Here is a 57,671-nt window from a genome sequence, read left to right as displayed (position 1 = left end):
CGCGGCGAGGCGCGGCATCAGCCCGATCGTCATCCCGAGCAGAAAGCTGATGCCCACCGCCAGCAGCGCCATACCCATGGTCGAGAGCGCGCCCTGGCTCACCCGCGCCAGGATATCGCGACCGATACCGTCGGCCCCCAGCGGCAGTGCCAGGCTCGGCGGTTGCAGCCGCAGATAGGCCGAACTCAGCGGATCGCGCCCCAGCCCTGCGATGATGATCAGTGCGAGCGCCGCTGCCGCGAGGGCAGGTATCAGCCAGCGCCAGCGCCCGGGATGCGCTGGCGCCATCGCCACCGGCACCGCGCCGGCACGCAGCGTGCGCCCCAGCAGCAGTGCCCGGCACAGGTTGGCGCTACCACCGAGCGCGATGGCAATGACGATCAGTATGAGAATACCGGTCTGCAGCGCGGGTAGATCCTGCGCCGAGGCCGCACCCAGGGTGGCCCGCCCGATCCCGGGAATGGAGAACACCTGCTCCACCGCGATCGCACCACCGGTCAGCCCCACCATGACCAGACCCACCTGCGGCAGCAGGCTGGGCAAGGTGCGCTGGATCGCCGCCAGAGCGATACGCCGGCGCGCAAAGCCAGCCACGTGCCAGGTCACCACCCAGCGCTCGGAGAACGCCGCCGTCAGCGCATCGCTGAACAGACGCCCGAGCAGACCACCGCCGGGTAGGCCGAGGGCCACCGCCGGCAGGATCAGATGGCGCCAGTCACCCCAGCCATAGGGCGGCAACCAGCGCAGCCAGGCGGCGAATACCACCAGCAAGAGCGCCGCGAGCAGAAACTCCGGCAGCGCGGTGAGCGCCGCCCCCAGCGCGCCGGAGGTAGGTACCGCCTCACCGGCTAGCCCGCGCTTGAGCGTCGGCAGGCAGATCAACAGGGCGATCACCAGCGCCACCCCCAGCGCAGCCGCCATTAGCGTCAACGAGACCTGCGCTGCCTGCAGCATGCCCGGTAGCACCGGGGTGCCGGAGATCCAGGAGACACCGGCATCGCCATGCGCAAGCCCGCTAAGCCAGTGCCCCAGTTTCTCGAACGGCCCCATGGCGAGGCCGAGCTGGGTACGGATGGCGTCCAGCGCCTCGGCGCTCGGATTCTGCTCACCGGCGCGGGCACGCAGGATGCTGAGTGCCGGATCGCGCCCCGAGAGCCACGGCAGCAGCCCCACCAGCACCACCACGCCGGCCAGCGTCACCAGCCGCGATAGTGTCGGCAGCAGACGCTGCCACGCCTCCCAGCGCCACGCTACCCCGGCAGATCGTGGGATCAGGCTCAGCGGCTGACTAGTGGGCATCGGCTGCCTGAACGAAGTGGGTGTGCTCGTTGATCAGCTCGCGCTCGCGCGGATCACGCACGGCATCGACCACACGGACGGACTCGCCCTGGATCACCCGCTCGTGGAGCATGGGAATCGCAGCATCTGCTTTCAGGATCTCGGCTTCGGCAGCGATGATCGCCTGGCGACGCTCGGGGCCCGGCGGCAGATCGCCGGCCTTGGCCAGCGCCGCATCGATCTTGGGGTCGCACAGCTGGGCGATGTTGAACGAGCCCGCGCAGGAGAAGTCGCTGAACATGTAGGCGACCGGATCGCCGGAGTCGAGCAGGGTCGCCCGCGACAGGATGAAGGCGTCGAACTTGCCCGCCAGCATGTCGGATTCGATGTGCGCGTACTGGCGCACCTCCTGCTGGACATCGAAGCCCGCCGCCTCGAGCTGCTGTTCGAGCAGCACCGCCACTTCCGGCAGCTCGGCACGATCGGTGAAGGTGCCCAGCGTGATGCGGGTCCCGTCCGGCTCGGCAGCTGCGGTGCGCTGGGTCAGCGGCTGGCGCAGCTCGCTCGCCCAGGCCAGTGCCGGGCCCAGCAGCCCTTCGGCGACGTCAGCGCGACCTTCGTAGACGGTGCGCACGATGGCACCACGATCCAGTGCCTCGCGCGCCGCCGCACGCAGGGCCGGATCCTGGAACGGCCCGGAGACGGTATTGAGATAGAGGGTGTTGGTGCGCGGCATCGGCACTTCATGTATCAGCGACGGATCGATCAGCGCCACCTGCGAGACCGGCACCGCCTCGACCACATCCGCCGTACCGGTACGCAGCGCAGCGCCACGGGCGGTGCCATCGGGCACATAGTCGGCATCGATGCCAGCGAGTTCGGCGCGCTCTCCCCAGTAGCCGTCGTAACGCTCGAGGGTGGCACCCTGAATGCCGTTGATCTCGGTGAGTACGAAGGGCCCGGTGCCCGCACGGGTGGGATCGACGTGGCCCGCCTGGGCGTAGGCCCGCTGCGCCATGATCGCCAGCTGCGGGCTGGATAACCGGTTGGGCACCAGCGGGTCGGCATCCGCCGTACGCACGATGACGGCGTTCTCGCCGTCGGCCTCGATGTGCATCTCGACACCGTCGAGAATGCGCGGCTTGGGTACGGCCTGGGTAGCGGCGGTGAGCGAGGCCACCACCTGCCCGGCGGTCAGCGCGGTGCCGTCATGGAAGGTCACGTCCGGGCGGATGGTGAAGCGCCAGGTCTGGGGGTCGAGCTGCTGCCACTCGGTGGCCAGAAACGGCTGGGGGTCGCCATCGGCATCGAGCCGAATCAGCGTCTCGGCGGTGCTCCAGCGCGACAGCTTGAAGGCGTCGTCGGTGAGCGGATTGAGCCCGGAGCGCGGCGGCTGCAGCATGGCGACGCGGAGGCGCTGATCCTGCATCTGCGTCTTCTCGGAAGCCTCGTCACGCGCCGCCGAGGTCTCCTCGTCCTGCCCGCAGCCGGCGAGAAGAGAGAACGACAGCACCATCAGCGGCAGCGTCAGGGCACGCCGCAGCAGGCTGACCGGGTGGCGTGTGGCCGAGGCGCGCCGGGGCGTCGCCAGCATCGAGGAAGCGCGCAGCGTCGCAGCGGTGCCGAAAGTCGCAGTGGCAGGGAAGGTCACGAGGGGATCTCCTGGGTCGTGGGGCGGCGCCCGGCAGCCTCCGAGGGCGGTACGGGCGTGGACAAGGCGGTAGAAAAGGTCGTGGCGGCGCGCAGCAGCGCTGCGGTATGCGCCTGGGCGGGCTGGCGGAACAGTGCCGCCGTGGGGCGATCTTCGATGATCGCACCGGCATCGAGGATCAGCGTGCGCTGGCACAGCCGACACACCACCGAAAGATCGTGGGAGATCAGCAGCAGGGCGATGCCGGCGTCATGATTGAGCGACTTGAGCACCTGGGTGACCTTGGCCTGGACCGGCAGGTCGAGCCCGCTCAGCGGCTCATCCGCCAACAGCAGCCGGGGCCGCACCGCGATCGCCCGGGCGATCGCCACGCGCTGCGCCTGCCCGCCAGAGAGCGACTCGGGGCGCCGCTCGAGAAAGCTGCCATCCAGCCCCACCTGCGCCAGCGCCTCGCTCACCCGGCGCTGGTGATCGCCATCGATGCCCAGATGCACCAGCGGCTCGCGCACCAGCTCACGGACTCGCATACGCGGGTCGAGGGAGGCAGCGGGGTCCTGCGGGATGTACTGCACCACCCGGCGATACCAGCGCAGCGCACGCACCGAGCCGGGCCGGATACGCCGGCCCTGGCACCAGATCTCGCCGCTGTCGGCACGCGCCAGACCCAGCATCAGATTGAGTAGCGTCGACTTGCCCGCCCCGGAGACCCCGGCGAGACCGATCAACTCTCCCGGGCGGATGGCGAAATCCACCGCCTTCAGGACCGGCTGCCGCTCGCGCCGCCAACCCCAACGCCTTGGCCCCGCCACCCAACGGCTCAGCCCACTGACGCGCAGGAGAGAGCCGTCAGCGTTTAAACAAGAGCCATCAGCGTTTAGAGAAGCGCCATCAGAGCTGAGGAGAGAGCCATCAGCGTTTGGAGAAAAGCCATCAGCGTCTGGGCGAACGCCCTCGTCGCGTCTCGCCGGGTGGCTATCGTCGAGGAGACTCATCGCGCCCCCACCACAGCATCGGCGGGGCAGATGTCCGCTGCCGCCAGCATCTCGGGCGTTATCTCGGCGCTGCGCATCGCACCCACCAGCTCGCGGGTGAAGCGCTGCTGAGGTGACGCGACCAGATCCGCCAGCGGGCCACTCTCGATCATCCGCCCCTGCTCCAGGATCACCGCGCGCTGACACAGCCGGCTGGCCGCCCCCATGTCGTGGGAAATGAACAGCAGCGCAGGCTTCCCGGCGCCACCGGTGGTCTCGTGCAGCAGCGTCAGCACCTCTGCCTGGGTCAACGCATCGAGCGCCGTGGTCGGCTCGTCGGCCACGATCAGTGAAGGCTTGCAAGCCAGCGCCAGCGCCACGCAGACCCGCTGGCGCTGGCCACCGGAGAGTTCGGCGGGCGAGCGCGTCAACAGCTCGGTGGCCGCCGTGAGGCGCATGCGCGTCAGCAACTCGGCGGCAGCGGCCCGCGCCGCCCGGCGCGACAGCCCATGGAAGCGCACGAACGGCTCGCTCAACTGGGCGCCCACGCTCACCAGCGGGTTCAGGGCCGCCTGGGTGTTCTGGAACACCATGCCGATGCGCAGCGCTCGCGGGCGCCGCGTCGCCGCCACACCAGCGACCTCATGCGCGCCGAAGCGAATGCTGCCGCCGACGCTTGCCGTGGAGGGGGTGATACCGAGGATCGCCGCCGCGGTGAGCGACTTGCCCGAACCCGAGGGGCCGATCAGACAGACGCGCTCACCGGCGCCGACGGTGAAGTCGAGACCATCCACCACGCGCTGCGCGCCGAGACGCACCGACAGATTGTCCACCCGCAGCACGGGCTCGTTGAGCTCGGACACCACGCCACGCTCCTGCTGGAAAGGTCGAGAAGCGCGAAGTTATAACATAACGATTTGATGGTGCGCCATCGCCGGATTGACGGCTTCGGAGATCGGTCTGCGCGGGGGAGAAGTCAGGCTGTCTGGCGTCAGGGATGATTCGAGGCAACGGCTGGCACGACGGGCCCCGCTGGGCCCGTCGCGTCGGCGTGCTTTATTCCACCGTCACGCTCTTGGCCAGGTTGCGCGGCTGATCCACGTCGGTGCCCTTGAGCACAGCGACATGGTAGGAGAGCAGCTGCAGCGGCAGGGTGTAGAGAATCGGCGCGAGAACTTCGTCGATCTGCGGCACGTGGAGCACGCGCAGATCGTCAGCGGCGGTCAGCCCGACCTGGGCATCGGCGAAGACGAAGAGTTCGCCGCCACGGGCGCGGACCTCCTGCAGGTTCGACTTGAGCTTCTCCAGCAACTCGTCGTTGGGTGCCACCGCGATCACCGGCATGTCGGCGTCGACCAGCGCCAGCGGGCCATGCTTGAGCTCCCCCGCCGGATAGGCCTCGGCGTGGATGTAGGAGATCTCCTTGAGCTTGAGCGCCCCCTCCAGGGCGATCGGGAACTGGGTGCCACGCCCCAGGAACAGCGCATGGTGCTTCTCGGCGAAGGCCTCCGAAAGCTCGGCGATGGGGCCATCCATCTCCAGCGCCTGTTCGAGCAGCGCCGGCAGCCCGCGCAGGGCCTGGACCAGCGCCGTCTCGCGGGCATCGCAACGCTCGCGGCGCAGCGCCAGGGTGAGCAGCAACAGCGCCACCAGCTGGGTGGTGAACGCCTTGGTCGAAGCGACCCCGATCTCCGGGCCGGCCTGGGTCATCAGCGCCAGATCCGATTCGCGGGTCAGCGAACTCCCCGGCACGTTGCAGATCGCCAAGGCGCCGAGATAGCCGGCCGCACGCCCCTTGGCGTAACGTAGCGCCGCCAGGGTGTCGGCGGTCTCCCCGGACTGGGAGAGAGTGACGAAGAGCGTATTCTCCGGCACCACCACTTCGCGGTAGCGATACTCCGAAGCGACTTCGACCGTGGTCGGAATACCGGCGAGCTTCTCCAGCCAGTAGCGCGCCACCAGGCCAGCATGGTAGCTGGTGCCGCAGGCGACGATATGAATCTGCCTGACGCGAGCGAACAGCGCCTTGGCCCCGACGCCGAAACTGCTCTCCAGCACGTGGGAGCCGCTCAGTCGGCCCTCCAGGGTGGCTGCGATCACGGCGGGCTGCTCATGGATCTCCTTGAGCATGAAGTGGCGATACTCGCCGCGGCTGGCGGCGCCGTCGCCATGCTCGAAGGTGTGCACGTCACGCTCGGCCGGCTCGCCGTTAGCGAAGATCTCGATGCCGTGGGCGTCCGACAGGCGCACCACGTCGCCCTCCTGCAGGTAGACGAAGCGGTCTGTGACCTGCAAAAGCGCCAGGGTATCGGAGGCGAGGAAGTTCTCGTCGATCCCCACGCCGACCACCAGCGGGCTGCCCTTGCGCGCGCCGACGATCTCGCGCGGCGCCTCCACGTGCATCACCGCCAGCGCGTAGGCGCCGTCGATCCGGGCCAGGGTCGCCTGCACCGCGGCGAGCAGATCGCCGTGGGCGTCGAAGGCGCGTTCGAGCAGATGCGCCACCACCTCGGTGTCGGTCTCGGAGTCGAACACCACGCCCTCGGCCTCGAGATCGCGCTTGAGCGGTTCATAGTTCTCGATGATGCCGTTGTGCACCAGTGCCAGGCGGCGCCCGGCGACGTGCGGGTGGGCGTTGGCCTCGGAAGGCTTGCCGTGGGTCGCCCAGCGGGTGTGGGCGATACCGATATGCCCCTTGAGGTCATCCTCGGCAAGCTTCTCCTCCAGCGCCGCGACCTTGCCCAGCGCACGCCGACGCGCCAGCGCACCAGCCCTATCCAGCACTGCCATGCCGGCGCTGTCATAACCGCGGTACTCGAGACGCTTGAGCCCTTCCAGCAGGATGCCCTGCACATTGCGCGCTGCCAGCGCGGCGACGATTCCACACATGTCCGATATCCTCGGTGTTATTGGGGCGCGTCGGCGACCACCAGCGTCACGCCCTGGCCCTCGATGGCGGCGGCATCCGCCGCCTCGAGACGCCAGTCGGTCACCAGGGTGTCGATACGAGCCCAGGGAAGTTCCAGATTGGGGATGCGACGGCCGAGCTTGTCGGCCTCTACCATCACCACCACCTCGCGGGCGACCTCCGCCATCACGCGGGTGAGGCCGAAGAGCTCGTTGTAGGTGGTGGTACCGCGGTCGATGTCGATGCCATCGGCACCGACGAAGAGCTGATCGAAGTCATAGGCGCGCAGCACCTGTTCGGCGACCTGCCCCTGAAAGGATTCGGAGTGCGGGTCCCAGGTGCCACCGGTCATCAGCAGCGCCGGCTCGGGTTCGAGCTCGCGCAGGGCACCGGCCACGGCGAGCGAATTGGTCATCACCACCAGCCCACGCAGGCCGCCGAGTTCACCGATCAGCGCCGCCGTGGTGGTGCCGCTGTCGACGATGATGCGGTTGTGCTCGCGGATGCGGGCGCGGGCGGCCCGCGCAATGGCGCGCTTGTGGGGCGAGAGCACCTGTGCCGGTTCGGCGAGCATCTCCTGGGGCAGCGGCGCCGCCCCGCCGTAGCGGCGCAGCAGCAGGCCGCTGCTCTCCAGGGTAGAGAGATCCTTGCGCACCGTGACCTCGGAGATGGCGAAGCGCGACGCCAGCACCTCGACCGGTGTCTCGCCATGGGCATTGACGTAGGCGAGGATGGCGTGACGTCTCTGGGCGGTATCGCGTTTCGGCATTCTTTCACTTCGAAAGATAATTGAGAGCGAATCGAAACTTAAAGCGCGCCCTGTGTCAAGCGAGAGGGCTACGATCCGCCATCTTCCGCGCACGGGCAGCCCGGTCGTCAGCCGATCTGCGATAATGCACGCCGTTTACCGCTCCTCATCTCAGGTCACCCCGCGATGCCTCATCTTTCCTCGCCCACTGCCCTCTGTCGCCGCCATCTCGGCTGGCTCGTCACCGTCGTCACCCTGCTCGGCGTGCTGCTGGGGGGCTGCTCGCGCCCCCCGACGCTTCACAAGCTCGAAGGGGCGGCCGAGGGCACGACCTACCATATCAGCTGGTGGTCGGAGCCCGAGGTCGCCCCCGAAGCGCTCGAAAAGGGGATCGATCAGGCCCTGCAACAGGTCGATCTGTGGATCTCCAACTACCGCGACGACTCGCTGATCGAACGCTTCAACCGCGGCTCCTCCACCCAGTGGCAGACGCTCCCTGCGGATGTCGTGCAGCTGCTGTCGATCGCACGCACGGTGCACCGGGAGTCGCGGGGCTGCTACGACCCCACCATTGCGCCGCTGTTCGACCTGTGGGGCTTTCGCGCGGACCACTTCCAGCCGCCGAGCCAGTCAAGCATCGAAGCGACCCTGGCCAAGGTCGGCTTCGACCATCTGCAGCTCGACCCGACACAGGACCGGGTACGCAAGACGCTACCCGAACTCTCGGTGGACATGTCCTCGATGGGCGAAGGCTACACCCTGTGGCGCCTGCGCCAGGTGCTGGAGGACGCCGGCATCCACGCCTACCTGATCGAGTTCGGTGGCGACATGCTGGCGCGCGGGCGCAAGCCGGACGGCAGCACCTGGAAGGTGGCGATCGAGCGCCCATCGCCGGCGCGCATGGCGGTCGAGCGGGTGTTCGAGATCAGCGCCGAATCCGGGGTGTCGATCAATACCTCAGGCACCTATCACCACTTCTTCGATGAGGCGGGCCATCGCTACTCGCACATCCTCGATGCGCGTACCGGCACGCCGGTGACCCATGATCTGGTCTCCGCCAGTGTGATCGGCAGTGACCCGCGCCTGGGCGACGCCTGGGCCACGGCGATGCTCTGCCTGGGCCAGCAGGCGGGCATGGCGGTGGCGCGGGCCCAGCATCTGGCGGTGCTGTTCATCCAGCAGGATGGCGATGGCAAGCTGCACGAGAGCCAGAGCCCGGCGCTGGCCAACTCCAACCTGGTGAAGGCGCTGCCCTGAGCGGCGTGGCGAGCGGCTCGACTCAGGGCATCGCCACCAGGCGGTAGCCGACCCCCGGTTCGGTCTGGATCAGCCGTGGGGCATCGGGGTCGTCCCCCAGCTTGTGGCGCAGGCGGCTGACGACGATGCGCAGATAGTGGGTGTCGTGGACATGCACCGGCCCCCAGATCTCGGCGAGCAGCTGGTGCTGGGTGACGACCCGATCGGGCTGGCGCGCCAGCATCGCCAGCACGCTGAACTCGCGCGGGGTCAGGTGCAGTGCCTCGCCGTGGCGGGTGACGCGGTGCCCGGCGATATCCAGCGTCAACTCGCCGAGCTGGAGCAGCGCCGGGACAGCGCTGGGCGCGGGTGCGCGCAGCGCCACGCGCACCCGCGCCAGCAACTCCTGGATGCCGAACGGCTTGGTCACGTAGTCGTTGGCGCCGGCATCCAGGGCGGCGACCTTTTCACGCTCGCTGCCGCGGGCCGAGACCACCAGCACCGGCACCTCGCTCTGGGCGCGCAGGGCGTCGAGCACCTCCATGCCATCGACGTCGGGCAGGCCGAGATCGAGCAGTACCAGCGCCGGCGGCTGGCGGTTGAACGCCGCCACCCCGGCGGCACCGGTCTCGCACGCTTCCACCTGGAACCCCTGGGAGCAGAGACTGATGCGTAAAAAGCGTCGAATCTGGCGATCATCCTCGATCACCAGCAGACGCGGCCCAGGCCCCGGGGAAACCTCACTCATGACGACTCTCTCTCTGCCGTTGTCTCGGTCTCGGGCAGTGCCCACAGCGGCAGACGGATCACGATTTCGCTACCGCTGCCCCAATCCGCTGCCCGTGCCACGATCTCGCCGCCATGGGCACCGACCATGCCGCGACAGATGGCCAATCCCAGCCCGCTGCCCTGGGGGCCACGGTCACCATCACCACCGCTGAAGAACATGTCGAAGATGCGCTCGCGCAGCGTCTCCGGGATGCCCGGCCCCTGATCGGCGACACGAATCACGATCCACTCCCCCGCCTGCTCGCCCACCAGCCGCAGCCGCCCACCCGGCGGCGAGAAGCGTGCGGCATTCTCGATCACGTTGATCAGCGCCTGCTCGATCAGCGCCGGATGCACATAGAGCAGCGGCAGTTGGGGGTCGAGGTGACGCTCGATACGCAGCGGCTCGACCACCGTACCCAGGCGCTTGAGCGCCGAGTTGAGGATATCGGCGAGGGCGACCCAGTCGCGCTCAAGCTTGAGCCCGCCGTGCCCGAGCCGGGTCATGTCGAGCAGATTCTGGATATAGCGATTGAGGCGTTCACTCTCGCCGAGCACGCCATCGAGCAGCTCGCGGCGATCGGCTTCCGCCAGTTCGGACCACAGATCGCGCAGCGCGCTGGCGGAGCCGATGATCGCCGCCAGCGGCGTGCGCAGATCGTGGGAGACCGATGAGAGCAGCGCCGAGCGCAGGCGTTCGTTCTCTTCCGCCAGCCTGGCGGCACCGAGCTCCTCGACCAGCCGGGTGCGCGCCAAGGCGGCGCCCAGCTGGTTGACCAGATTGACCACCAGCGCCTCCTCGGCCTCGTCGAGTCCCGCCCCACGGTCGCCCAGAGCCAGCCCCAGCACCGCCGGCACAACCCCCTCGCCCGCGCCCTGTTCGACGATCGGCACGAAGCGCCAGCGCTGCGCGGCCAGGGTCTGGGTGCCATGGCCGCTGGGACGGGCGTGGCGCTGACTCCAGTGCGCCGCCTGCAGGGTCGGGGCGTCGAGCACGATGGCCCCGGGGTACGAGGCGCTGACCCGCGGCGGCGCCTCGGCCTCGGGGCTGTCGACGAACACGCACGGCAACTCGAGCTGGTCCGCCAGCACCTTGACCGCGATGCTGCGTACCCGATCGCGATCCGCCGCCGCGGCCAGGGCGCGCGAGATCGACAGCATCTCCTGGATCTGATGGCGGCTCTGGCGCAACAGCAGCAGCTGGCGCCGTACCTTGCCGGCGAGCTGCCCGGCCACCGCAGCGACCAGGCAGAAGACGAGCAGCGTGAGCACCTGGTCCTGATGGATCATGGCCAGGCTGAAGCGGGGCTCGGTGAACAGGAAGTTGTAGACCAGCGCGCTCAGTGCCACCGCCAGCATCGCCGCGCGGGTCCCCGCCTTGAGCGCGCTGACCAGTACCGCGGCGAGGAACACCAGCGACAGGTTGGCCAGGTCGAGCAGACTCGACAGCGCCGCCGCGACAACCGCCGCCAGGGCCACGCTGACCAGCGGCCACACCCCCTCGCGCCACCGCGGCCAGCGCCACTCTCGCTTACGCCGAGGCGGTGCAGCGGGCGCCTCGGCGAGCAGGATCAGATCGAACGGCGGCCGGCGGGCCAGCAGGCGGCCGACCAGTGGCGCCTGCCACCAGTGCCACTTGCGTGGCGTGCGCCCGAGCATCAGCGTAGTGACGTTGTGGCGCGCAGCGTATTCGAGCAGCTCGGCCAGGGGGTCATCGCCACGCAGGGTCTCCCAGCGGCCACCGAGCTGTTCGCTCTGCTGGCGCAGCGTACCCGCTTCACCGGCCGCCGCGGCGTCGAGCTCGCGCAGCGGTGTCACCAGCACCACCGCCCACGGTGCCTGGTGGCGCTGCGCCCAGCGGCTGGCGGCGCGCAGCAGCGCCTGGTCGCCACGCCGCCCCTCCACCGCCACCAGCAGCCGCGCGCGCACCGGCCAGGGCCCGGCGACGCCGCCGGCGTCCATCACCCGGCGCACGTCGCTGTCGAGCCGCTCCGCCATCACCTGCAGCGCCAACTCGCGCAGCGCGGTCAGGTTACCCGGCGAGAAGTAGCGCGCCAGCGCCGCACGGGCCTGCTCCGGTACATAGACCTTGCCCTGCTTGAGCCGCTCGATCAGCTCCTGCGGGGTGAGGTCGATCAAAGACAGATCGCGGGCCCGGGCGATCAGCGCATCGGGCACGGTCTCGCGCATGCGCACGCCGGTGATCCGCGCGACATCGTCATTGAGCCGCTCGACGTGCTGGACGTTGAGCGTGGTCCACACCTCGATGCCCGCATCGAGCAGCTCCTCGATATCCTGCCAGCGCCGCGCGTGGCGCCCCCCGGGGATGTTGCGATGGGCCAGCTCGTCGACCAACAGGATCGCCGGGCGCCGGGCCAGCGCCGCGTCGAGGTCGAACTCGGGATAGCCGCGCCCGCGGTAGTCCCGCGTTATCGGCGCCAGGCGCTCGAGCCCGGCGCACAGCTGCTCGGTCTCGGCGCGCCCATGTGCCTCGATGACACCGAGCACCACCTCCTCGCCACGGTCGTGACGCTCGCGGGCGGTATGCAGCATGGCGCTGGTCTTGCCCACCCCCGGCGCCGCGCCCAGAAAGATGCGCAGCGCACCGCCGCTACGGGTGGTGGCCAGCAACGCATCCGGGTCCGGACGCGGGGGATCTTGGGTGTGATTCACGCAGGGCTCCGACAGGGGCGGCACGCGGCATACGGGCAGACGCCCGATCGGCGCCGGGTGCTCACGGCAGCGGCCGGACGGCGATGCCATCGAGGGCCAGATTGAGCGGAAGAACCGCCACCCGTGGCTGGCCGAGCCCGCCGCTCTCACTATAGCGCGCCACCAGCCCACGGACATCCGCCTCGCGCAGGCCGCGGGCATGCGCCACCCGGGCGACCTGGATCGCCGCCGCCTGGGGGCTGATGTGCGGGTCGATCCCGGAGCCCGAGGCGGTCAGCAGATCCACCGGTATCCGCCCCGGCGCCACGCCGTCACGGGCGGTGATTCGCCGCGCATCGGCTTCGGCACGTTGCCGCAGCGCCGGGTTGCTCGGCGCCAGGTTGGAGCCGCCGAGCGTGTCGGCGGCATAATCCACCGCCGAAGGCCGGCCCTGGAAGTAGCGGTCACTGGTGAATGCCTGTCCCACCAGGGACGAGCCGATGACCCGCCCCTGGGCATCGGCGAGCAGGCTGCCGTTGGCCTGGTGAGAAAACCCCAGCTGGCCCACGCCGACCACCACCAGCGGATAGAGCAGCCCCAGCAGCACCGCCATGAGCAGGCTGAAGCGGGCTGCCGTCAGCCAGCTGCCGGGGCCAGCGTACCGCAAGAGAGAGTGAGAGGCCTCCGCGGGAGAGGCATGCGCCCCATGCACGGCAGCGTCGTGGCGAGGCGCATCATGACCGGAATCAGTGGCTGACATGGCAAGTCTCCAGAGTGCTCAGAACAGCGGACCGATGAGCAGGTCGATCAGCTTGATGGCGGGGAACGGCAGCAGCAGGCCACCGAGACCGTAGATCAGCAGGTTGCGTCGCAGCATGGCGCTGGCGGAGGCTGCGTGGACGCGCACGCCGCGCAGGGCGAACGGGATCAGCGCGGGTATCACCAGCGCATTGAAGATGACCGCCGACAGCACCGCGGATCGCGGCGAGTGCAGGGCGAGCAGATCGAGCCCGCCCAGCGCCGGTACGCTTGCGGCGAAGATCGCCGGCAGAATGGCGAAGTACTTGGCCACATCGTTGGCCAGCGAGAAGGTGGTCAACGCGCCGCGGGTGATCAGCAACTGCTTGCCGATCTCCACCGCACTGAGCAGCTTGCCGGGGTCGGAGTCGAGATCGACCATGTTGGCCGCCTCCCGCGCGGCCTGGGTGCCCGAGTTCATCGCCAGCCCGAGATCGGCCTGGGCCAGCGCCGGGGCGTCGTTGGTGCCGTCACCCATCATCGCCACCAGCCGCCCGGCGGCCTGCTCCGCGCGAATCAGCTCGAGCTTCTGCTCGGGCGTCGCCTCGGCAACGTAGTCGTCGACCCCCGCCTCGGCGGCGATCGCCGCGGCGGTGATCGGGTTGTCGCCGGTGATCATCAACGTCTTCACGCCCATCTGACGCAGCTGCGCGAAGCGCTCGGCGATGCCCGGCTTGATCACGTCGGCGAGTGCGATCACCCCCAGCAGACGCGCCCCTTCGGCCACCGCCAGCGGCGTGGCGCCGTGGCGCGAGATCCGCTCGACCAGCGCCTCGTAATCCGCCGGTAGCCGCCCGCCGGCTTCCTGCACCCGCCGGGCGATGGCGTTGGGGGCGCCCTTGCGCCAACAGCGGCCATCGGCGAAATCGAGCCCGGAGACCCGGCTGGCGGCGCTGAACGGCACCACGCTGGCCTCCACGGCCACCAGCTCGTCGCCCTGGGCCCGGGCCAGGGCGACGATCGAGCGCCCTTCGGGCGTGGGGTCCTCGAGGGAGCAGAGCGCAGCGACCTGGCGCAGCCGCGCCGGGTCGACCCCGTGGCAGGCGGCGAACTCGGTGGCGCGGCGGTCACCCAGGGTGATGGTGCCGGTCTTGTCCAGCAGCAGGGTGTCGATGCTGCCGGCGATCTCCACCGCCTTGCCCGACTTGGCGACGAGATTGGCACGCATGGCGCGCTCCATCCCGGCGATACCGATGGCCGGCAAGAGCCCACCGATGGTGGTCGGGATCAGACACACCAGCAGCGCCACCAGCATCACCGGCGAGGTCGAGATACCCACGAACTGGGCCAGCGGCACCAGGGTGACGACGACGATCAGAAAGATCAGGGTGAGCGTGGAGAGCAGCACGGAGAGTGCCAGCTCGCTGGGGGTCTTCTGACGGCTGGCGCCCTCCACCAGAGCAATCATACGGTCGAGCAGCGAATCCCCCGGATCGACGCTGACCTCGATGATCAGCTCGTCGGAGAGCAGCTTGGTCCCGGCGCTGACCCCGCTGTTGTCGGTGCCCGCCTCGCGCAGTACCGGTGCGGACTCACCGGTGACCGCGGATTCATTGATCGAGCCGGCGCCCTCGAGGATCTCGCCGTCGGCCGGAATCAGCTCACCGGCGACCACCCGCACGCGGTCGCCCCGACGCAACCGATCGGCAGCGACCCGCTCTTCGCCGCTCCGGGTCAGCCGGCGTGCCTGCAACTCACCGCGGGTGGCACGCAGGCTACCGGCGTGCGCCTTGCCCCGCGCTTCGGCCATCGCTTCCGCCGCGTTGGCGAACAGTACCGTCGCCAGCAGGATCAAGGTCACGATCAGCGCGAAGATTCCCTGGCCGCTCGCCTCGGCAAACGCCATGCCGGTATACATCGCGCACACCAGGGTGCCGATGGCGACCACCGCCATCACCGGATTGCGCGCCAGACTGCGCGGGTTCAGCCGGCGCAGGGATTCTGCCAGCAGGGTCAGTGGCCGAATGCGCAGGCCCTGGGAGGCGTCGTGTGCTTGCATCATTGCCATCTCTCTTTCCTCGATCCCGTTTTCACCCATCCCGTTTCCGTCGACGCGCGGCATCAGGGCAGAGTCAACTGTTCAGCGATCGGTCCCAGCACCAGCGCGGGCAGGAAACCGAGCAGATTGACGATGACGATGACCCCGGCGGTGAGCCCGACGAAGGCGCCGCTCTCCATGGCCAGGCTGCCGCGCCCTTGCGGCGCCGTGCGCTTGCCCGCCAACCACCCGGCCACCGCCAGCGGCACCAGCATCGGCAGGAAGCGGCCGACCGCCAGCGCCACCACGCAGGTCAGGTTCCACCAGGGCGTCGCATCGCCGAGTCCTTCGAAGCCGGAGCCGTTGTTGGCGAAGGCCGAGGTGTATTCGTAGAGCACCTGGGAAAGGCCGTGGAAGCCGGGATTGGAATTGCCGGCCAGGGTGGGAAACGCCACGGTGATGGCGGTCGATCCGAGGATGATCAAAGGCTGTGCCAGAATCGCCAGGGAGATCCAGCGCATCTCGCGGGTCTCCAGCGGCTTGCCGAACAGCTCCGGGGCGCGGCCGATCATCAGCGAACCGATGAACGCCGCCAGCATCAGGTAGAGCAGATAGCCGATCAGACCCACGCCGATACCGCCGAAAGTGACGTTGACGAACATGTCCATCAGCAGCCCCAGGCCGCCCAGCGGGTTGAAGCTGTCGTGCATGGCGTTGACGGAGCCGTTGGAGGTCTGGGTCGTCCAGCTGCCCCAGAGCGCGGAGAGATCGCTGCCGAAGCGCAGCTCCTTGCCCTCGAGGTTGGGGCTGTCGGCAACGGCGAGCCCGACCAGGGCAGCGTTGGGCAGGCGCTCCGACACCACGATCATGGTGGTGGTGAGCAGCGAGAAGGCGATCATGACCACGCCGATACCCATCATCAGCCGGCGCCGGCCGCTGATGACACCCACCGCGATCAGCGACGCTACCGGTATCAGCAGCAGCGCGATCGTCTCGATCAGGTTCGACAGCCCGGTCGGGTTCTCCAGCGGCACGGTCGAATTGGGGCCGTACCAGCCGCCGCCGTTGGTGCCCAGCTGCTTGATCGCCACCATCGGCGCCACCGGGCCACGGGGGATCACCTGCAGCGCGCCCCCATCGAGCATCGTCACCCGCTGGGCGCCCTGATAGGTCGCCGGTACGCCCTGCCATACCAGAATCAGGGCCACGATCAGCGACAGTGGCAGCAGCACCCGCACCACGATCCGCGTGAGATCGACGTAGTAGTTCCCCACCCCGCCCCCGGCGTTCGTGGCGGCCGGGCGCCGCAGCAGCGTCCGGGTGATGGCGAGCAACACCGCCAGCCCCGTCGCCGGGGTCAGGAACTGCAGCGTGACGATGGCCAGGGTCTGGCTCAGGTAGGAGAGTTGCGTCTGGCCCGAATAGTGCTGCTGGTTGGTATTGGTGGCGAACGAGACGGCGGTGTGCAGCGCCGTATCCCAGCGCATGCCCGGAATGCCATCGGGGTTGAGTGGCAGCACGCCCTGGCCCATGAAGACGAGCCAGGCAAGCCCGATCAGCAGCAGGTGAAGTCTCAACACGGCCAGCAGATAGGCCGACCAGGTCATCGACAGCCGTCGGTCGACACCGGCCAGGCGCATCAGGAACGACTCCAGCGGCCCGAAGAGACGATCCATCACGCTGGGGCGATGCGTATCCAGCGCGCGGCCCATGTAGAGCCCCAGGGGCAGCGCCAGACCGATGAGCAGCGCATAGTAGAGTGGCAACACACTCATCTCAGAACCGCTCCGGCCGCCACAGGGCGACTCCCAGATACAGCGCGGTGGCGGCGGCGATCGCCAGCATCAGATAGGACATGCCGAGCACTCCAGGTCAGGGGAGGCTCAGTCTCGGCGGCAGAGGCGTAAAAATTCGAGATCGAAAAGCCTCGCGCGGCGTAAAGAGGGCGTAAAAATGTCCCACGTCATGGTCAAGCCGTCGCGTGCTGGGCATCATCACCCCTTATCGCCCATGGAGACCCGCGTGCCGACTTCCCTGCTATCGCCCTTCGCCCTGGCCCTGCCTGCCGGGCGTCCTCGTCCTGAGGCTCTTTACCGCGACCGCGTGAGGCGCGCGCCCCGCCGCTGGCTGGGAGTGGCGCTGCTGGCCCTGCTGGCCGGGTGCAGCTCGCAGGCGCCGCAGCCTGGCTTCGAGCAGCCCCCGGCGAGCGTCAAGCAGCAGTTGGTCACGCTGATGCCTGCCGGCACCCAGGATCGCGACGGCTGGGCCACGGACATCACCGCGGCGTTCGCGGCCCAGAACCTGCCCGCCACCCGCGAGAACCTGTGCGCCACGCTGGCGGTGATCGGCCAGGAGTCGACCTTCGACGCCGACCCGCAGGTGCCCCAACTGGCGCGGATCGCCCGCGAGGAGATCGAACGCCGCGCCGAGGCGCTGCATGTGCCCGGCTTTCTGCTCGCGGCGGGGCTGAAGCTGACCTCGCCCACCGGCGAGACCTACGCCGAACGCCTCGACCGGGTGCGCAGCGAACGCCAACTGAGCGAGCTGTACGAGGATTTCATCAGCATGGCGCCGCTGGGCCAAGAGCTGTTCGGCGGCCTCAATCCGGTGCATACCGGCGGCCCGATGCAGGTGAGCGTGGCCTTTGCCGAGGCGCATGCAGCAGGCTACCCCTACCCGATCAACGACTCGATCCGCCATGAGGTGTTCACCCGGCGCGGCGGCGTCTATTTCGGCATCGCCCACCTGCTCGGCTACCCCGCCCACTACACCGACCTGCGCTACCGCTTCGCCGACTACAACGCCGGCTGGTACGCCAGTCGCAACGCGGCCTTCCAGGCTGCGGTGAGCCAGCTCTCCGGCATTCCGCTCGCCCTCGACGGCGACCTGATCATTCCCGGCTCACGCCAGGCCGGACAGACCGAGCTGGCGGTACGCACGTTGAAAGGCCGGCTGGGCATGGATGATGGCGAGATTCGCGATGCGCTGGAGAAAGAGGATTCCCTGGATTTCGAACGGACCGCGCTCTACGAGAAAGTCCGTTCACTGGCGGAACAGCAGGAAGGTCAGCCTACCCCCTACGCGCGCCTGCCGGGGATCAAGCTCGAAAGCCCCAAGATCACCCGCAACCTGACCACGGCATGGTTCGCCAAGCGGGTCGAGGCGCGCTGGCAGCAGTGCATGAGGCGGTGATGTCCAATATTTGAAATCTGAACGGCAAGTTTCTCCAGTCGCCGGAAAGAAACCACCCAATAGCGCCTTCCAGGCTCAACCCGAGCGATATTTGGCGAGCCGGGTCTAGCGACATGGGTAAGGCGAACCAGACATCTGAGTGATGTCTGGTTCGCCGAACGAGCTGGCCATGGATGGCCAGCTCCGGCCTGCAAGCGGGACAGGATGTTTTAGCGAAGCAGGTCGCTAGAGGCGCGCCGGGACAGGGACGTCCTTGCGCGCCGACCCGAAGCGCTGACGAAGATCGCACGGGGTTTCTTGAGCCTGTGGCGCGAAAAGGGGAGCGCGAGGGGCTTGCCCCTCGCAATCACGACGATGACAGTCGTAAAGCTCTCGTCAGTCGTAATCTCGTTTGAAGTGAATAAGCCCCGAGCGAGGGCCCGAAGCTATCAAGACTTCGGCGTCTTCACCGGGCGCTGCCAGCCGGGCTTGGCCACCTGACGGCTGCGGGCCAGCGCCAGCTCGCCCTGCGCCACCTCGCGGGTGATGGTGGAGCCGGCGGCGATGGTGGCATCGTCAGCGATCGCCAGCGGCGCGACCAGGGCAGTGTTGGAGCCGACGAAGACGCGCTCGCCGATCCGCGTGAGGTGCTTGTTGGCACCGTCGTAGTTGCAGGTGATGGTGCCGGCGCCGACATTGGTGTCGCGACCGATCTCGGCATCCCCCAGATAGCTGAGATGACCCGCCTTGACGCCCTCGCCGAGCGTCGCGTTCTTGGTCTCGACGAAGTTGCCGACATGGGCACGGGCGCCGAGACGCGTCCCCGGGCGCAGACGCGCGAAGGGCCCGCAGTCGCTCTCCTCACCCATCTCGGCGCCATCGAGATGGCTGTGCGCCTTGATCACCGCACCGCGGCGGATGACGCTGTCCTTGATCACGCAGTGGGGGCCGATCACCACATCATCCTCGAGGATGACATGACCTTCGAGAATCACCCCGACATCGATGTCGATGTCCCGCCCCACGGTGACGTCACCGCGCAGATCGAAGCGCGCCGGATCGGCCAGGGTCACCCCGGCGGCCATCAACCGTTCGGCCTGGCGGCGCTGGTAGGCCCGCTCCAGCGTAGCGAGCTGGCGGCGCTCGTTGACCCCCTCGACTTCGATCGGCGAGGCCGGCTGGGCGGCCTTGATCTCGACCCCATCGCCGGCGGCCATGGCGATGACATCGGTCAGGTAGTACTCGCCCTGGGCATTCTCGGCGGAGAGCTGCGGCAGCCAGCGCTTGAGCTGGGCTGCGGTCATCGCCATGATCCCGGTGTTGCACTCACGGATGGCGCGCTGGGCGCTGGTGGCGTCCTTGTGCTCGACGATCGCGACCACCGCCTGCTTGTCGTTACGCACGATGCGCCCGTAGCCGCTGGGGTCGTCGAGGGTCACTGTCAGAAGCCCCATGTGCTGCTCGTCGACCCCCTCCAGAAGCGCCTTGAGGGTCTTGGCCTGGATCAGCGGCACGTCGCCATAGAGCACCAGCACCTTACCGTCACCAAGGCCGTCGAGGGCCTGGGCCACGGCGTGACCGGTACCCTTCTGCTCGGCCTGCTCGCAGAAGCTCAGCCCGCGTACGTCGAGGGCCTCGCGCACCGCCTCGCCGCCGTGACCGACGACCACGTGCAGGCGCGCCTCTTCGAGCCCCGCCGCGGTATCCACGACATGCTGCACCAGCGGCCTGCCCGCCAGGCGATGCAGCACCTTGGGGGTCTTGGAGCGCATGCGGGTTCCCTGGCCCGCGGCCAGAATCACGACGTCGAGTGACATGGGATCATCCTTTCCTGTTCGGTATCGGGTCGGCACCATTATCGACGTAACGGCGGCGCATGAAAAAGGCGACTCTGGAGAGTCGCCTTTTTCGGGTCCTGCTAGCGGGGTCGGCGCAGCGCGAAATCAGCCGCGCCCACCCTTGCGCCGCAGCTGCTGCAGCGTGCGCAGCTGAGCGGTGGCCTCGGCCAGCTCGGCGGCGGCACGCGTGTAGTCGAGCTCCGACTGCTGGTCGTTGAGCGACTGCAGCGCGTGCTGGCGCGCCTGCTCGGCTTCGGCTTCGTCCAGGTCGCCGGCGCGAATGGCGGTGTCCGCCAGTACCGAGACCACGTCCGGCTGGACTTCGAGGAAGCCACCGGTGACGTAGTAGAGCTCTTCTTCGCCGCTCTCCTGAATGACCCGCACCGGACCGGGCTTGAGCTCGGTCAACAGCGGTGCGTGACCGCGCAGGATACCCAGATCGCCAGCCACGCCGGCAGCGATGAGCTGCTCGACGCTGCCCGAGAAGATCTCCTTCTCGGCGCTGACGATGTCGCACTGAAATGTGGCCATAGCGCTATCCTCTTGTGCCTGAGGCCCCGGGGTACGATACCCCGGAGCAAGGCTGGCTTACTTCATGCTCTTGGCTTTCTCGACCGCTTCGTCGATGGTGCCGACCATGTAGAAAGCCTGCTCGGGCATATCGTCGTAGTCGCCGTTGAGGATGCCCTGGAAGCCACGGATGGTCTCCTTGAGCGAGACGTACTTGCCGGGCGCGCCGGTGAACACTTCGGCGACGAAGAACGGCTGCGACAGGAAGCGCTGGATCTTACGCGCCCGCGATACCGCCAGCTTGTCCTCATCGGAGAGCTCGTCCATCCCCAGGATGGCGATGATGTCCTTGAGCTCCTTGTAGCGCTGGAGCACGTTCTGGACGCCGCGTGCGGTGTCGTAGTGCTCTTCGCCGACCACCAGCGGGTCGAGCTGACGCGAGGTGGAGTCGAGCGGGTCGACGGCCGGGTAGATACCCAGCTCGGCGATCGAGCGCGACAGCGTCACGGTGGAGTCGAGGTGGGCGAAGGTGGTCGCCGGCGACGGGTCGGTCAGGTCGTCCGCGGGCACGTAGACGGCCTGCACGGAGGTGATCGAGCCGGTCTTGGTCGAGGTGATACGCTCCTGCAGGGCGCCCATCTCTTCGGCCAGGGTCGGCTGATAGCCCACCGCCGACGGCATACGACCCAGCAGCGCCGACACTTCGGTACCGGCCAGGGTGTAGCGGTAGATGTTGTCGACGAACAGCAGTACGTCGCGACCTTCGTCACGGAACTTCTCGGCGATGGTCAGGCCGGTCAGGGCCACGCGCAGACGGTTGCCCGGCGGCTCGTTCATCTGGCCGTAGACCAGGGCGACCTTGTCGAGAACGTTCGACTCCTGCATCTCGTGGTAGAAGTCGTTACCTTCACGCGTACGCTCACCGACACCGGCGAACACCGAGTAGCCGCTGTGCTCGGTGGCGATGTTGCGGATCAGCTCCATCATGTTGACGGTCTTGCCCACGCCGGCGCCGCCGAACAGGCCGACCTTGCCGCCCTTGGCGAACGGGCAGACCAGATCGATGACCTTGATGCCGGTTTCCAGCAGCTCGCTCGACGCGGCCTGCTCGGCGTAGGTCGGTGCCTGACGGTGGATCGGCATGCGCTCGACGTCGGCGGCAGCGTCACCGCCGATGTCACCGGCTTCGTCGATCGGCTGACCGAGCACGTTCATGATGCGGCCCAGCGTCTCCTTGCCCACCGGCACGGAGATCGGGGCACCGGTGTTGACCACGTCGATGCCGCGCTGCAGACCTTCACTGGAGCCCATGACGATGGCGCGCACCACGCCGTCGCCGAGCTGCTGTTGCACTTCGAGAATGGCCTCTTTGCCCGAGACCGTCAGCGCGTCGTAGACCTTGGGGACATTGTCCCGCGGAAACTCTACGTCAACCACCGCGCCGATGATTTGTACGATACGTCCGCTCATAGTGGTTCCTCGTAAACCTGCAAATGAAACCTGTAGGCCAAGCCGTACTCGCGAGCGTCGCCCCGCGGGGCGACGTCGTCATACCGCCGCGGCACCACCGACGATTTCCGAAATTTCCTGGGTAATGGCCGCCTGACGCGCCTTGTTGTACACCAGTTGCAGATCGTCAATCAGATTGCCAGCGTTGTCGGTCGCGTTCTTCATCGCGATCATGCGCGCAGCCTGCTCACAGGCCGCGTTCTCGACCACGGCCTGATACACCTGGGATTCGACGTAGCGAACCAGCAGGTGATCGAGCAGGGTCTTGGCATCCGGCTCATACAGGTAGTCCCAATTACCCTGATTCGTACCGGGACTGGGTTGTTCATCGCCCTGGGTGTCGTCCTCGACCGCCTCGAGCGGCAGGAGCTGACGCACCACGGGTTTCTGGCTCATGGTGTTGACGAACTCGTTGTACACCACGTAGAGCCGATCCAGACTGCCTTCGTCGAAGGCATCGAGCATCACCTTGATGCTGCCGACCAGATCCTGGACTTCCGGCGCATCGCCGAGCCCCTTCTTGGCCGCCAGCAGATTGCCGCCACGCTTGCGGAAGAAACCGCCGGCCTTGCTGCCGATGGCCGCGAAGTCGGCACCGACACCCTTGTCGTGCCAGTCGCGGGCGTGGTTGACCACCGCCTTGAACAGATTGACGTTCAAGCCGCCGGCCAGGCCCCGATCACTGGAGACCACGATATAGCCCACGCGCTTGACCTCGCGCTCGAGGGTGTACTCGTGGCGGTACTCCGGATTGGCCTTGGCGACGTGGCCGACCACCCGGCGGATCAGGTTGGCATAGGGCTGGCTGGCCGCCATGCGGTCCTGGGCCCGACGCATCTTCGACGCAGCGACCATTTCCATGGCGCTGGTGATTTTCTGCGTGTTCTTGATGCTCCCGATCTGGGATTTGATCTCTTTTGCAGCTGCCATCGCGGATCACCTGATTCCTGCCGCTCAGCTGGGCGAGGCGGCCCGCTCCCGGAGGAGACGGGCCGCACCGCTTACCAGGTCTGAGTGGACTTGAACGACTCGAGACCCGACTTGAGACCCTTCTGGATCTCGTCGTCGTAGCCGCCGCTTGAGTTGATCTTGTCGAGCAGGTCGGCGTGCTCGGACTTCATGTAGTCCTGCAGGGCACGCTCGAAATCGAGGACCTTGTCGACCGCGACATCGTCCAGATAGCCTTCGTTGGCGGCGTACAGCGTCAGCGCCATCTGAGCCACGGACATCGGCGAGTACTGCTTCTGCTTCATCAGTTCGGTGACGCGCTGGCCGTGCTCGAGCTGCTTGCGGGTCGCCTCGTCGAGGTCGGAAGCGAACTGCGAGAACGCCGCCAGCTCACGGTACTGGGCCAGCGCCAGACGCACACCGCCGCCGAGCTTCTTGATGATCTTGGTCTGGGCCGAACCACCCACACGGGAGACCGAGAGACCGGCGTTGATGGCCGGACGGATACCCGAGTTGAACAGGCCGGTCTCGAGGAAGATCTGGCCGTCGGTGATCGAGATCACGTTGGTGGGAACGAACGCCGAGACGTCGCCACCCTGGGTCTCGATGATCGGCAGCGCGGTCAGCGAGCCGGTCTTGCCCTTCACTTCACCATTGGTGAACTTCTCGACGTACTCGGCGTTGACGCGCGCGGCGCGCTCGAGCAGACGCGAGTGGAGGTAGAAGACGTCACCCGGATAGGCTTCACGGCCCGGCGGACGGCGCAGCAGCAGCGAGATCTGACGGTAAGCGACGGCCTGCTTGGAGAGGTCGTCGTAGACGATCAGCGCATCTTCGCCACGGTCGCGGAAGTACTCGCCCATGGTGCAGCCGGCGTAGGGCGCCAGGTACTGCATGGCGGCCGGATCGGCGGCACCGGCGGCGACCACGATGGTGTGGTCCATGGCGCCGTGCTCTTCGAGCTTGCGCACCACGTTGGCGATGGTCGACTGCTTCTGACCGATCGCGACGTAGATACAGGTGACCCCGGTGCCCTTCTGGTTGATGATCGTGTCGATCGCCACCGCAGACTTACCGATCTGACGGTCACCGATGATCAGCTCACGCTGGCCGCGACCGATCGGCACCATGGCGTCGATCGACTTGAGGCCGGTCTGCACCGGCTGGTCGACCGACTGACGGGTGATGACGCCCGGAGCGACCTTCTCGATCGCGTCGGTCAGGCTCGTCTCGATATCGCCCTTGCCGTCGATCGGGTTGCCCAGCGCATCGACCACGCGGCCGACCAGCTCCGGACCCACCGGCACTTCGAGGATACGACCGGTGCACTGCGCGGTCATGCCCTCTTCGAGCCCGAGGTAGTCACCCAGGACCACGGCGCCGACGCTGTCGCGCTCGAGGTTGAGCGCCATGCCGTAGACGCCACCGGGGAATTCGATCATCTCGCCGAGCATCGCATCGGCCAGGCCGTGGATGCGGACGATGCCGTCAGCGACGCTGACGACGGTGCCCTGATTACGGGCTTCGGAGGCGACATCCAGCTTGTCGATACGCTGTTTGATGATGTCGCTGATCTCGGAAGGATTCAGTTGCTGCATGCCATGTCCCTCGAACTCAAGCGGTGAGCGCTTCGCGCAGGCGCTGCAATCGACCGCGTACCGACCCGTCGATGACGGTGTCGCCGGTACGCAGGATCACGCCGCCCAACAGCTCGCGGTCCACCTGAGTGGTAATGGAGATTTCACGATTCAGACGCTTCTTCAGAGCCTCGGCGAGAACGTTCTGCTGCGCTTCGTCCAGGTCGAAGGCGGAGACGATGGTGACGTCGACCCGCTTCTCTTCCTGGGCGCGCAGCGCCTCGAACTCCTCGAAGATGTCGGGCAGCGCGGCCAGACGACCCTTCTCGCCGACGAGGTGCAGAAAGTTCTGCACGCTCGCGTCGTTCAGGTCGTCGCCGCACACTTCCAGCAGCAGCCGGGTCTTGTCCGCGGCGGTCAGCCGCGGATTGCCCAGCACACGCTCACCGACATCCGCGTTCCCGGCCACCTGCGCGGCCAGGGCAAGACTCTGAGACCACGCTTGAAGCGCCTGCTTGTCGCGCGCGAACTCGAACGCCGCCTTGGCGTAGGGTCGTGCAACGGTTTCGCTAGACGTTTGAGCCATGGTGCGCCTCCTTAGAGCTCGGCAGCGAGCTTGTCGACGAGCTCACGATGCTTCGACTCGTCGATGGAGGATTCCAGGATGCGCTCGGCGCCGGCCACAGCCAGCAGCGCCACCTGGGCACGCAGCTCTTCCTTCGCGCGATTGATCTCCTGATCGATTTCGCTGCGAGCGCCTGCAATGATGCGCTCGCCTTCCGCCCGCGCATTGTCACGGGCCTCTTCGACGATCTGATTGGCCCGCTTGTTGGCCTGTTCGAGGATCTGCTGCGCCTGCTCCTTGCTCTCCTTCAGCGTCTCTTCGGCTTTTTCCTGAGCCACTTCGAGATCGCGGGTAGCACGGCTGGCCGCATCCAGACCGTCGGCGATCTTCTTCTGTCGTTCCTGCAGCGCCTGCATGACCGGCGGCCATACATACTTCATGCAGAACCAGACGAAGACCGCAAAGGCAATGGCCTGACCAATCAGTGTAAGGTTCAGATTCACGCCAGCACCTCTCGCGTCACAAGTTTGGGGTTAAGGTCACCGCGGCCACACGGGCCGTAGACGGCGACGTTAACCGACAAACGGATTGGCGAAGGTGAAGAACAGTGCGATACCCACGCCGATCATGGTCACGGCGTCGAGCAGACCAGCGACGATGAACATCTTGACCTGCAGCTGCGGGATCATCTCCGGCTGGCGCGCGGCGCCTTCCAGGAACTTGCCACCCAGAATACCGAAACCGATGGCGGTACCCAGTGCGCCGAGGCCGATCAGCAGAGAAACGGCAATCGCGGTCATGCCCAGAACTTGTGCTTCCATGGTTGTCTCCAGTTTTCAGTCAGTCTTGCAGTCGAGTTTACGGGTTAGGGGTTGAAGGAAACGCGTCTCAATGCTGCTCTTCGGTCGCCATGCTGAGATAGACGATGGTGAGCATCATGAAGATGAATGCCTGCAGCGTGATGATCAGGATGTGGAACACCGCCCACGGGAAGTGCAGCGGCAGCTGCCACAGTCCGATCATCGCGATCAGGATGAAGATCAACTCACCGGCGTAGAGGTTACCGAAGAGTCGCAACGCCAGAGAGACCGGTTTGGCCAGAAGGGTGACGAGCTCAAGCAGAAGATTGACCGGAATCAACAGGATCTGGGCGAATTTGTTGGGCGTGTTGAACGGATGCAGGGTCAGCTCGGCGATGAAGCCGGAGAGGCCCTTGGTACGAATCGAATAGAAAATGATCAGCGCAAAGACCGACAGCGACATGCCGAAGGTGGCGTTGACGTCGGTGGTCGGCACGACCTTGAAGTAGACGTGCGCCGGATCGGCGCCGAACCAGGCACCGACCTTCTGGGCCAGCATCGGCAGGAAGTCCACCGGCACCAGGTCCATCAGGTTCATCAGGAAGATCCAGCAGAAGATGGTCAGCGCCAACGGGGCGACCAGCTTGCTCTTGCCGTGGAAGGTCTCGCGCACCGAACCGTCGACGAACTCGACCATCATCTCGACGAAGTTCTGCAGCCCGGTGGGCACGCCGGTGCTCGCACGCTTGGCGACCAGGCGGAACAGATAGAGGAACAGCACCCCCAACCCGATGGACCACCCCATGGTGTCGACATGGATCGCCCAGAAGCCCATTTCACGGGCTTCTGCGGCAGAGTGCGCCAGCGACCAGCCATGCTCCGGATGCAGACCGAAGGTCATGTTCTGCAGGTGGTGCTGAATGTACTCCGTACTCGTCGGGTTGTTGCCAGCCATGGTTCAGCCTCGAGATTGAATGTGTGACGGACGGCGCAGTAGCCAGGGCCCCAGCCACTGCAGCAGCAGCGTCAGCACATAAGCGCCAAAGAAGAAAGCGGGGTTTGAGGGGGGCACGGCCACGAACACCAGCGTAAACAGTGCCGCCGTCAAACCGAACTTGCCGGCCTCGGCGTGGTAGAAGCTTTTGACGATGTATCGCGCCTGCCCCGCTCCCTGATAGCGGAAGGCGCGCCAAGCGAAGAAGGCACTGGGCACGGCCGCGACGAGCCCACCGCACAAGAGCGATAGCGCCACGCCCTGCCCCAGGACGCCCCAGGCGATCAGGGCCATGCCCATCACGCCGCCGAACTGCACGAGAATCATCGCCGCGATGCGCGGTCTGGGAAGCCTGGCCGGTGCCGTTGGTTGCATGGCGTCGGTCTCGCCGTTGATTCTGAATGCGTATTTTGTCGTCGCTGCGTTCGGCGTGCGCCTGGCAAACCTCGGCGGATTATAGAGAAGCGGCCATGCCGCATCAACCGAACCTGCACCGATCTGAGGCGTCTTGCGCGAAAAACGATCACGAAAAGTGCGCAAATTCCATTATCGCGCTAAACGTTTTCGCCCCGAAGCGCTCCGCCACCAGGTTGGGCTCAGCGAATGTGCCCGAGAATACCGTCGAGCTCGTCGAGACTGGTGTAGCGAATGGTGACCCGCCCCTTGCCGGAGGCGTTGTGATGAATCTTGACCGGGGCGCCGAGCAGGTCGGCGAGACGATTCTCGAGCCGCCCCACATCCGCCGGCGGGCGTTTGTCGTCGGGCTTCTTGCGTCCCTCGGCGATCTGTTTGACCAGCGCCTCGGTCTGACGCACGGTGAGCTCCCGCGACACCACCTCGTGGGCCGCCTGGCGCTGCTTGGCCGCGGAGAGGCTGAGCAGGGCGCGGGCGTGGCCCATGTCGAGATCGCCACGCTCGAGCAGCGTCTGCACGTGGGGGTCCAGCGCCAGCAGGCGCAGCAGGTTGGCGACCTGGGCACGCGAGCGGCCGACCGCATCGGCGACCTGCTGCTGGGTCAGCTCGAACTCCTCGAGCAGACGCTTGAGCGCCATCGCCTCCTCGACCGGGTTGAGGTTCTCGCGCTGAATGTTCTCGATCAGCGCCAGCGCCAGCGCGACCTCGTCGCTGACCTCGCGAATCACCGCCGGAATGGTCTCCAGCTCGGCCAGCTGGGAGGCGCGCCAGCGCCGCTCGCCGGCGATGATCTCGTAGCGCTCGGCGCCGATCTGGCGCACCACGATCGGCTGCATCACGCCCTGGGCGCGAATCGAGTCGGCCAGCTCTTCGAGCGCTTCCGGCTGGATATCGCGGCGCGGCTGGTACTTGCCTCGGGTGAGCTGACGCAGCGGCAGGCGTTCGAGCCGCTCACCGCCGCCCTCGCCCGCCGGCAGCGCCTGGGCCGGCGCAGCGTCGTCGGCAGCGACAGCGCTCTCCGTCGCGCCACCGTCGCGGCGCCGGGCGCTGGAACCGATCAGGGCATCTAGCCCGCGTCCCAGCGGGCGTTTGCGCGTCGTCATGGCGTGTTCCTCACAGAGATCATCATTACAGCGCCAGGCGGCGAATCAGTTCCTTGGCCAGCACGCGATGCGCCTGGCTGCCCCGCGACAGGCGGGCGTACTTGGTGACCGGCAGGCCGTGGCTGGGCGCTTCGGCGACGCGCACGTTGCGCGGAATGGTGGCCTTGAGCAGCGAGTCGCCGAAATATTGACCGAGCTGCTTGCTGACGTCCCGCGTCAGGCTGTTGCGCGGGTCGAACATGGTGCGCACGATGCCGAAGATCTCGAGATTGGGGTTCACGCTCTCCTGGATCTGTTCGACGGTATCGAGCAGCGCCGAGAGCCCTTCGAGGGCGTAGAACTCGCACTGCACCGGGATCAGCACGCCGTTGGCCGCGGTCAGGGCGTTGACGGTGAGCATGTTGAGCGAGGGCGGGCAGTCGATGATCACCACGTCGTAGTCCGAGGCCACGCTGTCGATCGCCTGGGTCAGCACCCGCTCACGACCGTCGCGGTCGAGCAGGTCGACCTCGGCGGCGGTGAGATCGCCATTGCCCGGCAGCAGCGCATAGCCCGCCACGGCGCAGTCGACGATCACCTCGGCGGCGCTCTTGTCGCCCAGCAGAACGTCGAGCACGCTGCCGTCGAGATCGTGCTTGTCGACACCGCTGCCCATGGTGGCGTGGCCCTGAGGGTCGAGATCGATCAGCAGCACCCGGCGATCGAGCGCCGCCAGGCAGGCCGCCAGATTGACCGCGGTGGTGGTCTTGCCGACGCCGCCCTTCTGATTGGTCAAGGCGATGATTCTGGTCACTGGCGACTCCCTTCGTCGAAACTGCAGCGCGGCGGCGGTGACGCCGTCGCTATCGATCGCCGTGTGCGGCGCGGCGCAGCCGCAGCAGCTGGCGTTCGGCCCCATCGAGCCCCGGCACCTCGAGCGCCTGGCGGCTCTCGATGATCACCTCGGCGGGCAGCGCCTCGCGCTCGTCCGCCTCGAGGCCACCCTTCATCGCCAGCCACTCGCCGTCGGCGGCCAGCAGCGGCTCGGTCAAGCCGACAAAATCGCCCAAGGCGGCAAAGGCGCGCGAGATGATCTGGTCGTACTCGCCGCTGAAGGCCTCCACCCGGTGCTGCGCGCAGGTGACGTTGTCGAGTCCCAGCTCCATCACCGCCTGGCGCTGGAAGCGGACCTTCTTGCCGTTGCTGTCGAGCAGTGTGACCGCCAGCTGCGGATCGAGGATCGCCAGTACCAGACCCGGGAAACCGGGGCCGGCGCCGACGTCCAGCAGCCGCGGCCCGCGCACCGCGAAGGCCACGCTGGCGCTGTCGAGCAGATGCCGCGAGACCATGGCCTCGGGCTCGCGCACTGCGGTGAGGTTATAGGCGCGGTTCCACTTGTGCAACAGCCCCAGCAGAGCCAACAGCCGCTGCCGCTGGGCGGCGTCGACGGCCACCTCGAGCGCCGCCAGGCCCTGGTCGAGAGTGCGTTCGCAGGCTGGGGTCATGCACGCAGCGCCTGGCTGTCGTCGATCAGGCGACGTTTCTTGAGATGGATCAGCAGAATCGATACCGCCGCCGGGGTGACCCCGGAGATGCGCCCGGCCTGGCCCAGGGTCTGCGGCCGTGCCTGTTCGAGCTTCTGGCGAATCTCATGCGAGAGCCCCTCGACCTTGGCGTAATCCAGCGCCTCCGGAAGCGGCGTCGCCTCGTGGCGCTTGAGCCGGTCGATCTCTTCCTGCTGACGCGCGATGTAGCCTTCGTACTTGGCTTCGATCTGCACCTGCTCGGCGACCGTCTCGTCGCTCTCCGCCTCGCCCTTGAGCGGGGCCACGTCAGCGTAGGTGAGCTCCGGACGCTTGAGCAGATCCATCAGGTTGTACTCCCGCGCCAGCGGCTGCTCGAGCTTGGTCGCAAGGGCATCGGCGGCGGGCGTGCCGGGCTGGATCCAGGTCGAGCGCAGCCGCTCGCTCTCGCGAGCGATGCGTTCACGCTTGGTCTCGAACGCTGCCCAGCGCGGGTCGTCGACCAGGCCGAGTTCGCGCCCGGCTGCGGTCAGGCGCAGGTCGGCGTTGTCCTCGCGCAGCAGCAGCCGATACTCGGCACGCGAGGTGAACATGCGGTAGGGCTCCTGGGTGCCCATGCTGATCAGGTCATCCACCAGCACGCCGAGATAGGCCTCATCGCGGCGCGGCCACCAGGCGGATTCGTCGCGTGACCGGCGCGCGGCGTTGATGCCCGCCAGCAGCCCCTGGGCGCCGGCCTCCTCGTAACCTGTGGTGCCATTGATCTGGCCGGCGAAAAACAGGTTGTGGATAAATTTCGTTTCCAGGGAGTGCTTGAGATCCCGCGGATCGAAGAAGTCGTACTCAATGGCATAGCCGGGGCGCGTGATGTGCGCGTTCTCCAGCCCCTCGATCGAGCGCACCACCTGCAGTTGGACGTCGAACGGCAGCGAGGTCGAGATGCCATTGGGGTAGAGCTCGTGGGTGTCCAGCCCCTCGGGCTCGATGAACACCTGGTGGCTCGACTTGTCGGCGAAGCGGTGGACCTTGTCCTCGATCGACGGGCAGTAGCGCGGCCCAACGCCGCCGATCACGCCGGAGTACATTGGCGAGCGGTCGAGATTGGCGAAGATGATCTCGTGGGTCCGGGTGTTGGTGTGCGCGATATGGCAATCGACCTGGCGCGGATGCTGCTCGCGGCTGCCCAGGTAGGACATCACCGGCAGCGGCGTATCGCCGGGCTGGCGCTCGAGCCTGGAGAAATCGACGCTCTTGGCATCGATTCGCGGCGGCGTGCCGGTTTTCAGCCGATCGACCCGGAACGGCAGGGCGCGCAGACGCTGGGCCAGGGCATTGGCCGGCGGATCGCCGGCGCGGCCGCCGGCGTGATGATCGAGACCGATATGGATCACACCGCCGAGGAAGGTGCCGGTGCACAGCACCACGGCGTCCGCCATGAAGCGGATGCCGGTCTGGGTGACCACGCCGGTGACCCGATCGTTATCCACAACCAGATCGTCGACCCCCTGCTGAAACAGGGTCAGGTTGGGCTGGTTTTCCAGCAGCGAGCGAATGGCTGCCTTGTAGCGCACACGGTCGGCCTGGGCACGAGTTGCCCGCACCGCCGGCCCCTTGCGTGAGTTGAGTACGCGAAACTGGATGCCGGCGAGATCGGTCGCGGTGGCCATGGCACCGCCGAGCGCATCGATCTCCTTGACCAGATGACTCTTGCCGATGCCACCGATGGCCGGGTTGCACGACATCTGCCCCAGCGTCTCGATGTTGTGTGTCAGCAGCAGGGTGCGTGCACCGCTGCGGGCCGCTGCCAGCGCGGCTTCGGTGCCGGCGTGGCCGCCACCGATGACGATGACCTGAAAGCGGTCGGGGTACTCCACAGTCCACCTCGTTGAGTGCTCGAACCGGCACCCGACAGTGAATGAATCTTGAAAACGGCTGCCCGGCGAGATTGTTGACTCAAAGTCAAAGATCCCGCCGACAGCGGCGACCGGAGTCGCGAAAGCCGCCCAGTATAAACGTCCTGTGGGTAACCGTCAGGGGTTTTCCACACCTCTCGACCTCCGCCAGCCAGGTCACAAGGTCATTACTAAAAAATAAAGAAATATAGAAAAGAAGTTCTGTAGTGATGGTTACTACTGGTGTGGACATATTTTGTGGACAAGGGACTTTTCCCTAAAGAAAACATTCACTTGGATTGTTATTGGATGTATTGAAAAGGGCTTAGGAGTCTGCTGACAGACAGCGCTGAAGCTGTGGACGAAAAGCGTCGTTATACACAGCGCCAGCTACCCAGCGCTTGTCCACCGCTGCATACGCCTGCTGTCACCGTGACGGTCCCCAACGCGGGCATTGCGCTGGAGGACACGGCAGAGGCGGGCTGCGTCGAGATAGGCTGAAAAACTATCCACAGGCGAAAAAAACCGCTTGGGATAACCTTTCTGGCGCTATCGCGGGCAGATCTAGAGACGATTCGAAGGTGATTCGGGGGTGATGCCGGGAGGAATCCGGTGCTCAGGGCGGGGAAAAGGGGGGCATGACGCGAAGACAGAGCGGCGACAGGAACCGCAGCCAGCCAGGCGCGCGTGAGAGACGCTCGAAGCTAGCGCGAACGGGCCACCGTCGAGGTGGCCGCGTTTGCGCCGAGTGGGGGCGGGCTCAGTGCTTGAGCACGCGGGAAAGGAAGGCGCGGGTACGCTCGTTTTGGGGATCATCGAAGACGGCCTCCGGCGTTCCCTGCTCGACGATCTCGCCGCCATGGACGAATACCACACGGTCGGCGACCTCGCGTGCGAAGCCCATTTCGTGGGTCACGATCATCATGGTCATGCCGTCCTTGGCCAGCTCGCGCATGGCATCCAGCACTTCGCCGATCATCTCCGGATCCAGCGCTGAGGTCGGCTCGTCGAACAGCATCAGCCGTGGTTCCATGGCCAGTGCCCGGGCCAGCGCCACGCGCTGCTGCTGACCGCCGGAGAGCTGGCTGGGGTACTTGTCGGCCTGGTCGGAGATTCCCACGCGCTCGAGCAGACGCTCGGCGGTGGTGTTGGCCTGCCGGCGCGACCAGCCACGCACCTTGCGCGGGGCCAGGGTCACGTTGTCGCGAATCGACAGATGAGGGAACAGGTTGAACTGCTGGAACACCATGCCCACTTCGGTGCGTACCGCCTGCAGCGACTTGCCGCTGGCGCCGTGGGGGGCCAGGGTCTTGCCATCGACCTCGATGCGTCCGGACTGGAACGGCTCCAGCCCGTTGACGCAGCGAATCAGGGTCGACTTGCCCGAGCCGCTGGCACCGATGATCACCACCACTTCGCCCGGGGCCACGCTCAGGTCGATGTCGCGCATCACGTGCAGCTCGCCGAAGTGCTTGTTGACCTTGTCGAGGCGCACGATCGGCGGCGCATCCCGCTGGATCTGCTTGTCGTCGTTCATCCCACCAGCCCCTTGCGTTCGAGCAGACTCAGAGCCATCGACAGGCTCAGGGTGATCGCCAGGTAGAGCAGCGCGATCATGAAATAGACCTCCAGCGCGGTGAAGGTCTGGGCGATGTAGACCTGGCCCTGGCGCACCAGCTCACCGACCCCGATCACCGAGAACAGCGAGGTGTCCTTGATGCTGACGATGCCCTGATTGCCGAGGGCGGGGATCATGCGCCGCAGCGCCTGGGGCCAGATGATGTACTGAAAGGTCTGGGTCGCGGAGAGGCCCAGCGACAGCCCCGCCTCGCGCTGGCCGCGTTCGATCGACTGCACGCCGCCGCGCACGATCTCCGAGATATAGGCCCCGGCATTGAGCGCGATGGCGGCGATCCCCGCAGTGATCGCGGGGATCGGCCCGCCCAGCAGGGTCGGCAGCCCGTAGAAGATGAACAGCACCTGGACCAGCACCGGGGTGCCGCGGAACACTTCGATATAGAAGACGGCGGGGTAGCGCAGCCAGCGGCTGGGGGCGATGCGCATCAGACCGAAGAGCATGCCGATGACGAAACCGATGGCCAGGCCACCGAAGGAGATCAGCAGGGTGTAGGGCACACCCTTGAGCAGATAGGGCAGGGAGGCGATCGCCGCCTGCCAGTCGAACTGAAAATGCAGGTCCACGAAAGAGGTCTCCGTCGAGCGGACGCCAGCGACGGCCGACGCCGTTGCCACGCCGCGATATCAGGGCCCGAAGGCAGCGGGCCGGAACGGTGTCCGGCCCGCTCGGGCTGCAGCGTTACTTGGCGTCCGGCGCCTTGCCGAACCACTTCTCGTAGATCTCGTCGTAGCTGCCGTCCTGATGCATGGCGGCGAGCGCCTTGTTGACCGGCTCGACCCAGTCGCTGTCCTTGGCCAGGGCGATGCCGTACTGCTGACCTTCGTAGAGCGGACCGACCGTCTCGACCCGGCCCTTGCCCTTGGTCTGGGCGAAGTAGCCGACGTTGGGGGCGTCGTAGAAGACGGCGTCGACATTGCCGCCCATCAGTGCCATGTACATGTCGGCGCTGCCCGGGTAGGGCGTGATCTCGGCCTTGTCGCCGAGCTGCTGCTTGAGGAAGTCGTAGCTGGTGGAGCCGATCTTGGTCCCGATGCGCTTGCCGGCGAGATCATCGAGTGTCTTCACCTCGCTACCGTCCTTGACCAGGATGCGCAGCCCCGAGTCGTAGTAGGGATCGCTGAAGTCGACGATCTTCTGGCGCTCGTCGGTGATGGTGATGCCGGCGATGGCCAGATCGACGTTACCGGTCTGCACTGCGGGGATGATGCCGTTGAAATCCATGGTCTTGAGATCGACGTCGAAGCCGGCGCGATCGGCCACTTCTTGCAGGATATCCATGTCGAACCCGACCATCTTGCCGGTGTCCTGATCCATCATCTCGAACGGCACGAAGCTGGGATCGGTGACGGCCTTGAGCGTGGTCTGCTGGGCGTTGGCGATACCGCAGACGCCGAATGAGAGCGCCAGGGCGGAGAGGGCCAGCGTCTTGCGGAGGCGAGCGTTGTTTTTCATGTTGACCTCAAGTGGTTGATTGAAAAAAACAATCACTCACTACCTTGAGGAGGTATGGGGCTAGCGTCAAGTGAGACGATGGGCGCGCGGCGGCGGGTGCCGCCGCGTCGGTTCACACCGAGAAGGAGGCGCCGCAGCCGCAGGTGGATTGGGCGTTGGGGTTCTTGACCAGGAAACGCGCCCCGGCCAGGCCTTCTTCATAGTCGACGGTGGAGCCGACCAGATACTGATAGGAGAGCGCATCCACCACCAGGCTGACACCGTCGTTGTCGATCACGGTGTCATCCTCGGCAAGCTGATCGGCGAGATCGAAACCGTACTGGAAGCCGGAACAGCCGCCGCCGGTGACATAGACCCGCAGCTTGAGGTCGGGGTTGTTCTCCGCCGCGATCAGCGCCTTGACCCGCCGGGCGGCGGCGTCGGTGAAGAACATCGGGGTGGGAGCGAAGGACTCCACTGTACTCATCGTCACGTTCCCTGAGTGTCGGGGGTGCCGACCTCGTCGGTGGAAGGGTTGCGCAGGCCATATGGCCCGTCTATAGGGCCATTATCGTTAATACCCAGTAAAAGGGTCAACTTTGGCGCTGCCGGCCGCGTCGGGTATGCGCCCATCGCCGAACAGGCGCTAGCGTGTATGATGTTCTGACCGCCTAACGCTCGCACGGTGGCACCGATAACAGAGCGGGCACAGGTCTGGAGTTTCAAGGAGAGCGGTTTGCGCATGCCGAGGTTCGCTCTGCGACGTCTGAGTCTCGATCGTTTCCGCAGCCAGTTGGCGAGCGTCGATGCCATGCCTCAGCTGTGCCTGCTGGGTATCTTCGCCGGCATTCTCACCGGCAGTGTGATGGTGCTGTTCCGCCTGCTGCTCAAGCTCGGCGCCTTTTTCTTCATGCCTGGTGGTAACCCGGAGGCGTTCGAAGCGCTGCCGCCGCCGATCCGTGCACTGCTGCCGCTGATCGCGGTGTGCCTGATCGGCGTCTGGCTGTGGCCGCAGCCCAGCCGTGCGCTGAAGATGGGGATCGGTCACGTGATCGAACGCCTTGCCTATCAGCAGGGAAAGATGCCGCTGCGCAACTGGATCAACCAGTGGTGGGTCGGGGTGATCTCGGTCATCGGCGGGCTCTCCGCCGGCCGTGAGGGGCCGGCGATCCATCTCGGCTCGGCCGCCTCGAGCTGGATCGGCTCACGTCTGCGCCTGCCCCACAACAGCCTGCGCGTGCTGGTGGGCTGCGGTACCGCGGCCGGTATCTCGGCATCCTTCAATACGCCCATCGCCGGTGTCATCTTCGCCATGGAAGTGGTGATGATGGAGTACACCATCGCCGGCTTCATGCCGGTGATTCTCGCCTCGACCATGGGCGCGCTGGTGTCGTGGGGGGTCTACGGCGCTGAGCCTGCATTCAGCGTGCCGCCCTTGCAGCTCTCTTCGCTGATGGATCTGCCCGGCATCGTGCTCACCGCGCTGGTGGTGGGGCTGCTGGCGGGGGGCTTCGTGCGTCTCGCCCAGGGCCACCCCGCGGTGACCCGGTTGCCGTTCGCCCTGCGTCTGGCGCTTATCGGCGGGCTGACGGCGCTTGCGGCCTGGTGGTATCCCCAGGTCCAGGGAATCGGCTACGACAGCATCGACCGCATGCTCAACGCCAGCGTGACCCTCGATGTCCTGCTGGCCCTCGCCGTGGTCAAGCTGGCGCTGACCGCCATCTGCATGGCCGGCGGCGTGTCGGTGGGCATCATCGGCCCGCTGCTGGTCTCGGGGGCGGCGACCGGCGCGCTGATGGGGGCGCTGGGTGCCATGCTGTGGCCAAGCGTGGTCGATACCCCGGCGCTCTACGCGGTGCTGGGCATGGCAGCAATGATGGCTGCGGCGCTGCAGGCGCCCCTGGCGGCGCTGCTGGCGCTGCTCGAACTGACCCGCAATACCGAGATCATGCTCCCCGGCATGCTGGCGGTGGTGGTGGCGGTAATGACCGCGCGCCAGCTCTGCGGCTGTCAGGGTTTCTTCATGTCGCATCTGGCCCAGCAGGGGCTGCACCCGCTGCAGCAGCCGCTGATGCAGGCGCTGTCGCGGGTCGCGGTGCCGGCCGTGATGGAGCGCAATCTGGCGCGCACGCCGCGGGTGATCGACCACGACCGCGCCAAGTCGCTGCTCGATGCCAAGCCGACCTGGTTGATCATCATCCAGGACGACAAGGCGAAGCCGCCGCTGGCGCTGAAGGCGGCCAACCTGGCGCGGGTGCTGCACGACGACGCCTGGCTGGCCGAGCATCCGCAGATCGATCTGGAGGAGGTGCCGGGGCAGCGCCTGGAGCTGGCCCCGGTGCACCTGGAGGCGACGCTGTCGGAAGCCTACGATACCCTTAATGAATCCGGGGTGGAGGCGCTCTATGTCGAGCACACCACGGCGCCGATGATCCGCAAGATTTCCGGTATCATCACCCGCGAAGCGATCGAGAATTATTATCGGCGCAAGCGCTGAGCGCAGCAGTTTCCAGACACAGCGCAGGCGGATAGTGAGTGAAGAGGAGAGCACGCATGCGACGATCGATTGGCTACCTCGACACTACCGCGAAGGCCCCCATGAGCGGGTGCGGGAGGGGCAGATGATCCGTTACGACGACAAGCCCGTGGTGCTGGTGCTGGCGGGGCACGATCCCAGCGGCGGCGCCGGACTGGTGGCGGATGCCGAGGCGGTGCGCGGCTGCGGCGGCTGGCCGGTCACCATCCCCACCGCGATGACCGTGCAGTCGACCCGCGACGTGCTCGCGGTCGAGCCGTGCAGTGGCGACTTCATCCGTCGCGCTGCGCGGGCACTGTTCGAAGATTTCCGCATTGCTGCGATCAAGGTGGGGCTGATCCCCGACGCCGAGGTGCTGGCGGCGGTGATCGATGTGGCGCGCATGCGCCCGGGCATTCCGCTGATCGTCGATCCGGTGATCGCCAGCGGTGGCGGCACTGAGTTATCCACACCCGGTCTGGCCGCTGACGTCCGCAGCCGCCTGCTACCCCTTGTGGATATCCTGACTCCCAATCGGCGCGAGCTCTCGCTGCTGGCCACGCAGCCGGCGGCGGACGAGGTCGCCCAGGTGGTCGAGGTAATGTCGCTCGGCTGTGCCGCGGTGCTGGTCACCGGCACCGACCCGCTGGAGGGCGAGCCGGCGGCGGGGCACGTGGTGCACACCCTGCACACCCCGGAGCTCAACCGCCAGTGGCAGTGGCCGCGGCTGCCCGCCGACTACCACGGTTCTGGCTGCACCCTGGCCTCGGCGCTGGCCACCCGGCTCGCCGCCGGCGAAGGGCTGGCTGGCGCCTGCGCTCAGGCGCAGCGCTTCACTTGGGATACCCTCGATCATGGCCTGGCGCTGGGCCGGGGGCAGTTTCTGCCCGACCGGGTCTGGCGGGCGCCCGACTTCGATGCCACGCTGGAGTGACGATGTCGACACCGCACAGCGGCATGTCAGGGGGGCTGCCCCAGGGACTCTATGCGATCACCGACAGCCAGCTGCTGCCGGACGATCACTCGCTGCTGGCGGCCTGCGAACAGGCGCTGGCGGCGGGCGTGGTGCTGCTGCAGTACCGTGACAAGTCGGCCGATGCCGCGCGTCGCTGGCGCCAGGCCACGGCGCTGGCGGCGCTGTGCGAGCGCTTCGGGGTGACGCTGATCGTCAACGACGACCTGGCCCTGGCCGAGCGCCTGCAGCAACGCTGGGGCGGTCGGGTCGGGCTGCACCTGGGCCAGCAGGACACGCCGCTGGCGCTGGCCCGCCATCGACTGGGCGATGCGGCGATCATCGGCGCCACCTGCCATGCCTCGTTGACGCTGGCTGCTCAAGCTGCCGATGCCGGCGCCAGCTATCTCGCCTTCGGCCGCTTCTTCGCCTCGCGCACCAAGCCCGAGGCGCCGCCGGCGCCGCTCGCCGTGCTCGGCGAGGCGGCTCGCTTTGGCCTGCCGCGGGTGGCGATCGGTGGCATCGAGGCCGCCACCATCGCAACCGCCCGGGACGCCGGCGCCGAGTTGCTGGCGGTGGTCAATGCCATCTTCGCCAGCCCCGACATTGCCGCCGCGGTGCGCGCGCTCGACACCCGGCTGACTCCGATTTCCGAATTCCGTAACCGCTGATGGGTAGCAATGACGTCATGACGACATCCTCCGAACTCTTCGAACGTGCCTGCCGCCACATTCCGGGCGGCGTCAATTCTCCCGTGCGCGCCTTCAAGGGGATGTCGCGCTCGCCGATCTTCGTCGAGCGCGCCCAGGGGGCCTATCTGTTCGACGTCGAGGGCAAGCGCTACATCGACTATGTCGGCTCCTGGGGGCCGATGATCACCGGCCATGCCGATCCGGATGTGCTCGGTGCGGTGCGCGAGCGCCTCGACAGCGGGCTCTCCTTTGGCACGCCGACCGCGATCGAGACCACCATGGCCGATCTGATCTGCGAGATCATGCCGTCGATCGACATGGTGCGCATGGTCAACTCGGGCACCGAGGCGACCATGTCGGCGATCCGCCTGGCGCGTGGCTATACCGGGCGTGACAAGATCGTCAAGTTCGAGGGCAACTACCACGGCCACTCCGACTCGCTGCTGGTCAAGGCGGGCTCCGGTGCGCTGACCCATGGTGAGCCGAGCTCGCCCGGGGTACCGGCGTCGCTCGCCGAGCACACCCTGACGTTGCCCTACAACGATATCGAGGCGGTGCACGAGTGCTTCGAGTCGCTGGGCGATGAGATTGCCTGCATCATCGTCGAGCCGGTGGCCGGCAACATGAACCTGATCCCGCCGCGTCCCGGCTTCCTCGAGGCGCTGCGCGAGGTGTGCGACCGCTACGCCAGCGTGCTGATCTTCGACGAGGTGATGACCGGTTTCCGCGTTGCTCTCGGCGGGGCCCAGGCGCACTTCGGCGTGACTCCGGATCTCACCTGCCTGGGCAAGATCGTCGGCGGCGGCATGCCGGTGGGCGCGTTCGGCGGCAAGCGTGAGATCATGCAGCAGATCTCGCCGCTGGGGCCGGTCTACCAGGCGGGTACGCTGTCGGGCAATCCGCTGGCCATGGCGGCGGGCATCGCGTTGCTCGAGAAGGTGCGTCAGCCGGGCTTCCACGACGCGCTGGCGACCCGGGTCGAGACGCTCTGCGACGGGCTCGAGGCGCGCGCCAGAGAGGCCGGGGTGGGATTGATCACCCAGCGTGCCGGTGGCATGTTCGGGCTCTTCTTCACCGCCCAGCAGCGGGTCGACAACTTCGGCCAGACCATGGCCTGCGACGCCCAGGCGTTCCGCGACTTCTTCACCCGAATGCTGGAGTCCGGCGTCTATCTGGCGCCGTCGGCCTTCGAGGCCGGCTTCATGTCGAGCGCACATACGCACGACGACATCCAGACCACTTTGCTGGCCAGCGAGCAGGCGTTCGCGGCCATGGCCCGGTGAGCCGACCGCGCCGCCATCGACAGGGAGACCCGGCATGAGCCGAGCGCTGATCCAGGCACTCAAGGAGAGTGACTGCTTCGACCATCCGGTCGGTGCCATCGACGTATTCGAGACCCCCATCTCCTGGGTGGTGCTGACCGGCGATTACGCCTACAAGATCAAGAAGTCGCTGGACTACGGCACCTTCCTCGACTTCTCCAGCCTCGACAAGCGTCGACGGCTGTGCGAGCAGGAGGTCGAGCTCAACCGGCGGGTGGCGCCGGCGCTCTATCTGGGCTGTGTCGCCATCTCCGGCAGCGAGGAGGCACCGCGGGTCAATGACGACAGCGCGCCGATCGAGTACGCGGTCAAGATGCGCCAGTTCAGCAACCGCCATCTGCTGAGCTCGCTGCAGGCCAGCGGCGAGCTGTCGGTGGAACTGCTCGACGATCTGATCGACCAGCTGGTGGCGCTGCACGAGTCGGCGCCACGGATCGACGACGACAGCCCCTACGGCTCGCCGGCGCATACCCGGCAGATGCTGGTGGAGGAGTTCGAACTGATCGAGTCGCTGCTCGATCAGCAAGCGATCGGTCAGACGCCCGAGGACCGCGCCGAGCTCGAGTGCGTCAAGACGCTGACGCTGGAGAGCTTCGCCCGGCTCGAGCCGCTGCTGGCGGCGCGGCGCCGCGACGGCTTCATCCGCGAGAGTCATGGTGATATTCACCTCGGCAACGCGGTGCGCTTCGAGGGCAAGGCGATCCTGTTCAACGGCATCGAGTTCAACGAGCGCCTGCGCTGGTGCGACGTCGCCTGCGAGCTGGCGTTCCTGATCATGGATCTGGAGGCGCGCGGTGAGCGGGAATTCGCCCACCACGCGCTCAACCGCTATCTCGAGCTCTCCGGCGACTACCCGGTGGTGCGCCTGCTCGACTTCTACAAGCGCTACCGGGCGCTGCTGCGGGCGCGCATCGAGCTGATCCGCGACCACGACGCCGGGCGCATCGACGACCTTCCCGAGGGCGAGCCGCTCGAGGTGTTCCGGCGCTATCTGACGATGGCGCGGGAGTACAGCGAGTTCCGCTTCCCCTACCTGATCCTCGCCGTCGGCGTGTCGGGCAGCGGCAAGAGCCGCTTCACCGAGGAGATCGTGCGCCGTCTGGGCGGCGTGCGCATCCGCTCCGACGTCGAGCGCAAGCGCCTGTTCGATTTCAGCGCGGCCCCCGCGGACGCTGACGAGGTCTATGGCGAGGCCGCCACCGAGCAGACCTACCAGCGCCTGGCCGAGCTTGCCGGCAGCGTGCTGGAGTCGGGGCTACCGGCGTGTATCGACGCCACCTGCCTGCTGCGTGAGCAGCGCAAGCGGCTACGCTTCGAGGCCGAGCGCCGTGGGCTACCGGTATTGATGGTGAGCTTCGAGGCCGATAACGCCACCCTGCGGGCGCGCATCGTCAAGCGCGCCCGCCGCAGCGGCGAGCCATCCGAAACCAGCCTGGCGATCCTCGACCACCAGCTCGAGCGCTTCGAGCCGTTCGCCGACGACGAGATCAGTTACCTGGTGCATCTGGACACCACGGCGGCCGACGCCAACCTGACGCTGGCCTCGCTGATTCAGGAGCGCATGCGGCTCAATTGAACCGCCCGGAACCCGCCGGGGACGTCGTGCTGTCTACGTCTCCGGCGGATCGACTGGCGGGCGCTCAGCGACGTCCGTTGGCGTAGCGCGAGGCCATCACCGGAATCGTGCCCAGATTCTGGCGCGCCCAGTTGGTGGCCTGGATACGGTTGTGGACGTTGATCTTGCGGAACAGATTGTAGAGATGCGACTTCACCGTGTGCTCGCTGACGAAGAGCTTCTCGGCGATCTCGGTATTGCTGGCGCCAGAGACCAGCAGTGTCACGATCTCGAGCTCGCGTCGAGTCAGCCCGCAGACCGGACGGTAGGTATTGACCTGCTGACGGCGATAGAAGTCGATCAGCATCGCCGAGAGTGGGCGTGAAATCCACAGCTCGCCCTCGAGAAGTTTGACAATACCTTTACAGATCAACTCGAGATTGTCCTGCCGATAAAACACGCCGCGCAGATGGATGCCGATCAGCAGCTCCATGACCTGCTTGTTGTCGCGCACGTTGAAGGCCGACAGGATGATGGCCTTGTTCTCTTCGGCGCGGGTGTTCCACACCAGCAGATCCTTCTCGTTGACGTGGTCGCCGTCGAGCAACACCAGCGCACGCCTGCCTTCGGGCATCAAGAAGCGCTCCTGGGGATTGAGCGCAGAGACCCGGCAGCCGGTTTTTTGGTGGATATAGTCTAGGAATAGAACAGACTGTGAGTTACAGTCCGTTACAAGCACGATGTCGGTGGTTTCAGTGTTCATGGTCTGATCCCTTGTATCGGGTTTTTAATTAGTCTTCTACAGGTTTTGTTGTGATCCTTGGGCACTAGCCTCATGGCCGGTCTCTTAGTACCGGACGTCAATAGTGTTAATAAAACCTTTGCCTTGTAAATATAGGGCATTGAGGTTTTCGAAACGTGACACCCAGAGGTCATTTAAGCGTGCCTTAATTTTTAAAAAAACATAAAGAATTCATGTGCTTGGAAGTGCATTTTGGCAGGTGTTGGAGAAATTGCTGCTCTCTGTTGGAGAAAAAACAGCCGTGTTTGTCCGTGGCAAAATGAGGGTGTGCACGCCAACCGATGAGCTTTCTCATCCTCTCCTTCGGCGGCCCGCCAGGTGCCAGGTCAGGGAGCGCTCATACCCCCTCCCGCCAACGCTATACCCGCTTCCGTGCGGCCCGTAGAATGGAGCTTTTGGCAGGAAGACGCGCATGACCGCCACTCCACAAGATCTCGTCGTCGCCAGCGGTAACCCGGGAAAACTGGCCGAGTTTCAACAGCTTCTCGGACCGCTGGGATTGCGTGTCCGGGCCCAGGCCGAGTTCGGCGTCGATGACGTCGAAGAGACCGGCCTGACCTTCGTCGAAAATGCCCTGATCAAGGCGCGCGCCGCGGCCCGCGCCAGCGGTGGCCCTGCCCTGGCCGACGACTCCGGCTTGGCGGTGGATGCGCTCAACGGCGCCCCGGGGATCTACTCCGCGCGCTACGCCGGGGAGCCCAAGAGTGACCGCGCCAACAACGACAAGCTGTTGAGCGCGCTGCGCGAGGTGCCCGAGGGTCAGCGCGGGGCGCGCTACTGGTGCGTGCTGGTCTACCTGCGCCACGCCGACGATCCGGTGCCGATTATCGTCCAGCAGGATTGGCCGGGTGATATTCTCGCCTACCCACGGGGTGAAGGCGGTTTCGGCTACGACCCGCTGTTCTGGGTGCCGGAGTCCGGGGCAAGCGTCGCCGAGCTGAGCGCCGAGGAGAAAAATCGCCTGAGTCATCGTGGCCGTGCCCTGCAGGCGCTGATTGCGCGGCTGAAGGCGTGAGTTTGGATTTCCCTGACGCGGCAGCGCCCGGTGGTCTGCCGCCGCTGGCGCTCTATATCCATGTGCCCTGGTGCGTGCGCAAGTGCCCCTACTGCGATTTCAACTCGCACGGGGTCGGCTATGGTGCGGCCCTGCCAGAGACGGCCTATGTGGCTGCGCTGCTGGCGGATCTCGACGCCGATCTGGCGTGGGTGCAGGGGCGCGAGATCGTCAGCATCTTCATCGGCGGCGGTACCCCCAGCCTGTTCTCTCCCGAGGCTTATCATCAGCTGTTCGCCGGGCTGCGCCAGCGGCTGGTCTTTGCCGCGGATATCGAAATCACCCTGGAGGCCAACCCCGGCACCACCGAGCATGGGCGTTTCGCCGGTTACCGCGAGGCGGGAATCAATCGCCTGTCGCTCGGCGTGCAGAGCTTCCAGCCCGCACAGTTGACGGCACTCGGGCGCATCCATAGCGGTGCCGAGGCGGTTCAGGCGATGCAGCTGGCGCGCGATGCCGGGTTCGACAACGTCAATCTCGATCTGATGCACGGACTGCCGGGGCAGGATACGGCGCTGGCGCTGGCCGATATCGAGCAGGCGCTGGCGCTGGCGCCGACGCACCTCTCCTGGTATCAGCTGACCCTGGAGCCGAATACCGAATTCTTCTCGCAGCCGCCGCCGCTGCCCGACGAGGAGCGGCTGTGGGACATCCAGGATGCCGGCCACGCCCTGCTCGAGGAGGCCGGCTTCTCGCGCTATGAAATCTCCGCCTACGCCCGGCCCGGGCGCGCAGCGCGACACAATCTCAACTACTGGCGCTTCGGTGACTATCTGGGGATCGGTGCTGGCGCCCACGCCAAGCTGAGCCGGCCTGATGGTGACGGCGGGCTACGGATCGAGCGGCGCTGGAAAACGCGCCAGCCGCAGGCCTATCTGCGGCGTGCCAACGATCCGCGCGGGTTCGTCGCCGGCGGGCGTGCGGTCGATGAGGAGACGCTGCCGCTGGAGTTTCTGATGAATGCGCTACGGCTGACCCACGGCGTCGATCTCGCCGACTGGCAAAACCATACCGGGCGCGCGCTGTCTGAGTTGACGCCGCGTCTCGCCGTGGCGCGGCAGCGAGGCCTGCTGGCGGACTCGCCGTCGCGGCTGCAGGCGACGCCGCAAGGACTGTTATTCTTGAATGATCTGCTGGCACTGCTCGACGAGGCGTGACCCTCGCGAGCTGTGTCACTGCGTAACGTCGTCGTCGGTCGATCCGGCGACGCAGGGCAAGGAGCGATTCGCGCATGAAAACGATGATGAACAAGACCTGGTGGCTGGCCGTGCCGCTCGCCGTGGCCGTGGGTGTCAGCGGCTGTGCCAGCAACGACGGCTATCAGCAGCAGCAGGGCCAGCAGGAGAGCGGCAACACCAACACCTGGGGCGGCGCGGGTATCGGTGCCGTGGCCGGGGCCGTGGTCGGTGCGCTCAGCGGTCACGGCGGCAGCAGCACCCGCGATCGTGCGTTGATCGGTGCGGCCACCGGTGCCGCAATCGGTGGCGGCGTTGGTGCCTACATGGATTCCCAGGAGAAGGAGCTGCGCAATCGTCTCGACGGCACCGGTATCGGGGTCGAGCGCAACGGCAACAACCTGATCCTCAACATGCCCAGCAATGTCACCTTCGGCTTCGACTCGAGCGAGCTGCAGACCCCGGCGCGCCAGGCGCTCAACGACGTCAATGCGGTGCTGCGCGCCTATCCGGACACCCGCATCGGCGTTGCCGGCTATACCGACAGCACCGGCGCCGAGAGCTACAACCAGAAGCTTTCCGAGCGCCGGGCGCAGGCGGTGGCGAGCTACCTCGAGCAGGGCGGTGTCGCGTCCGGGCGCATCAGCGCAGTGGGTTACGGCGAGAGCCACCCGGTGGCGAGCAATGACACCGATGCCGGACGTGCCCAGAACCGTCGTGTCGAGATCACGCTGACGCCGACGAAACAGTCCTGATCACGTATCGATCGGTGGGATGACGCGGCCCCTTGGGGCCGCGTTTCACGTTCGAAGGTTCACTTCCAGATGCTCTACCGCAAGGCATCTCACTGCGAGGGGTAGCCGCCAATGCTGGCCTATCAGCACGCCTATCATGCCGGCAACTTCGCCGATGTACACAAGCACCTGGGGCTTTTTCACCTGCTCGAGGCGCTGACGCGCAAATCCTCCGCGATCAGTTTCGTCGATACCCACGCCGGACGCGGACTCTATCCGCTGGCGGCGACGGAGACGCAGAAGCTCGCCGAGTATCGTGAGGGAGTCGAGCGGCTGTGGCGGCGGCGCCAGGCGCTGGCCGCGGAGCCTGCCCTGGGCGCGTGGCTGGCACGACTGGCCACGCTGCAGACTGGCCCGGCACTGGAGCGCTACCCCGGCTCGCCGTGGTGGCTCGGCGATGCGCTACGCCTGCAGGATCGGCTGACGCTCTATGAGCTGCACCCCGGCGAGCATCAGCATCTGGACACGCAGATGTTGAGCAACGCCAACGCCCAGCGGCTCCACGCCGACGGCCTCAAGGGGCTGTGCCAGCGACTGCCGGTACCGACGCCGCGGCTGTGCGCGCTGATCGACCCGAGCTACGAGCGCAAGGAAGAGTACCGCGAGGTGGTCGACACGCTCGTACAGGTGGTGCGCAAGGTGCGCCATGCGGTGGTCATGATCTGGTATCCGCTGCTGCCGGCCGGACGTCATCTGACGCTGCTGGAAGGGCTGCGCGAGGCGCGCATTCCCAAGCTGTGGCGTAGCGAGATCACTCTACGCGAGGCCAACGCCGAGCGCGGCATGTACGGCAGCGGGCTGGTGCTGCTCAATCCGCCGTGGCAGCTCGATCAGACCCTCGACAACGCCTTCGATACGCTGGCGCCACTGCTCGCCGAGCGGGCGGTGCATCATGGGGAGTGGTGGACCGCCGAGCGCTAGGCCGTGTACGAAAATTGGCTGCGCTCGGTAATACGGCGTTAAAAATCGGCTCAAAATGCTCATTTACACATCGTAAACTCCGCTTTTTCGTCGATTTTTGCCTTGTCTTGCCTTCGCTCGCCGACTTTTTCGTGCAGACCCTAGAACACCAGGCCCGCCAATCGGCGGGCTCGGCAAGGCAGCAGCGCCTAGGTGCTGGCGCCGCTGTCGCCCTCGTCCTTGATCGCGGCGATGAACTCGTCGCCCCAGCGGCGGATATCGTTGTACTCGACGATATCGTTGAGCTGGCGCAGACGCGCCTGGGCTTCGGCGCGCGGCAGGTTGAGCCCCAGATAGCAGGTGCGCGCCAGGTCGTGCAGGTCGTGGGGGTTGGTCAGGATCGCCCCCTTCAGCTCCGCCGCCGCGCCGGCGAACTCCGACAGTACCAGCACGCCGCAGCCCTGGGTCAGCCCCTGGGTGGCGACGAACTCCTTGGCCACCAGGTTGAGCCCGTCGCGCAGCGGAGTGATCCACATCACGTCGGCCATGGCGTACCACGCCATCAGCTCCTCGAACGGGAAACCGCGGAAGTAGAACTGTACCGGCGTCCAGCCGACGTCGGCGAAGCGACCGTTGATATGGCCGATGGTCTGTTCGATCTGGGTCTGCAGCTCGTCATAGATGGTCATTTCACGCGCCGCCGGCACGCAGATGCTGACCAGAGTGACCTTGCCGCGCAGCTCCGGGTTCTCGTCGAGCAGCAGCTCGTAGGCCTTGAGCTTTTCGAGAATCCCCTTGGTGTAGTCGAGGCGTTCGACCGAGAGAATCAGCTTCATGCCCTCGAACTCGTCGCGCAGTTCGGCCATGCGCGCCTCGGCACCGTCCTGTTCCAGCGCGTTGCGAATACGCCCGAGATCCAGCCCCACCGGATGCGCGCCCAGTCTGACCACGCGGGTGCCTGTATCGATCGCCGTGGTCATGGTCTCCAGCCCCACCGCGCAGCCGTAGGTGAGAAAGCGTGGGGCGCAGTTCTGGCGCGATAGCGTGGTCAGCGGCACCACGCCGCGGGCGACGTCGACGAAGTTCTCCACCTGACGCGGGATGTGAAAGGCCACATAGTCGCACTGCAGCAGGCTGCCGACGATCTCGCGGCGCCACGGCAGCACGTTGAAGACATCCGCCGAGGGGAAGTAGGTGTGGTGGAAGAAGGCGATACGCAGGTCCGGGCGCAGCTCGCGCAGATAGGCGGGTACCATCCACAGGTTGTAGTCGTGGATCCAGATCAGGGCGCCCTCGGCGGCCTCCTCGGCGGTACGTTCGGCAAAGGCGCGGTTGACCGCGCAGTAGGTGTCCCAATCCTCCTCGCGGAAACGGGCTCGCTCCCAGAAGGTGTGCAGCGTGGGCCAGAACGCCTCCTTGGAGAAGCGCTTGTAGAAGATGTCCACCTGCTCCTTGGTCAACGCCACGCGGGCAGCGGTGAGCAGCGGATACTGCTTGGCGTCGACGCTGGTGTGAACGACGAAGTCTTCGGGCTCCTCGTCGCCCTCGTAGATCGACCAGGCGATCCACGAGCCGCGTTGGTTGGCGAAGAAGCTCTGCAGCGTCGGGATGATACCGTTGGGCGAGGTCGGGCGGCGGCGGCGGATCTTGCCGTCGACGCGATACTCCTCGTAGGGCAGACGGTGGTAGACCATCACCAGCTCGGCCTTGCCGGTATGGGCGGTATCGCGGCGATTCTCCGCCGCCAGCCCGCGTGCCCCCAGGAAGCCGAAGTGGGCGAAGGCTTCGATGATGCCGCCGCAACCGGCGGCGCTGGCGTGCATCACCTTGGGTAGCGGGCGGGTGCGCTCGAGCAGCTCGGGCTCGGCGTCGCCCACGCAGACCGCCTTGAAGCCGGCGCTCAGCATCGCCAGGTCGTTCATGGTGTCGCCGGCCACCAGCACGTCGTCGTGGGCGATATCGAGCCACTCGACCAGCTTCTGAAGGCTGGAGCCCTTGTTGACCCCCTGCGGCAGGAAGTCGAGATAGCGTCCGGCGGAGTAGAGCATCTCGCAGCCGAGCTCGTCGGCCAGCGCCGCGAGCTCGGGGCTCTCGGCCTGTTCCGGAGCGCAGTAGTAGGAACAGCGGCGGATCTGCGGCTCGTCCTGACGCACGATCTCGGGGAAGCGGCTCATCGCACTGGCGATGCGTGATTCGCCTGGCCAGCACTCGTCGATGGGGTCCTGCAGCGCCTGGATCGGCTGCAGGGTATCGCCGTGATAGAGGCTGGCGCCGACGTCGGCGACGATATAGTCGGGTTGCGGCAACGTGGGATCGGAGAGCAGCGGCAGGATCGCCTCGAGGCTGCGCCCGCTGACGTAGGCCAGCTGGATCTCCGGATGCGCGGCGATGGTCTGGTAGAGGCTCAGGCGGTCCTCCGGGGCGCCACCGAGAAAGGTACCGTCGAGATCGGTCGCTAGTAGCATGTTCTTCTCCTGCCCGGCATGGCCGGGGTGTGGTTCCCTGCAGCATACACCGGGGAGGCCTCAGGCCTTGGCGGCCGTGTCGACGATCCGCCGGCGTTCATGCTCTGCGTAAAAACTGGGGTCGGCGAACAGATCCTGCTGCACGTCGTCGTACATCATCTCCAGCGCCTGGCTGCTGGTCGGGGTCATCGGCTCGAAATGTGCGCTGTCGCCACTGATCAGGGTCGAGACGTGGCGGCGGCGGTAGAGCGCGTAGAGACCCAGCAGGGCCAGCACGCCGGCGATATAGAGCGGTAGCCCCTGGTTGCCGAACAGGCTCATCACGGCGCCGGCGAGAATCGGCGCCAGGGCGCTGCCGGCGCCCTGCACCACCAGCATGTCGGCCGAGCCGGACACGATCTCATCGGGGTGCAACTGATCGATCAACTGCGCCACCGCCAGGGGGTAGAGGGAAAATGCCAAACCGCCCCAGACAAAGAATAGACCCAATAGCACCCTGGGGTCAGGCACCAGTGGCATCACCGCGGCACACAGGGCCGCGAGCAGCACTACCCAGGTCATGACCCGGGCGCGGTCGTGTCGGTCGGAGAAGCGCCCAATGGGGATCTGCAGCAGTGCGCCGCCGAGAATCGCGGCGCTCATCACCAGGCCGACACCGCCGACGTCGAAGCCCTGGGCGCGGGCGTAGACCGGGGTCAGCGCCCAGAAGGCACCCATGGCCAGCCCCGAGAGCGCGGCGGCGGCCACCGACAGCGGGGCGAAGCCGAGCAGCGCCTTGAGCCGGCTCTTGGGGCGCGCCGTGATCACCGGCTGGCTGCGTTTGGTCATGGTGATCGGCAACAGCGCCCAGCAGATGAAGATGGCGGTCATCAAAAACAGCAGATGGCCCTCGGGGGTGTCCAGCCGCAGCATCTGCTGGGCCAGTGTCAGTGCGCCCAGGTTGATCACCATGTAGAGGGCGAAGACGCGGCCGCGCTCGTGGCTGGCGGCCTGGGCGTTGAGCCAGCTCTCGATCACGGTCATCACGGTGATGAAGCTCAGCCCGTAGAGCACACGCAGCGCCAGCCATACCCAGGGGTCGATGAAGATCAGGTGCAGCAGTGCGGTCGAGGCGCACAGGCTGGCGCAGAAGGCGAAGGTGCGGATATGGCCCATGCGCCGGATCAGGCGTCCGCTGACCCAGGTGCCGCAGACGAAACCGACGAAGTAGCCGGACATGATCAGACCGATCAGCGCCGTCGGAAACCCTTCGCTGGCGCCGCGCAGGGTCAACAGGGTGTTGATCAGACCGTTGCCCAGCAGCAGCAGGGCGACGCTGCCGAGCAGGGCTCGCAGCGGACGAAGCAGCGACCACATGGCATCTCTCCCGAGGAAGGCTCTGCCATTTCCATGCAGTAAGCGTGCCGCCGGGCCAGGGTCGCTCAGAGACGCCTATCGATAATGCTGTGTTATCGGAAAAGGCCAGGATTGGGATATGCAGTTATCACCATCCTGAGTCCTGGAGGCAATGAATTGCACCACAATGGTGCATATCCAAGGTGGCTGGCGGCATTGGCACGTTCAGACGTAGAGAACGCCTTCGCCGGCGATGATCGCCTCGCCACCGATCTGAATCGTCTCTTGGACTACCTCGGCGCGGCTCACCCGGCCGTGGATATGGCTCGGCCGACCCATCTCGACCCCTTGGGTGACCTGCCAGTCGAGCATCTGGGTGGCCGGCATCTGGCGCGACAGATGGCCGATCAGTGGCGCGGCGGCGCTGCCGGTGGCGGGATCTTCGTAGAGGGTCGTTTCTGCCGTGAACATCCGCGCGCGCAGCTGCTGCGAGGTGTTGCGCACATAGAGATAGAGATTGCGCTCGGCGGGGGCGGGCAGGGCGCGGGCGAGCGTGCCACTCTCGACCTGAACGCTGGCCAGCGAATCGAGATCGGCGAGTTCGATCAACTGATAGGGAACACCGCAGGAGGCCCTGACTGGCCGAGTAGCGATCTGCGCCCGGGAGAGCCCCAGGATCTCTGCCGCCTGCTCGATCGAAAGTGAGTCTTCACTGACGTCGAGCGGTTGCGCCGTGGTCAGCCAGGCCTGGGTGCCGGCGAAGCGGATCGGCACGTCGCCCACGCCCTCTGCGAGAATCAGCGGCGTGGCGGGATCGTGCCAACCCAGTGCCCGTATCAACCAGGCCGTACCCACGCTGGGATGACCGGCGAAGGGCAGCTCGCCGCTGGGGGTGAAGATGCGCAGTGCAACGCGGCCGGGTAGGCGCGTGGTGATGAACACGCTCTCGGAGAGGTTCAGCTCCTTGGCCAACTGCGCCATCTGGATGTCCGTCAGTGCAGCGGCGTCGGGAAACACGGCCAGCGGATTGCCCGCGAAGGGCGTGGCGGTGAAGACATCCAGCAACACGTAGCGATAGCCGCGCCGCCCTTGGACCTGCGCCGCGGACAACGTGAGACTGGATTCTGGCGAGCCGCCAGCTGGTAGTGTGTGCTTACTCATCAGGACATTCTCTGGCCGAATTAGCGAGCTAGGTGGTCGACTCAGCGCCAGAACGGGCGATGCGTCTCCCGGTACACCTGACTGGGCAGCAGGCCGATATCCCGCAACTGCTGCGCATCGAGCTCCGCCAGCTGGCGCCGGGTGCGCCGACGCTGCCAGACGTTGGGCGAGTCACGCCGCAGCGATCGCTGGCGTTGGTGCAAGTTGCCCCACAGGATACCGTCCACGGTGTCCAGCGTGGTGACCAGCAGGTGCAAGGGTGTGAAACGCATGGTGGCGACTCCCGTGTCTCGAGGGGAGCGTCCAGCTTAGGCATCCGCTGGCGTGCCACACAGAGGCAGAAAACGACTATCTCGGGCACACAGATAGGCGCTTTCCCGCTCTGTATGCCCGCTTTGTGCGCGATCTGTCACGTGAAGCACCGGGTGCGAGCATACACAATGGTTGGCGTGACATGTCATGCGAGGCGGGGAGGGGAAAATGCACCGTTACGAGCTGTTGGCCGATCATCTGCGCGAGCGTATCCAGGCCGGCTTCTATCAGGTCCACGAGCGCTTGCCCTCGGTGCGCGCGCTGGCCCAGGCGCACGGGGTCAGCCTTTCCACCGTGCAGCACGCTTACCATCAGCTGGAAGACGCCCAGCTGATCGAGGCGCGGCCCAAGTCGGGCTACTTCGTCTCGCCGCGGCGTGAGCGCCTGCCCGCGCCGCCGGTCGCACGTACCGCCCAGCGCCCGGTCGAGGTGTCACAGTGGGAGCACGTGCGCGAGGGCACCTGCGTGCTGCCGGATACCAGCATGCACAACCTGGGCCGGGGCATGCCGGATATCGATGCGCCGACGCTCAAGCCGTTGCTGCGCGCACTTGCCCGGGTCAGCCGGCGCCAGGATCTGATCGGACTCAACTACGATACCCTGCACGGGCGTCCCGAACTGCGCGAGCAGATTGCACGGCTCGCGGTGGGCCAGGGCTGCCGGCTGCATCCCGACGATATCGTGGTCACCACGGGCTGCCACGAGGCGATCTCGATCGCCATGCGGGCGGTGTGCGAGCCCGGCGGCATCATCGCGGTGGATTCACCCAGCTTCTACGGCGCCCTGCAGTCGATCCGCGCCTACGGCATGAAGGCGATGGAGATCCCCACCGACCCTGAGACCGGCATCAGCCTGGAGGCACTGGAGCTTGCCCTGGAACAGTGGCCGATCCGTGCCATCCAACTCACCCCGACCTGCAACAACCCGCTCGGCTATACCCTGTCGGAGGCGCGCAAGCGGGCGCTCTACGCGCTGGCTCAACGCTTCGACGTGGCGATCATCGAAGACGATGTCTATGGCGATCTCAGCTACGGTTTTCCGCGACCGGTGACGATCAAGTCGTTCGACGAGGATGGCCGGGTGCTGCTGTGCAGCTCGTTCTCCAAGACCCTGGCGCCGGGGCTACGCATCGGCTGGATCGCGCCGGGGCGCTATCACGAGCGCGCCCTGCACATGAAGTACGTCGGCACCGGCTCCACCGCGACCCAAGGTCAGATGGCGGTGGCCGAGTTCATCCGCGAAGGGCACCACGAGCCTCATCTTCGCCGGATGCGGGCGCAGTACCAGGGCAACCGAGACCGCATGCTCGACGTGATCGAAAGCGCTTTCCCCGCCTCGACCCGGGTCAGCTATCCGGCGGGGGGCTTCATGCTCTGGCTCGAGTGCGCTGACGGCATCGACAGCGTCGCGCTCAATCAGCGCCTGATGGCAGAGGGCATCCGCATCGCCCCCGGGGTGGTGTTCTCCGCCACCGGCAAGTACCGCCACTGTCTGCGCCTCAACCATGCCGTGTTCGATGCCGAGATCGCCCGCGCGGTGAGCCGCGTGGGGCACTGCGTGGCGGAGATGCTGACGCAGCGGGCCGACGCCGGGCAGCCGGAGACGGCCTGAGTCGACGTTGGCTACCACGCCGGATGATCATCGCCTCCGACCTGGGCGCTCAGTCGATCAGGCGGGTCACTTCGGCGGCGATCGCCTCGCCCAGCAGGCGCTGCTGATCGGGCTCGATGTGCACGCCGTCGACCTCGCTGACCTGGATCAGGGTACCGGCGTCGATGAAGCCGGCACCCGCCTCCCGCGCCATCTTGCGGTAGCGGCTCGCCAGCTGGCGCGACTTGCGCTCGCCACCGGTGAAGATGCCTGCCAAGGGGCCGATCTCGCGAATCGGCGCCGGCGCGATCAGCAGCACCTTGGGGGCGGCCACGCCGAACTGGGCGCTGGTGGCCTCGATCTCCCACAGCAGCCGCTGAATGCTCAGGGCGATATCGTCGGGGGTAACGGAGAATCGCGCCTTGAGATCGTTGGTGCCCAGCATCAGCGTCATCACGTCCAGCGGCAGTTGGCTCAGCAGACACGGGCGCAGATAGCGCAGGCCGTTGAGATGCACCCCTTCGATGGGATCGTCATGCAGCGTGGTGCGTGCCGGCAGACCCTCCTCGATCACCCGCCATTCGCTGCCCAGGGTGGCAGCCACCACCCCGGTCCAGCGTGTCTCGAAGGGATAGCGCGCCAGCGGCCCCAACGTCCTGACCGGCTCGGTACCGTGGGTATTGGAGTCGCCGTAGCAGAGCAGGGTACGCGTGGTCATCGTGGATCTCCGGTGTGCGATGGCGTTCAGTATGAACGCGGTGTGCGCACCACGGTACCCTGCGGACGGCTAACGCGTACGGAACACCAGCGCTACGCCGCCGAGGATCGCACCCATGCCGAGAATGGCCAGCGGCGAGAGCGCATTGCCCAGCAGCAGATAGTCCAGCAGCGCGGTGACGATCGGCACCAGGTAGAACAGGCTGGTGACGTTGACCAGGTTGCCCTGACGGATCATGCGGTAGAGCAGCAGCTGTGCCAGGACCGAGATCACCAGCCCCAACCACACCACGGCCACGATCAGCCCCGGCTGCCAGCTGACGCTCACCGGGCGCCACGGCGTCAGCAGCAGGAACAGCGCCAGGCTTGCCACATATTGCAGGGGAAGCACCTGGCGCGGCGGCAGGGCGATCGACTTCTGCCCGATCGCGCCGAGGGTCATGCAGGCCAGGGTCGCCAGTGCCAGCAGGATTCCGAGCGCGGGGAATTGCGCGGCCAGCAGGCTCTGCAGTACCACCAGTGCCAGCCCGCACAGCGCCAGCAACAGCCCGGCGATGCGCCAGCCGGAGATCCGGCGCTCGGTCAGCAGCAGCGTCAGCAGCGGTTGGATACCCAGCAGGGTCGCCAACAGCCCGGGGGTGATGGCGTGGTCCAGGGTTTCGAAGTAGCACACCGAGTAGCCGCCGATCAGCAGCGTGCCGACGCCGGCGACGCGCAGCCGCTGGCCCCGCGGTGGTAGCCAGGCTTCGCGCTGGGCGGCGAGCGGCAGCAGCACGGCCAGGGCGAGCAGAAAGCGCAGGATCAGCAGCGCCAGCGGCGAACCGTGATCCAGCCCCCAGCGGGTGAAGATCGGGGCGCTGCCCCACAGCAGCACGAACAGGGCCATTGGGGCGGCCTGGCCCCATGAAGAAGAACGGATCATGTGAAGACTCATCTGTCGAAGACGTGACGACCCGTTGCTGGACGCGATGCGCGTCGACCAGCATGCACAGCGAACGGGGATTGTCGGGCTTGGGATCGCCGGGCGGATCAGCCCAGCGCGACGAGGCGTGGCGGCGCTTGCACGCCAGCGACACTCGCGACAACCGCAGGCGGAGCCACGGTGTCAGCCAAGACGTCGGCCACGACACGCGCGACAGAGGAGCGAGGGGGAGGTGTCGCCGCCAGCACCCGCGGCCCTACCGACAGTTCGGCAAGGCGGGAAGCGTGCGGATGCGGGATGTGTGGCGACATGGGAAACCGGCATTCGAGTGTGAATGAGTTCGCCAGCATAACGCCGGGGAGGGCAGCGGAAAAGTCGACCTTTGGCCGATCACTTGCCGATGCAGAAGCTGCCGGAGATCTCGCCGAGCAGATCGTCGGCGTGGCGAAGCCTTACACGGCTTCGCCTACCCTTTTGACCTTTCAACGAAGGAAGCCGTTTTTTAAAAGACACTCTGTTTTTTGGGAAGGCCTGCCTGGCCGCCAATGCTACTTCTTGCAATGCGGTTATCGCCATCTTGCGGCAATGGACGTGTCTGATTCGTATCGGGACTTTTTTTCAAGGCCTGGCGGGTTGGTGTCTACTCACTTCGCTTCCCGCCATTGATTCGATAACGCGTACTACGCCCGCCACCGGACATCGGTTCCAGACAACCCTTCTCGACCAGATCCTGCAGATGGCGCGTAGCGGTCGCCTTGCTGATCTTGGCGACCTTCTGATACTGAGACGCACTGATGCCCGTCTCGAAACCACGATCGCCACCTTCCAGCAGGCGCTCGAGGACACGGGTTTGAGCATCGGATAGCGCCGTCATGGCGTGTCGTTGCCAGAACCGCTGGCGTTCGAAGGTACGCTCGACCTTGGTGATGGCCTCGCGCATCGCGGCTTCCAGGGTTTCCAGGAACCAAACCAACCATGCGGTGATATCCAGACCACCGTGCTGGGTGGACTCCAACATGGCGTAGTAGTCGCTGCGCCGGGTCATGATCGCTTCCGACATGGCGTAGAGCCGGATGCTCTGCGCCTCGGCCTGTGCCAGGACGCGATCGGTCAGCGCCCGCGTCAGGCGTCCATTGCCATCTTCGAACGGATGCAGGGTAATCAGATAGAGGTGGCACAGCCCGGCACGTATCAGGGGATCCAGCGCGTTATCGTCGAGACTGGCATTGAACCACTCGACGAAGCGTGCCAGTTCGGCTTCCAGGCGGTCGGCCGGTGGTGCTTCGAAGTGAACTCTGGGCCGGTCGATGCGCCCCGAGACCACCTGCATCGGCCCGTCATCATCTCGGCGCAGTTGGCCGACGGCGACAGACTGCAACAGACCCGGCTCTGGAAACAGCAGCGCATGCCAACGCAGCAGCGTATCCAGCGTCAGCGGTATCTCCAGCGCGGTAACGGCTTCGAGCATCAATTCCGCCAGCCCTTCCGAACGGCGCGAGACGGGGTAGGCTGACGCGTCGCTCAGCCCCAGGCGTCGTGCCAGCGAGGAGCGCAGGGACTGCACGTTGAGTCTCTCGCCTTCGATGGCGGACGAGTGGACGATATTGGTCAGTAGCGTTTCCAGCGCTTGCGCGGGCTGAGTGTCATCGCCCCTGTGGCTCAATCCCAGTAGCTCGCCTTGACGCAGCGTGGCTCGACGTAGCGCCGGCGCGACGGCTTCTGCCTGCCAATGGAATCCAGGCCACTGCGGTTGTTGCCAGATCCAGCTCGTCGATGAAGGTACTGAGGACACGGTCATGGTGGCTCGTGTGGGCAATGAGCCAAAAGCGTAGCATATTCGGCTCAATTAATGAGCCGAATATGGCCTCTATTCGGCTCACTTGCCGATGCAGAAGCTGCCGAAGATCTCGCCGAGCAGATCGTCGGCGGTGAACTCGCCGGTGATCTCGTTGAGCGCCTGCTGGGCGTCGCGCAGATCCTCGGCGAGCAGCTCGCCGGCGGCGGCACCCTCCAACTGGGCAGTGCCGCTGACCAGCGCCTGGCTGGCGCGTTCGAGGGCATCCAGGTGGCGGCGCCGGGCGGAGAAGCGGCCTTCGGTGGTGGCATCGAAGCCCATCACCGCCTTGAGATGGGTCTTGAGGTTATCCACCCCCGCGCCGGTGTGCGCCGAGAGGCGGATCACCGGCGGCGTGGATTCGAAGTCGGCGGTATCGCCCTCGCCACTCTCGTCGATCTTGTTGCGTACCAGCGTCAGCCGCTCGGGGTGGGGCAGGCGGGCGACGAACTCGGGCCAGATCGCCTGTGGGTCGGTCTCCGTGGTGGTGCGGGCGTCGACCAGCAGCAGGACGCGGTCGGCCTTCTCGATCTCGGCCCAGGCGCGGGCGACGCCGATCTGCTCCACCGCATCCGGGGTGTCGCGCAGGCCGGCGGTATCGATCACGTGCAGCGGCATGCCGTCGACATGGATATGTTCGCGCAGCACATCGCGGGTGGTGCCCTCGATCTCGGTGACGATGGCGCTGTCGCG

The 57,671-nt window shown here is 66.5% G+C and carries 50 protein-coding genes (2 of these 50 cut by a window edge); 12 read left to right on the top strand and 38 right to left on the bottom strand.

Going from position 1 to position 57,671, the window contains the following annotated elements; all coding sequences use genetic code 11:
* From DOM67_RS00740 to DOM67_RS00715, 6 genes are all read right to left on the bottom strand, one after another.
* Positions 1–1,299, bottom strand: partial view of an ABC transporter permease subunit gene (locus tag DOM67_RS00740; RefSeq protein ID WP_110673758.1) — the 5' portion only. The gene continues 513 nt to the left of window position 1, outside the view; the window shows 1,299 of its 1,812 coding nt (coding positions 1–1,299); the start codon lies at positions 1,297–1,299; its stop codon lies beyond the left edge, outside the window.
* Positions 1,289–2,929: an ABC transporter substrate-binding protein gene (locus tag DOM67_RS00735; RefSeq protein WP_232825089.1), complete on the bottom strand. Its 1,641-nt coding sequence runs from the start codon at positions 2,927–2,929 to the stop codon at positions 1,289–1,291. Before DOM67_RS00735 ends, DOM67_RS00740 begins: the two co-directional genes overlap by 11 nt.
* A complete protein-coding gene (locus DOM67_RS00730; RefSeq protein WP_232825088.1) occupies positions 2,926–3,681 on the bottom strand; it encodes a dipeptide/oligopeptide/nickel ABC transporter ATP-binding protein in 756 nt (251 codons plus the stop codon). The genes DOM67_RS00735 and DOM67_RS00730 overlap by 4 nt, the downstream gene beginning before the upstream one ends.
* Before the next feature lie 236 nt (positions 3,682–3,917).
* Positions 3,918–4,763 carry an ABC transporter ATP-binding protein gene (locus DOM67_RS00725; RefSeq protein WP_232825087.1) on the bottom strand — a complete coding sequence of 282 codons (846 nt, stop codon included), beginning with the start codon at positions 4,761–4,763 and terminating at the stop codon, positions 3,918–3,920.
* A gap of 193 nt (positions 4,764–4,956) precedes the next feature.
* Entirely contained in the window at positions 4,957–6,789 is a 1,833-nt protein-coding gene (gene glmS, locus DOM67_RS00720; RefSeq protein ID WP_110673756.1) for a glutamine--fructose-6-phosphate transaminase (isomerizing), read from the bottom strand.
* Positions 6,790–6,806: 17 nt separating this feature from the next.
* Positions 6,807–7,577: a DeoR family transcriptional regulator gene (locus DOM67_RS00715; RefSeq protein ID WP_110673755.1), complete on the bottom strand. Its 771-nt coding sequence runs from the start codon at positions 7,575–7,577 to the stop codon at positions 6,807–6,809.
* A gap of 165 nt (positions 7,578–7,742) precedes the next feature.
* Here DOM67_RS00715 and DOM67_RS00710 point away from each other — a divergent pair, with 165 nt between their 5' ends.
* Complete coding sequence (locus DOM67_RS00710) at positions 7,743–8,813, top strand: FAD:protein FMN transferase (RefSeq protein ID WP_110673754.1); 1,071 nt, start codon at positions 7,743–7,745, stop codon at positions 8,811–8,813.
* A 22-nt stretch (positions 8,814–8,835) separates the two neighbouring features.
* Here the strand turns inward: DOM67_RS00710 and DOM67_RS00705 are convergent, their stop codons facing one another.
* The 5 genes from DOM67_RS00705 to kdpA form a co-directional block, all read right to left on the bottom strand.
* Positions 8,836–9,540: a response regulator transcription factor gene (locus tag DOM67_RS00705; RefSeq protein WP_110673753.1), complete on the bottom strand. Its 705-nt coding sequence runs from the start codon at positions 9,538–9,540 to the stop codon at positions 8,836–8,838.
* The gene (locus DOM67_RS00700; protein WP_232825086.1) at positions 9,537–12,233 is read right to left on the bottom strand and encodes a sensor histidine kinase KdpD; all 2,697 of its coding nucleotides are present in this window, start codon (positions 12,231–12,233) and stop codon (positions 9,537–9,539) included. The genes DOM67_RS00705 and DOM67_RS00700 overlap by 4 nt, the downstream gene beginning before the upstream one ends.
* Before the next feature lie 61 nt (positions 12,234–12,294).
* A complete protein-coding gene (gene kdpC, locus DOM67_RS00695) occupies positions 12,295–12,879 on the bottom strand; it encodes a potassium-transporting ATPase subunit KdpC (protein WP_232825085.1) in 585 nt (194 codons plus the stop codon).
* 111 nt (positions 12,880–12,990) lie between these two features.
* Complete coding sequence (gene kdpB / locus DOM67_RS00690; protein WP_280951025.1) at positions 12,991–15,018, bottom strand: potassium-transporting ATPase subunit KdpB; 2,028 nt, start codon at positions 15,016–15,018, stop codon at positions 12,991–12,993.
* 53 nt (positions 15,019–15,071) lie between these two features.
* Positions 15,072–16,763: a potassium-transporting ATPase subunit KdpA gene (kdpA, locus tag DOM67_RS00685; RefSeq protein WP_110673750.1), complete on the bottom strand. Its 1,692-nt coding sequence runs from the start codon at positions 16,761–16,763 to the stop codon at positions 15,072–15,074.
* Between the two features lie 247 nt (positions 16,764–17,010).
* Between kdpA and DOM67_RS00675 the strand changes: the two genes are divergently transcribed.
* On the top strand, positions 17,011–18,180 hold the full coding sequence (locus tag DOM67_RS00675; RefSeq protein WP_348627292.1) for a DUF1615 domain-containing protein: 1,170 nt from the start codon (positions 17,011–17,013) through the stop codon (positions 18,178–18,180).
* A 428-nt stretch (positions 18,181–18,608) separates the two neighbouring features.
* Here the strand turns inward: DOM67_RS00675 and glmU are convergent, their stop codons facing one another.
* The 18 genes from glmU to erpA form a co-directional block, all read right to left on the bottom strand.
* Complete coding sequence (gene glmU, locus DOM67_RS00670; RefSeq protein WP_110673749.1) at positions 18,609–19,976, bottom strand: bifunctional UDP-N-acetylglucosamine diphosphorylase/glucosamine-1-phosphate N-acetyltransferase GlmU; 1,368 nt, start codon at positions 19,974–19,976, stop codon at positions 18,609–18,611.
* 126 nt (positions 19,977–20,102) lie between these two features.
* Complete coding sequence (locus tag DOM67_RS00665) at positions 20,103–20,528, bottom strand: F0F1 ATP synthase subunit epsilon (RefSeq protein WP_110673748.1); 426 nt, start codon at positions 20,526–20,528, stop codon at positions 20,103–20,105.
* A 57-nt stretch (positions 20,529–20,585) separates the two neighbouring features.
* Complete coding sequence (atpD, locus tag DOM67_RS00660) at positions 20,586–21,977, bottom strand: F0F1 ATP synthase subunit beta (protein ID WP_110673747.1); 1,392 nt, start codon at positions 21,975–21,977, stop codon at positions 20,586–20,588.
* Between the two features lie 78 nt (positions 21,978–22,055).
* Complete coding sequence (atpG, locus tag DOM67_RS00655; protein WP_106418975.1) at positions 22,056–22,946, bottom strand: F0F1 ATP synthase subunit gamma; 891 nt, start codon at positions 22,944–22,946, stop codon at positions 22,056–22,058.
* Between the two features lie 71 nt (positions 22,947–23,017).
* Positions 23,018–24,562 carry a F0F1 ATP synthase subunit alpha gene (gene atpA, locus DOM67_RS00650; protein WP_110673746.1) on the bottom strand — a complete coding sequence of 515 codons (1,545 nt, stop codon included), beginning with the start codon at positions 24,560–24,562 and terminating at the stop codon, positions 23,018–23,020.
* A 16-nt stretch (positions 24,563–24,578) separates the two neighbouring features.
* On the bottom strand, positions 24,579–25,127 hold the full coding sequence (locus DOM67_RS00645; protein ID WP_110673745.1) for a F0F1 ATP synthase subunit delta: 549 nt from the start codon (positions 25,125–25,127) through the stop codon (positions 24,579–24,581).
* Positions 25,128–25,138: 11 nt separating this feature from the next.
* Positions 25,139–25,609, bottom strand: coding sequence for a F0F1 ATP synthase subunit B (locus tag DOM67_RS00640; RefSeq protein WP_110673744.1), 471 nt, complete (start codon positions 25,607–25,609; stop codon positions 25,139–25,141).
* Between the two features lie 69 nt (positions 25,610–25,678).
* Positions 25,679–25,927 (bottom strand): F0F1 ATP synthase subunit C, encoded by a 249-nt coding sequence (atpE, locus tag DOM67_RS00635; protein ID WP_011508579.1) that lies wholly within the window; start codon positions 25,925–25,927, stop codon positions 25,679–25,681.
* A gap of 67 nt (positions 25,928–25,994) precedes the next feature.
* The gene (atpB, locus tag DOM67_RS00630) at positions 25,995–26,861 is read right to left on the bottom strand and encodes a F0F1 ATP synthase subunit A (RefSeq protein ID WP_110673743.1); all 867 of its coding nucleotides are present in this window, start codon (positions 26,859–26,861) and stop codon (positions 25,995–25,997) included.
* Between the two features lie 3 nt (positions 26,862–26,864).
* A complete protein-coding gene (locus tag DOM67_RS00625; protein ID WP_232825084.1) occupies positions 26,865–27,440 on the bottom strand; it encodes a F0F1 ATP synthase subunit I in 576 nt (191 codons plus the stop codon).
* 56 nt (positions 27,441–27,496) lie between these two features.
* Positions 27,497–28,417, bottom strand: coding sequence for a ParB/RepB/Spo0J family partition protein (locus tag DOM67_RS00620; RefSeq protein WP_110673741.1), 921 nt, complete (start codon positions 28,415–28,417; stop codon positions 27,497–27,499).
* 25 nt (positions 28,418–28,442) lie between these two features.
* Positions 28,443–29,210, bottom strand: a complete 768-nt coding sequence (locus DOM67_RS00615; protein ID WP_106418971.1) for a ParA family protein — start codon at positions 29,208–29,210, stop codon at positions 28,443–28,445.
* A gap of 49 nt (positions 29,211–29,259) precedes the next feature.
* A complete protein-coding gene (gene rsmG, locus DOM67_RS00610) occupies positions 29,260–29,901 on the bottom strand; it encodes a 16S rRNA (guanine(527)-N(7))-methyltransferase RsmG (RefSeq protein WP_110673740.1) in 642 nt (213 codons plus the stop codon).
* Complete coding sequence (gene mnmG, locus DOM67_RS00605; RefSeq protein ID WP_110673739.1) at positions 29,898–31,793, bottom strand: tRNA uridine-5-carboxymethylaminomethyl(34) synthesis enzyme MnmG; 1,896 nt, start codon at positions 31,791–31,793, stop codon at positions 29,898–29,900. Before mnmG ends, rsmG begins: the two co-directional genes overlap by 4 nt.
* A 778-nt stretch (positions 31,794–32,571) precedes the next feature.
* On the bottom strand, positions 32,572–33,348 hold the full coding sequence (locus DOM67_RS00600) for an amino acid ABC transporter ATP-binding protein (protein ID WP_110673738.1): 777 nt from the start codon (positions 33,346–33,348) through the stop codon (positions 32,572–32,574).
* Positions 33,345–34,013 (bottom strand): amino acid ABC transporter permease, encoded by a 669-nt coding sequence (locus DOM67_RS00595; protein ID WP_110673737.1) that lies wholly within the window; start codon positions 34,011–34,013, stop codon positions 33,345–33,347. Before DOM67_RS00595 ends, DOM67_RS00600 begins: the two co-directional genes overlap by 4 nt.
* A gap of 115 nt (positions 34,014–34,128) precedes the next feature.
* Positions 34,129–34,902: a transporter substrate-binding domain-containing protein gene (locus DOM67_RS00590; protein WP_110673736.1), complete on the bottom strand. Its 774-nt coding sequence runs from the start codon at positions 34,900–34,902 to the stop codon at positions 34,129–34,131.
* Positions 34,903–35,014: 112 nt separating this feature from the next.
* Positions 35,015–35,368 carry an iron-sulfur cluster insertion protein ErpA gene (gene erpA / locus DOM67_RS00585; RefSeq protein WP_035473526.1) on the bottom strand — a complete coding sequence of 118 codons (354 nt, stop codon included), beginning with the start codon at positions 35,366–35,368 and terminating at the stop codon, positions 35,015–35,017.
* Positions 35,369–35,623: 255 nt separating this feature from the next.
* Between erpA and DOM67_RS00580 the strand changes: the two genes are divergently transcribed.
* From DOM67_RS00580 to DOM67_RS00560, 5 genes are all read left to right on the top strand, one after another.
* Positions 35,624–37,378 (top strand): chloride channel protein, encoded by a 1,755-nt coding sequence (locus DOM67_RS00580; RefSeq protein WP_110673735.1) that lies wholly within the window; start codon positions 35,624–35,626, stop codon positions 37,376–37,378.
* A 124-nt stretch (positions 37,379–37,502) separates the two neighbouring features.
* Positions 37,503–38,330, top strand: coding sequence for a hydroxymethylpyrimidine/phosphomethylpyrimidine kinase (locus tag DOM67_RS00575; protein ID WP_110673734.1), 828 nt, complete (start codon positions 37,503–37,505; stop codon positions 38,328–38,330).
* A 2-nt stretch (positions 38,331–38,332) separates the two neighbouring features.
* A complete protein-coding gene (gene thiE, locus DOM67_RS00570; protein WP_232825083.1) occupies positions 38,333–39,019 on the top strand; it encodes a thiamine phosphate synthase in 687 nt (228 codons plus the stop codon).
* Positions 39,020–39,036: 17 nt separating this feature from the next.
* Complete coding sequence (gene hemL / locus DOM67_RS00565) at positions 39,037–40,323, top strand: glutamate-1-semialdehyde 2,1-aminomutase (RefSeq protein WP_110673993.1); 1,287 nt, start codon at positions 39,037–39,039, stop codon at positions 40,321–40,323.
* 34 nt (positions 40,324–40,357) lie between these two features.
* Entirely contained in the window at positions 40,358–41,938 is a 1,581-nt protein-coding gene (locus DOM67_RS00560; RefSeq protein WP_110673733.1) for a bifunctional aminoglycoside phosphotransferase/ATP-binding protein, read from the top strand.
* A 64-nt stretch (positions 41,939–42,002) separates the two neighbouring features.
* Here DOM67_RS00560 and DOM67_RS00555 read toward each other — a convergent pair whose 3' ends face one another.
* Positions 42,003–42,680, bottom strand: coding sequence for a LuxR C-terminal-related transcriptional regulator (locus tag DOM67_RS00555; protein ID WP_110673732.1), 678 nt, complete (start codon positions 42,678–42,680; stop codon positions 42,003–42,005).
* Positions 42,681–43,131: 451 nt separating this feature from the next.
* Here DOM67_RS00555 and rdgB point away from each other — a divergent pair, with 451 nt between their 5' ends.
* From rdgB to rlmJ, 4 genes are all read left to right on the top strand, one after another.
* The gene (rdgB, locus tag DOM67_RS00550; protein WP_110673731.1) at positions 43,132–43,734 is read left to right on the top strand and encodes an RdgB/HAM1 family non-canonical purine NTP pyrophosphatase; all 603 of its coding nucleotides are present in this window, start codon (positions 43,132–43,134) and stop codon (positions 43,732–43,734) included.
* A gap of 2 nt (positions 43,735–43,736) precedes the next feature.
* Positions 43,737–44,930 (top strand): radical SAM family heme chaperone HemW, encoded by a 1,194-nt coding sequence (gene hemW / locus DOM67_RS00545; protein ID WP_232825081.1) that lies wholly within the window; start codon positions 43,737–43,739, stop codon positions 44,928–44,930.
* Between the two features lie 74 nt (positions 44,931–45,004).
* Positions 45,005–45,703 (top strand): OmpA family protein, encoded by a 699-nt coding sequence (locus DOM67_RS00540; protein WP_232825080.1) that lies wholly within the window; start codon positions 45,005–45,007, stop codon positions 45,701–45,703.
* Positions 45,704–45,814: 111 nt separating this feature from the next.
* Complete coding sequence (gene rlmJ / locus DOM67_RS00535; RefSeq protein WP_110673729.1) at positions 45,815–46,663, top strand: 23S rRNA (adenine(2030)-N(6))-methyltransferase RlmJ; 849 nt, start codon at positions 45,815–45,817, stop codon at positions 46,661–46,663.
* A gap of 188 nt (positions 46,664–46,851) precedes the next feature.
* Here rlmJ and ggpS read toward each other — a convergent pair whose 3' ends face one another.
* From ggpS to DOM67_RS00515, 4 genes are all read right to left on the bottom strand, one after another.
* Positions 46,852–49,107, bottom strand: a complete 2,256-nt coding sequence (gene ggpS, locus DOM67_RS00530) for a glucosylglycerol-phosphate synthase (RefSeq protein ID WP_110673728.1) — start codon at positions 49,105–49,107, stop codon at positions 46,852–46,854.
* 60 nt (positions 49,108–49,167) lie between these two features.
* The gene (locus DOM67_RS00525; RefSeq protein WP_110673727.1) at positions 49,168–50,463 is read right to left on the bottom strand and encodes an MFS transporter; all 1,296 of its coding nucleotides are present in this window, start codon (positions 50,461–50,463) and stop codon (positions 49,168–49,170) included.
* Positions 50,464–50,667: 204 nt separating this feature from the next.
* Positions 50,668–51,603 (bottom strand): PhzF family phenazine biosynthesis protein, encoded by a 936-nt coding sequence (locus DOM67_RS00520; protein ID WP_110673726.1) that lies wholly within the window; start codon positions 51,601–51,603, stop codon positions 50,668–50,670.
* 41 nt (positions 51,604–51,644) lie between these two features.
* Positions 51,645–51,875 carry a DUF1127 domain-containing protein gene (locus tag DOM67_RS00515; protein ID WP_110673725.1) on the bottom strand — a complete coding sequence of 77 codons (231 nt, stop codon included), beginning with the start codon at positions 51,873–51,875 and terminating at the stop codon, positions 51,645–51,647.
* Positions 51,876–52,083: 208 nt separating this feature from the next.
* Here DOM67_RS00515 and DOM67_RS00510 point away from each other — a divergent pair, with 208 nt between their 5' ends.
* On the top strand, positions 52,084–53,526 hold the full coding sequence (locus DOM67_RS00510) for a PLP-dependent aminotransferase family protein (RefSeq protein WP_110673724.1): 1,443 nt from the start codon (positions 52,084–52,086) through the stop codon (positions 53,524–53,526).
* Between the two features lie 49 nt (positions 53,527–53,575).
* Here the strand turns inward: DOM67_RS00510 and DOM67_RS00505 are convergent, their stop codons facing one another.
* The 4 genes from DOM67_RS00505 to mnmE form a co-directional block, all read right to left on the bottom strand.
* The gene (locus DOM67_RS00505; RefSeq protein ID WP_110673723.1) at positions 53,576–54,223 is read right to left on the bottom strand and encodes an SGNH/GDSL hydrolase family protein; all 648 of its coding nucleotides are present in this window, start codon (positions 54,221–54,223) and stop codon (positions 53,576–53,578) included.
* Between the two features lie 69 nt (positions 54,224–54,292).
* Positions 54,293–55,144: a DMT family transporter gene (locus tag DOM67_RS00500; RefSeq protein ID WP_198651689.1), complete on the bottom strand. Its 852-nt coding sequence runs from the start codon at positions 55,142–55,144 to the stop codon at positions 54,293–54,295.
* A gap of 640 nt (positions 55,145–55,784) precedes the next feature.
* Entirely contained in the window at positions 55,785–56,942 is a 1,158-nt protein-coding gene (locus DOM67_RS00495; protein ID WP_110673721.1) for a Fic family protein, read from the bottom strand.
* 78 nt (positions 56,943–57,020) lie between these two features.
* Positions 57,021–57,671 carry the 3' portion of a tRNA uridine-5-carboxymethylaminomethyl(34) synthesis GTPase MnmE gene (gene mnmE, locus DOM67_RS00490; protein WP_110673720.1) on the bottom strand. It continues 720 nt past the right edge of the window, so only the last 651 of its 1,371 coding nucleotides appear in the window; its start codon lies off the right edge, out of view; its stop codon occupies positions 57,021–57,023.

It is taken from the genome of Salinicola sp. RZ23, from assembly GCF_003206675.1.
Taxonomy (GTDB): Bacteria; Pseudomonadota; Gammaproteobacteria; order Pseudomonadales; family Halomonadaceae; genus Salinicola; species Salinicola endophyticus.
Note: the sequence above shows the minus strand (reverse complement) of the source record. Positions and strands in the feature narration are given on the sequence as shown.

Excerpts from the sequence above, each read along its gene's own strand:
- glmS (WP_110673756.1), bottom strand. The coding sequence starts at position 6,789 with ATGTGTGGAATCGTCGCCGCGCTGGCAGCGCGCAATGTGCAGGGCATC.
- DOM67_RS00715 (WP_110673755.1), bottom strand. The coding sequence starts at position 7,577 with ATGCCGAAACGCGATACCGCCCAGAGACGTCACGCCATCCTCGCCTAC.
- DOM67_RS00710 (WP_110673754.1), top strand. The coding sequence starts at position 7,743 with ATGCCTCATCTTTCCTCGCCCACTGCCCTCTGTCGCCGCCATCTCGGC.
- DOM67_RS00705 (WP_110673753.1), bottom strand. The coding sequence starts at position 9,540 with ATGAGTGAGGTTTCCCCGGGGCCTGGGCCGCGTCTGCTGGTGATCGAG.
- kdpB (WP_280951025.1), bottom strand. The coding sequence starts at position 15,018 with ATGGCAATGATGCAAGCACACGACGCCTCCCAGGGCCTGCGCATTCGG.
- kdpA (WP_110673750.1), bottom strand. The coding sequence starts at position 16,763 with ATGAGTGTGTTGCCACTCTACTATGCGCTGCTCATCGGTCTGGCGCTG.
- glmU (WP_110673749.1), bottom strand. The coding sequence starts at position 19,976 with ATGTCACTCGACGTCGTGATTCTGGCCGCGGGCCAGGGAACCCGCATG.
- DOM67_RS00665 (WP_110673748.1), bottom strand. The coding sequence starts at position 20,528 with ATGGCCACATTTCAGTGCGACATCGTCAGCGCCGAGAAGGAGATCTTC.
- atpD (WP_110673747.1), bottom strand. The coding sequence starts at position 21,977 with ATGAGCGGACGTATCGTACAAATCATCGGCGCGGTGGTTGACGTAGAG.
- atpG (WP_106418975.1), bottom strand. The coding sequence starts at position 22,946 with ATGGCAGCTGCAAAAGAGATCAAATCCCAGATCGGGAGCATCAAGAAC.
- atpA (WP_110673746.1), bottom strand. The coding sequence starts at position 24,562 with ATGCAGCAACTGAATCCTTCCGAGATCAGCGACATCATCAAACAGCGT.
- DOM67_RS00645 (WP_110673745.1), bottom strand. The coding sequence starts at position 25,127 with ATGGCTCAAACGTCTAGCGAAACCGTTGCACGACCCTACGCCAAGGCG.
- atpE (WP_011508579.1), bottom strand. The coding sequence starts at position 25,927 with ATGGAAGCACAAGTTCTGGGCATGACCGCGATTGCCGTTTCTCTGCTG.
- atpB (WP_110673743.1), bottom strand. The coding sequence starts at position 26,861 with ATGGCTGGCAACAACCCGACGAGTACGGAGTACATTCAGCACCACCTG.
- DOM67_RS00620 (WP_110673741.1), bottom strand. The coding sequence starts at position 28,417 with ATGACGACGCGCAAACGCCCGCTGGGACGCGGGCTAGATGCCCTGATC.
- rsmG (WP_110673740.1), bottom strand. The coding sequence starts at position 29,901 with ATGACCCCAGCCTGCGAACGCACTCTCGACCAGGGCCTGGCGGCGCTC.
- DOM67_RS00600 (WP_110673738.1), bottom strand. The coding sequence starts at position 33,348 with ATGAACGACGACAAGCAGATCCAGCGGGATGCGCCGCCGATCGTGCGC.
- DOM67_RS00590 (WP_110673736.1), bottom strand. The coding sequence starts at position 34,902 with ATGAAAAACAACGCTCGCCTCCGCAAGACGCTGGCCCTCTCCGCCCTG.
- erpA (WP_035473526.1), bottom strand. The coding sequence starts at position 35,368 with ATGAGTACAGTGGAGTCCTTCGCTCCCACCCCGATGTTCTTCACCGAC.
- DOM67_RS00580 (WP_110673735.1), top strand. The coding sequence starts at position 35,624 with ATGCCGAGGTTCGCTCTGCGACGTCTGAGTCTCGATCGTTTCCGCAGC.
- DOM67_RS00575 (WP_110673734.1), top strand. The coding sequence starts at position 37,503 with ATGATCCGTTACGACGACAAGCCCGTGGTGCTGGTGCTGGCGGGGCAC.
- thiE (WP_232825083.1), top strand. The coding sequence starts at position 38,333 with ATGTCGACACCGCACAGCGGCATGTCAGGGGGGCTGCCCCAGGGACTC.
- hemL (WP_110673993.1), top strand. The coding sequence starts at position 39,037 with ATGACGACATCCTCCGAACTCTTCGAACGTGCCTGCCGCCACATTCCG.
- DOM67_RS00560 (WP_110673733.1), top strand. The coding sequence starts at position 40,358 with ATGAGCCGAGCGCTGATCCAGGCACTCAAGGAGAGTGACTGCTTCGAC.
- DOM67_RS00555 (WP_110673732.1), bottom strand. The coding sequence starts at position 42,680 with ATGAACACTGAAACCACCGACATCGTGCTTGTAACGGACTGTAACTCA.
- rdgB (WP_110673731.1), top strand. The coding sequence starts at position 43,132 with ATGACCGCCACTCCACAAGATCTCGTCGTCGCCAGCGGTAACCCGGGA.
- DOM67_RS00540 (WP_232825080.1), top strand. The coding sequence starts at position 45,005 with ATGAAAACGATGATGAACAAGACCTGGTGGCTGGCCGTGCCGCTCGCC.
- rlmJ (WP_110673729.1), top strand. The coding sequence starts at position 45,815 with ATGCTGGCCTATCAGCACGCCTATCATGCCGGCAACTTCGCCGATGTA.
- ggpS (WP_110673728.1), bottom strand. The coding sequence starts at position 49,107 with ATGCTACTAGCGACCGATCTCGACGGTACCTTTCTCGGTGGCGCCCCG.
- DOM67_RS00525 (WP_110673727.1), bottom strand. The coding sequence starts at position 50,463 with ATGTGGTCGCTGCTTCGTCCGCTGCGAGCCCTGCTCGGCAGCGTCGCC.
- DOM67_RS00520 (WP_110673726.1), bottom strand. The coding sequence starts at position 51,603 with ATGAGTAAGCACACACTACCAGCTGGCGGCTCGCCAGAATCCAGTCTC.
- DOM67_RS00515 (WP_110673725.1), bottom strand. The coding sequence starts at position 51,875 with ATGCGTTTCACACCCTTGCACCTGCTGGTCACCACGCTGGACACCGTG.
- DOM67_RS00510 (WP_110673724.1), top strand. The coding sequence starts at position 52,084 with ATGCACCGTTACGAGCTGTTGGCCGATCATCTGCGCGAGCGTATCCAG.
- DOM67_RS00505 (WP_110673723.1), bottom strand. The coding sequence starts at position 54,223 with ATGACCACGCGTACCCTGCTCTGCTACGGCGACTCCAATACCCACGGT.
- DOM67_RS00500 (WP_198651689.1), bottom strand. The coding sequence starts at position 55,144 with ATGATCCGTTCTTCTTCATGGGGCCAGGCCGCCCCAATGGCCCTGTTC.
- DOM67_RS00495 (WP_110673721.1), bottom strand. The coding sequence starts at position 56,942 with ATGACCGTGTCCTCAGTACCTTCATCGACGAGCTGGATCTGGCAACAA.